We start from the raw sequence: 45,486 nt of genomic DNA on the forward strand, positions 1-45,486 counted from the left end.
GAGTATGGGCAGAGCTTGATTTTTTGAAGTTTAACTACTGCCCAGCCTTGTTGGTAAAAGAGGGGTTAACGACAGTGTGGTGGTAAACATCTGTCAAGTAAGCCCACGTAAAATTTGTAGAGGAAATTCGCAACCTGATTATGAGGGAATTGGTTGCATCACATAGGTATTTTGACTGATCGTATGAAAAGTTGGAACTTACCGCAAGCCTGCTGGTCTATAAAGGCGTAATGAAATAATTGCTAATCTCCGTATGGAATGAGTCTGACCAAATCAGGCACTGCCACTTGTTCGAAGCAGAAAGAGTGGCAAAGTGAAGAAAATTATTGGCAGGCTTTTTCTGAGAGATTAATCCGGCATTGACTGCAACTTATGGTCATTCCTGAATATCCTTTAACTCATAAAAGTATGAGAACACTAACATGTTTACAACTACCAACACAGATCAGTTTGCCTCCAATACCTGCACAGCCCAGCCGATGTCTGGCAAATTAACTGCTGCCGTTTCTAAAACCTTTCAAAGCCATGTCATGACGTTGCCTGACGAGAAAGAACGCAGCGAAACTCTTCAAAAAATGTTGAATTTCATAAAGGTTCATTTCCCTGGTGAAATGTCAGATTTTTCTCGAACATCCTTGGATAAACGAAGGATGACCCCTGCTGAAAATTCCTCTGAGTCCATGGATGTATCGATACGTCCAATGCGGAAACTGTTGGATAAATACGAGTGCTCTGATTTACCTGAACATTTGAATAGCCTGGTAGATAGTTTTAATGCAGAACTGAAACGTATAAAAAATATTGAAGAAAATACCGAAATCATCCCGTCTCTGAAAAAACGTGACATGAAAAGATTTTCAGAAGCTATAGTTGATTTCGGAAGGTATATTTACAAACAGTCTAGTCCGCTATGTGAGGCAGACAACCGGGGTGGTTGTACAGCCTCTGACTGTGTAACTGCTGCAATTAAAACAAAAAGTAATCTTGAATCATGGCATAACGCAATTAAAATCCTTTGTGAGGGAGTTTTTGATCCGTTATTTGCTGAACTGGGAAGCCCTGATAACAATGCCAGTGAGAAGGTTAAGGCGATTGAACTGTTGAATAAAATGCAACAAATAATGCAGACTTATGAAAGAGAAGATTATTTCAAAATTGATAGAATATTAAATATGATAGAACAAGGTGTTTATCGAGTTAAAGCTCAACCCTACTTGAGTGGATTGATTTTCGAGGATTTTTTTAATATTGGGGATCTGATAGTTTTTCAGGAAACCATGCAGATGTTATTTGATTATTATCAATTCACTCCCGAGTCTGCTCTTACTAAAGTTCCACCAAAACTTAACGACATTATCAAAAGCTATGCATCAAAATAGTCTGAATAGTTATTCAGTGGTTGGTGTAAAAAGTCAGGGCTACTAATGAGCTGTTATATAATAACATCAATATTTCAATAGGCATTGCCCGCTACCAGCAAAAGCCGAGGTGTCTTTTGCTGGTAGCGGTCAATCCCCCCAGACTAACTCAACCAGCAATCATAATCCGTAGCGCATCCAGTCGAAGTACCGCTTTTTGCAGTGCCTGATGCCCCAGGGCTGCACGGTTTTTCAGATATTCAATCTCTTCACCACGGACGTTCGGGTTGACGACTTTAAGCGCCGCCAGTCGTTTGATCTCTTCAGTGACATCGGTCAGCAGGTTCTGGCAGGCCTGATTAACGATGGGTTGTACCCGATCTTTGGCATACCCTTCGGCTTTATCCAGCATGGCCAGAAAAGGTGCCCGCTGGGCATTCACCAGTTTTTTGGCAACACCCCGTTTCAAAGGCTGAAGCTGGGCGTTCAGGGTATCAAACGCCACTTTTTCGGACAGGTCATTGAACCCCGGGTCGATCAGACAGCGGATCGGTGTGGCTGGCAGGTAGCGGTCCAGCTGCAGAGTTCGGTCGGCGCTGGTTTCTACGACGTAAATCGCTTCCAGCAGCATGGTGCCGGGCTTCAGGGCTTTGTTTTTGAGCAAAGCCACAGAGGTATTCCCCAGCTCGCTGGTCAGCACCATGTCCATGCCTTCGGCAACGATGGGATGCTCCCAGGTCAGGAAGTGCATGTCTTCTCTGGACAGTGCCATGTCCCGGTCAAAGGTGACGGTCATGCCATCATCCGGCAGGCCGGGGAAGGTGGTGATCATGTGGCTGCCCGGGCGAATCACCAGACAGTGTTTGGAATAGTCTTCCGCCTCGACACCAAAGCCTTCGAACAGCTTCTCCATAAACCGCTTGAGCTGTCTTGGCTGTTCCTGCTCTTCGATGTCGTTGATCATATCTTCATTGGAGATCAGGCCCCGGGAGTTCAGCTCCAGCAGTCGGTCTCTGCCTTTATGAAGGTGCTCCATCTGTTGCCGGTTCAATTGGGCTGCCTGGTTCAGCAGGGTATCCATGGCTTCTGTGGAGGCTTGGCTGCCCGGTTGCAGATAAGGCAACAGCGCTTCACCCAGTTGCATCTGCACCATGCTACCGGCAGGGCAGGTATCGGCAAAGGCGTTCAATCCCAGCTCGTACCAGTGGAACAGCGCCTCCTGACCGGTGCCAGACAGATAGGGCACATGAATCTTGATGGCTTCAGTCTGGCCAATACGATCCAGTCGGCCAATACGCTGTTCCAGCAGGTCGGGATGTTCGGGCAGATCAAACAGTACCAGATGGTGGGCAAACTGGAAGTTACGGCCTTCACTGCCAATTTCTGAACACACCAGTACCTGGGCACCATGCTCTCCTTCGGCAAAGAAGGCCGCAGCACGATCCCGCTCAATAATGCTCATGTTTTCGTGGAAAACCGCTGCCGGAATGCCGGACAGTATGCGCAGGGCATTTTCCAGGTCCAGTGCCGTATTGGCATTGGCACAGATAACCAGTACCTTCTCTTTCTTCAGCAGTTTCAGCAGGTTCATCAGCCAGTCTACCCGGGGATCGACTTTCCACCAGGGGTCCATATCATCGACACGGATCTGGGCCTGATAAGCCAGCTCCGGATAAAGGTTATGGCGGTAGTTGGACTCTTCTTCCAGGGCGATTTCGTAAAGTTCCGGCAGCACCTGGGGGTAGCCCTGGGCAGCTCGACCAGAGAATCCGCCAACGGCTGCCCGGGTATTACGAAACATTACGCGGCCGGTACCATGACGATCCAGCAGGCGGCGCAGCAGCTGGGTGCGGGCAGTATTTCGAGCCTCTTTATCACCCTGGTCAAGGATATCAATCAGCGACTTGCTGTCTTCTCCAAGAAAGCTGATCAGATGGTCCCTTGCCTTGGCAGGGAGCGTCTGATTGTCATTGTTCAGAAGTTCCTGAACAGCTTCTGCCACCGGCTCATAACGGCTTTCTTCCGCTTCAAAGGCGGCAAGGTCATGGAAGCGGTCCGGGTCCAGCAGGCGCAGATGGGCAAAGTGGCTTTTGGCTCCCATCTGCTCCGGCGTTGCGGTCAGCAGCAGGAGTCCCGGAATCTGCAGGGACAGCGCTTCAACACAGCGGTATTCCGCATTGGTCTCTTCTTCAGACCAGATAAGGTGATGGGCTTCATCCACAATCAACAGGTCGAAGTCCGCTTCCAGTGCCTGTTTACGGCGCTCGTCATCATGGCAGAGAAAGCCGATGCTGCTGACAATCAGCTGCTCGGTATTAAACGGGTTTTCATCCGGAGACTGACGGCAGCGCTCTTCATCAAAGACACTGAAGCGCAGATTGAAACGGCGCAGCATCTCCACCAGCCACTGATGTACCAGGCTTTCCGGCAAGAGAATCAGCACCCGGCTGGCACGGCCTGTAATCAGTTGTTGGTGCAGTATCAGGCCAGCTTCAATGGTTTTACCCATACCCACTTCGTCGGCCAGCATAACCCGTGGCGCATGGCGCTGGGAAACCTCCCGGGCAATATGCAGCTGGTGGGGAATCAAGCTGGTGCGTGGGCCAATCAGGCCGCGCATCGGGGACTTACGCAGACCGTAGTTATAGTGGAGTGTCTTGTAACGCAGGGTAAAGTTGCTGTTCTGGTCAATCTGGCCTGCCAGCATACGATCCTGAGGCTTGTTGAAGCGAATATGGTTGCCCAGCTCGGCTTCTGGCAGCTGTCGTGTTTCTCCGTCAGGGAGGGTGCCGCAGTAGGTCAGCAGGCCATCTTTCTCAATCACCTCGGTGACCAGCATAATCCAGCCCTCGTGGCTTTCGACACGATCTCCGGGGTTGAACTCAACGCGGGTCAGAGGGCAGTTGTTTATGGAGTAAAGCCGGGTTTCCCCGGTGGCAGGAAACAGCAGGGTGACCATACGACTGTCAAAGGTGAGCACAGTGCCCAGTCCCTGTTCGGTCTCAGTATCACTAATCCAGCGTTGCCCAGAAACGAAACTCGTCATATTTGACTACTAACCTTGCCTGACTGACAGACCGCCATTATACGTTACCGCCCTGGCGGTGCGTAGGCCGGAGATGGACCGGCGGACTGTATTTTGAAAATGGTTTACGGTGAGAGAGCCTCTGTATCGAACAGCAGGTTCTCAGGCTACTCGGGCCATCCCAATCATACGCTTCCCCGCAGTGTTCTGCCTGAAGATTATGACCGATGTACCAAAAAGCGCGCTATATTAGCGGAATCCTCTTAAATTGCACTACGGGGATGACCGAAATTCAGCATGCCACGATGATTATAGACGGGAGTTTGGCTTTGATTGGCCTGGCTTGTCTTATGAAGTTGTTCTGGAGGGAGTACTGCACAGGAGTTTACTGCGGCCTGTGCAGAAATATAACCGGGGGGCGGTTAGAAGTGGTAACGCAAGCCCATCAACAATGTGGTGGATTCCAGCTTACCCTTGAGTGACTCATCACCCGTCGCTGGCAGGTTTTTCAGCTCCCAGTCTCCCAGGTTGCGATGTTCAACACCAAGATCCAGGGTAAGGTGTTTGCTGAATATATAGGAAACGCCTGCACCCACTGTCCAGGCCATTTCATTACTGGCGTGGTCATCCCACTTTTCATTCCAGTTGGCGTTGGCTGAAAAGGTCTGTACACCGGATGCCTTGTTTTTCGCATATCCTGCACCCGCCATAACGTAGGGCACCAGGTGCTTATTCATGGGGAAATCGTAATAAGCTTTCAGCATGTATACTTCAGATTCAATGCTGATGTTGTTATACGCGGTGCCAAGAAGTGTTACATCGAATGGGCCAGAGTTTGCCTGCCAACCGAGAGATACGTCTATCTGATAATCAGACGCTTTCTGAAAAGACCCTTCAAGCTCCAGACGGAAATTGGGGTTAAATACCAGTCCGGTACCGAATGCTCCAACAGCAACGCTGTGATCGTTATTCAGATTGGCTATCCCCATGCTGCCTTGGGTTGCATCAGGGTTAGTAGAGGGTGCACTACCAACTGCAATGAATGGATTGACAGCCTCAGTATCCTTTATCGCCGTATAAGCCGCCCCGCCACGGGCAAAAGCATAAATATCCATAGCCTGGCTGGTGGCCGGTATAGCCAGCGCCAGGCTGACCAGCATTGCGTTCAATGTTTTCATCATTATTTTACCGTTCAATGGTTAGAGAATTTTTATTTGTTTGAAAGCGATGTGTGTCTGCTTTCTTATAAAAAGGATAGACAAACTATGGGTGAACGGTATCGGCTGGCAATATCAGCGGGCAATGGATGACAGGACCTACATATTGTGTACTTCTGGCTCTATACCCGCCTGACGATATGCCCGGAACTTCGCCCGGGAAACCGCTTTCTGGTCCGGGTTCTGAACCACTACTTCACAGACACGGGCAAAGTCCCTGAAGAATGAAGGAATCTCAGGGCTGAGATTAATCAGCAACCGCTTTGACGCCACGGCAGGGTGGTCAAACCCCAGGGTGATGGGAGACTCTCTGGCCAGGAGTACACTTTCCGGAGTATTGCCCTGGATGGGTGAAATAATCCCATGGGGAAGAAAGCTATCCTCCCGCCATGACCAGAGCAGTTGATCCAAGGACTGGCAGCTGCTTTCATCCGCCGTATGGATATGCATGGGCAGGCCTCCACGCCATGCTTTGTCGATAAGGCGGCAGGCAAACTGCTGTTCGTTTTGCCCGTTATTGTCAAGATTGCTGGCTAGAAGGTAGAAAGTCACTCTGGTCATGGGGAAATCATAAACTAATCTGAGCAAACAAACAGGCCCTGATCGATCAGGGCCTGTCATCAGTACTGGTAACAATCAGATTTTATTCAGCAGGTATTGTACCAGCATGGGGACTGGACGACCGGTAGCCCCTTTTTCCTTACCGGATTTCCAGGCGGTCCCGGCGATATCCAGATGTGCCCAGGGATATGCTTCGGCAAATTTTGCCAGGAAACAGGCCGCGGTAATGGTACCCGCAGCAGGACCACCGATATTGGCCATATCGGCAAAGTTGCTGTCCAGCTGGCGGGTATATTCTTCACCCATCGGCAGCTGCCATGCCCGGTCCATGGCTTCTTTGGAAGCACTGAGCAACTCTTCAGCCAGCGGCTCGTTATTACTGAGCAGGCCGGAGGTATGATGGCCCAGGGCGACGATGCAGGCACCCGTCAGTGTGGCAATATCGATCACCGCTTCCGGCTTATAACGTTCTGCGTAGGTGAGGGCATCACAAAGCACCAGACGGCCTTCGGCATCGGTATTGAGAATTTCAATGGTCTTGCCGGACATGGACGTTACGATATCCCCCGGGCGGGTGGCCTTACCGCTGGGCATGTTTTCTGCCGCAGCCACCATGCCAATAACATTAATGGGCAGGTCCAGCTCAAGAATGGCATTCATCACGCCGAATACGCTGGCGGCACCGCACATATCAAACTTCATTTCATCCATGGAGGCACCGGGTTTCAGGGAGATACCACCGGTATCAAAGGTGATCCCTTTACCCAGCAGAACGAGAGGTTTGGCACCGCGTTTGCCATTTTTGAACTCCATGCAGATCAGCCGGGCTTCCTGTTCGGAACCGGCACTGACGGAGAGCAGGGAACTCATGCCAAGGTCAGACATCTGTTTTTCATTCAGCACCTTGGTAGTCAGTTTGGCATGCTTTTTCGCCAATGCTTTGGCTTCATCGGCAAGGTAGCTTGGATGGCAGATATTGCCTGGCAGGTTGCCCAGGGTTCGGGCCACATTCCGGCCATTACCAATGGCCTGCCCCTGGGCCAGACCGGCTTTCACTTCTTCAGCATTTTTACGGTCTGCCAGCAGAGTCAGCTTCTTCAGAACCGGGCCTTTGCCAGTGTCGTTTTTAAACTGGCTGAACTGATAAAACGCATATTCAACCGCTTCAACCAACTGACGGGTAATCCAGTGCAGTGATTTGCCCTCGACGTTGATATCTTCGATGACAATGGTCGCTTCCCTGGCATTCAGCGACTTCAATTGGCTGGTCAGGTTGCCCGTCAGTTTGTTAAACCGGGCTTCTGTTAATGGCTTATCATTTTCACCCATGGCCAGCAGTAGCAGACGCTCAACCGTCGCATGCCGACTGTGCAGAAGCATCAGTGAGTGGCCGGGCTTGAAATCCAGGTCGCCACGTTTGAGTATGTCGGCAAGATACCCCTCGGTTAACGAGTCTAAGGCTGTCGCAGAGGGCGGAAGCGTTTTCTTGTGGACGCCCAAAATAAGGCAGGCAGTTTTCTGTTTTTCTGCAGCACCACTCTTAACAACAAATTCCATGGTCTCTCCAAGGGGACAAGTTATCCGATTTCATGGATAATAATACGGTTAAGCTAATTCAACCAGACGCTTTAGCCCGGATATGGGATATTCAGGCATTATCCGGACGGCTATCAGAACGTAGAAGTCATTGGGATAATTGTATGTTTATTCTACGATTCTGTCAGACAGACCGGGATTGTACCGGTTTTTTACGGCGACTGACGTATAAATGTTCGTTTTGATTTGATGAATTTCACCAAGGCATGCCTTTAATCATATTTCGTTACCTGTCCAGACAGATGCTGCAGGTTATGTTAGCAGTAACGTCTGTCGTATTGCTCATTATCATGAGTGGACGCTTTGTGAACTATCTGGCACAGGCGGCAACCGGGACGCTGAAAGCGGACTTCCTCTTTGCCATCATGGGTTACCGGATCCCGGAGTTTCTGGTCATGATACTGCCCCTGGGGCTTTTCCTGGGCATTATTCTCGCCTATGGCAGGCTGTATGTTGATAACGAAATGACGGTGCTCAGCGCCTGTGGTCTCAGCCATCATCAACTTTTAGGCATAACCATAGTGCCTGCGGCCGGGGTTATGCTGGTGGTTGCGTTGTTAAGCCTGGTGGTTGCTCCCCGGGGAATACAGGAAGTTGAAAGTATTTTTGTCGAGCAGGACGCTCTGACCGAGTTTGATACCCTGGTTTCCGGACGTTTCCAGAAGTTTGGCTGGCAGCGCGTGACCTACGCAGAGACGTTAACCGATGATCGCCAGCAGATGAACAGGGTTTTTATCGCCAACCGTAACGGGAATAGCAAAAACATAGGTTCAATGACCTTGCTGCTGGCGCAAAAGGCAAGCCTTGAAGTTAATGCAGCAGAGGGTGGTCAGCGTTATCTGATATTGGATGATGGCTACCGTTATGACCTGACGCCCGGCGCATTGCCTCTGCGGGAAATTGCCTTTGAACATTACGGCCTTCGTATGGAAGAGCGCCGCTCCGGAAAAGAGATCAGCAAGGAGCAGGCTCTGCCAACGGCGACACTTTTGGCGTCCGACACCCCGGGCCATCGTGCTGAGCTGCAATGGCGGATCTCTTTGCCACTGTTAATACCCATCGTGGTGCTGATGGCATTGCCCCTGGCCCGGGTTAATCCCAGAAAGGGGCGTTATGTGAAGCTGTTGCCCGGAATATTGCTGTATCTGCTGTATCTGGCTTTGTTAATGAGTGGCCGTGGCGCGATTGAGGATGGGCGACTGTCGCCGGATATTGGCCTGTGGCCGATTCATATTCTTTTCTTGCTGATTGCTTTGCTGTTGTACCTTGTTGAGCCGGGTAAACTCTGGCTGGCGCGCCGGAGGGCTGGAAATGCGTAAGCTGGATCGTTACATTTCCAGAAATGTTCTGGGGGCAACGGTGATTGTCCTGCTGATTCTGGTATTTCTGGAAGCGTTGTTTGCTTTTTTGGGGCAGCTGGATGATGTCAGGGGCAACTATCAGTCGCTGGACGCTTTAATTTATACCCTGTTGATGATACCCAAAAAACTGTACGAGCTGATTCCCGTTTCGGCACTGGTCGGCTGCCTTATGGGGCTGGGCTCCATGGCGTCCAGCAGTGAACTGGTGGTTATGAGGGCCGCTGGTATTTCACTGTGGCGTATTCTGGGGGCAGTCATGAAGCCCACCCTGGTCATGATTATTACCGGATTGATGCTTGGCGAATATCTTGCCCCCATGGCTGAGCAGGTTGGCGAAACCAGAAAGGCGATAGCCCGCTCTGCTGATGGCACATACACAGGAGAAGGCTTCTGGCATCGTGAAGGCCGTGAATTTATCTACTTCAATGCGGTCGAGCCAAACGGCGTGCTTTACGGCGTGAGTCGTTATGTTTTTGATGATGAGATGAAGCTTCAGGAAAGCGCTTTTGCCAAAAGGGGAATCTATCAGGGTGATCATTGGCTGCTGGAGAATGTCACCACCATACGCCGTAAGGATGAGCAGTTTATTTCTGAGCAGAGTCTGGTTGAACCCTGGGATACCAGTCTGACAACAACGCTGTTGAAAGTGGTGGTGGTCAAGCCTGAAGCATTGCCCATATCCGGCCTGCTTACTTATACGAAGTACCTGACAGCACAGGGGCTGGATGCCGGAGAGTATGATCTGGCACTGTGGACAAAGCTGCTTCAACCGTTATCCATACTCTCCCTGGTTATTGTGGGCATCTCTTTTGTTTTTGGTCCTTTGCGTTCGGTCAGTATGGGGTTGCGGATCTTCTCCGGGGTGATCACCGGCATTGTCTTTATGATCGTTCAGAACCTGATGGGACCATCCAGCCTGGTATTCGGGTTTCCACCGGTATTATCGGTAATGATTCCAATCATCATCTGCCTGCTGGCGGGTGCGGTGATGTTAAGGCGAGCTGCCTAAAGGGTTAAAGGGCGTAGGCTCCATGTCCTGAATAAAAGACTGTGCCAATCACCCTTCGACTCCGCTCAGGATAAACGGAGATTGTGCGCATCCTTTAGGCTCCGGTATGCATTCCCACGCAGAGCGTGGGAATGAGGGGGGATTATCGCTGGAAATGGTGCCCGGGAGTTCTTCTTACAGGCTTTTGTGGGATTCGTGTGACCGGGCAGTAGAGCCTGCACTCTTCCAGTTGATGTGAGTGGTGGAAAGCTTCCGGATTTTCTGATAAACGACGAAAGACTTCCGCCAGTTGAGATACAACCTGTTCAAATAGCCGGGTGTTCATACTGGAGTCTCCCTTTTTTAATGCCTGCTGAAAGCCTGTCTGCTATGAATAGCCATCGATGGTCTTGTTGGTACACCGTCGTTGGTGAATGACGATGGTTTCATTCTAATGCTGGATAGGTAAAAATACCAATAAATGTTTCGGTATGTGTGTATCAGGCGGCAGTGAGCAGTCGCCTGTGGATGTTAATGCTGACAGTGTAACCAGTGCCGCTTATTTATGAAGCAGCACTAAGATGTTAGAAGACTGTTGTCAGGTTTTCTTTACCGGTTTTTCCAGAAGAATGACTCTGGATGACGATGCCAGATCCTGCCAGCTTCGCCGCTGATGATCGATCAGTGCCCAGAGAAGCCCGATACCCGCAAGCGACAGTGCAGGAATGGCAATCAGAAAACGGATCACGCTTTGCCATGGGCTGATCAAATGATTGTTGCTGCTGACCACTTTTATTCTCCAGGCCTGCATACCGAGGGTTTGTCCTGACCGGGTCCAGAAAAAGCCAAAGAAGCCGTAAATGATGACCAGCAGGGCGGCGTAGAAAAAGGGGCCTCCAAGCTGGTAGCCTTCTTCAGTCATGGTTTTCAGTTGCTCATTACCGAAAATCTGTATCTGGATGAACAGATTAATAAAACCGGCCATAAACAACAGAGCCAGGATTAACAGAGAATCGTACAACATGGCCGCAGCTCTTCTCCACACTGGAGCCGGGGTAAGATTAGTGGCTTCCATCGACCTCTTGCCTTGTTATTAAACGTGTCGGGACATTCTATCAGCAAATTTTTTTCACGCACATAACAACTGCTGTCGTCCGCTCAATGTTTGTACCCGGCACAGGTATCTCGATATTTTTCTGCCTTTGGGCTTTTTAATGGAACAAATTTACGTGTTAGTTGTCCCATAAGAGCTGAGGGTTTTTGTGAATCGGATTATTACGATTTGATTACATTATTTATCTTTTTTTAAGGGATGAACATGTCTTTCATTGTTGAATGGTGACATGCCTGAGACAATAAAATGCTTTCCGGGGAGTATGATGAGGCAGAATCGAGTTGTTCATGATTTCTCATTTTTAATTGTTCTTATGTTCAGTTTACTGGCCATTAATACCACTGCCAACGTAGATGAGCATACTGAAAATGTCTCAGAATCATCAATGTATCTGGATGATGAAGACGATTTAATTGAGGAAGATCTGAATGATGAAGATGATTTAATTGAGGAAGATCTGGATGATGAAGATGATTCAATTGAGGAAGATCTGGATGATGAAGACGATTTAATTGAGGAAGATCTGGATGATGATGCTGAAGAAAATGAAGCCAGCAACGAACCCGATAAAGAAAATGCAGACAGTGAATATTACCAGGATCTGATTCGAGCCAGAAATAAGAATGCAACCTCTCTATTTATGTCGATCATTGATAATAGTAACTACCTGTTTAATGACCTGATGATGGACCTCCTGATCCGTCCTTTTATCAACTTTGCTTCGGAGTATCAGGATGTTTTCAATCATCACGTGTTAGATCCGGTGCGCCGTGGTAAACACTATATGAGGTATATGGACAGTGTCATGCTCGGTACCTTTGATAATATTTTGAATGAAGATACCGGGACAACAAACTGGCCTTATGCTATTGCAGGCGCGCCTTATGGCTGGATTGTAAAGAATGTTGTTGCTGATTTTAAGCTGGGCTCTGAGGTACGCAGTCCGGGCATTACCGACAATAAATATCATAATCATCCCGTTCTGGTGGAACGTCTCGGGGCAGAGACGGCGGAAGTGGGAACCAAAATGTCAGAGGAACACAAAAATGAACTGGTCGTTATTGATGTTGTAAAACCTTTTATGCCGAGGCTGGAGATATGGGATGAAGAAAATTCACTGTTTTCGTCCCTGTACAATTTCTATTATGCAACAAAGGAGCTGGTAACTGACGTTTATCATGTTGTCGAATTTGAAGAGACGGATTTTTTCAAACGAACAGGTCGGTATGAGGAGTCTGACCGAACGTTTCTGCATCACTGGAATAAAACCATATCAAAGCGAAGTGCATTCAGAAGTGGTCAGATTATCAGGGTGGACAGGAAAGGGTATTTTTCCATGGGGCCTGTTCCCGTCGCCTGGAATTATTGTGAAGTGATGTTACACGAAGGTGGCAGCAAAGATATTGAGGTTGTTGAAGAGGAAGATGAAACCGAAATTTATTATCAGCATCCTGACACGTATGTATGGGGCGCGCGGGGTGACAGAATGACTCCCAGGGAGAGAACCAGAACGGTTCGTAAAAAGGTGGTCAAACAGGTTCCGAATGTTACCACATTCCGGGTTTACACCGAAAACCTATGCCTTGCAGCGGAGGCATCCATTCGCTCTAAAAGTGAGGTCATTACCTTCACCACGCGCAGGTTGTTTTCCTGGTTAGTGCCCGGGCTGGCATTTATTGGTGCCCCTTCCGTTTCTTACCTGCTGATGGGGCAGTTTGGTATTAATAATTACTTTCCGCTCACAGCCGGCCTGATGGCCACTGTTTTTCTGACGTCCTGGGTGGTTCCCTCAATGTGGGAGTCTGAAATTGAAGATACTATGCACAGTATCAAGTTCCCTCCCCCGGACCAGGAGGCTGACCGAGAATAGACTGCCCTACGCGGCAACTGCTCCTGCGTTGCTCTAGCTCCTGCATCCATGCAGTCGTGCGGTGGCAGTAAATTGGTCTAAAAAGTCAGAAATTTTCTGCCATCCTCGCTACGGGGTCGCCTGGACGGGCGCTATTCTCGGTCAGCCTCCTGGCTGTAATGCCTCTCCTGATAGTAGTCACGGGTCTGACTCTGAGCACCACCTGACCGGTGCTGAAACGTCTTTTGCCGTTTTCAGGCTATCTTAAATTATCTATCCATTGACTTAAGATTAATTTCTCAGGGGATTTGGCATGACCTGGTTACAGCTGATCATTGTTCTGGCATTTATTTTCCTGGGAGCCCGGTTGGGCAGCATTGGTATTGGTTTTGCCGGTGCTGTCGGGGTTGTGGTGCTTACCCTGGGGCTTGGGATGAATCCTGGCACCATTCCGGTGGATGTGATCCTTATCATCATGTCTGTCATTGGTGCTGTGGCAGCCATGCAGGTCGCTGGCGGGCTTGATTATCTGGTATATATTGCGGACAGATTGCTCAGAAAGCGGCCGCAGTATGTGACGTTCCTGGCTCCGGCTATTACTTACTTTATGACATTGCTGGCTGGCACTGGCCATACGGCTTATTCAACATTGCCGGTTATTGCCGCCGTTGCCCGTGAGAATGGTATTCGCCCATCCCGACCACTGAGTATTTCGGTGATTGCCTCTCAGGTCGCCATTACCGCCTCTCCGGTCTCCGCCGCTGTGGTGGTATTCAGCGGTATGTTGCAGCCCTTTGGTGTTGATTATCTGGATCTGCTCCTGATTTGCATTCCTACCACATTTGTTGCCGTGATGTTGACGTCGCTGGTGTGTAATTACCTTGGCTGTGAACTGCACAAAGATGAAGTGTATCTGCACAAGCTCTCTGAAGGCCTGATTCAACCTGCTGAGGTTGTGGATAATCGAATAAAGCCCGGAGCAAGGATGTCCGTGCTGATTTTTGGCCTGAGTATCCTGGCGGTGGTGGTATATGCGACGCTGGTCAGCGATAAGGTGGGTGTTATTGAAAATCCCGTTTTGCCCAGAGACAGTGCCATTTTTGCCTTTATGCTCAGTGCAGCGTGCCTGATTACCCTGGTTACCCATATAGATACCAATCACATTCTGAATGCCCAGACTTTCAAGTCCGGTATGAGTGCATGTATCTGTGTTCTGGGCGTTGCCTGGCTGGGAAATACATTTGTTGGAGCCCATCTTGAGAATGTTCAGGAGACCGCCGGGGATATTCTTGATCACTATCCCTGGCTGCTTGCCCTGGCACTGTTTCTGGCGTCCATGTTACTGTATTCCCAGGCCGCAACGACCCGGGCTCTGATGCCAGCAGCCCTGATGATTGTTGACCCGGTGACCGCTATCGCATCATTTGCTGCCGTCAGTGCCCTGTTTGTTTTGCCAACCTACCCTACTTTGCTTGCAGCGGTCGAGATGGATGAGACAGGTTCTACCCGCATCGGCAAGATGGTGTTTAATCATCCTTTCTTTGTGCCCGGAGTGATCTGTATCCTGCTTTGTGTGATTTTTGGTTTTCTGCTGGCTCCGGTTATTATCTAGAAGGGATTTCGAATAATAATATTGATCCAAGGGGCAGGGGGAGCAGGTATGTTAAATCTTGATACTACGGTGCTGGTGGTTGTGGATGTTCAGGGCAAGCTGGCGACCATGATGCATGAACATGAGTCACTCTTTGAGAATATTGTGACCATGGTTAAAGGGGCCAGATTGCTTAATATTCCGATTCTCTGGCTGGAGCAGGTTCCGGAAAAGCTGGGAGCCACAGTTCCTGAACTGGCTGATGAGTTATCGGACTTCAGCCCGGTGAGAAAAACATCCTTCAGTGCCTGTGGCGAGCCTGCTTTTATGTCAGCACTTGAACAGACCGGTGGCAGACAGGTGTTGTTGACCGGCATAGAGACCCATATCTGCGTCTATCAGACGGCGATGGATCTTCTTGCCGGAGGCTATGAGGTCGAAGTGCTGGTTGATGGGGTTTCATCAAGAAAATTACTGAGTAAAGAGGTAGCTCTGGATAAAATGTCAGCCCAGGGGGCTGATCTGACAACTGTTGAAATGGCGCTGTTTGAATTGATGAAATCTGCCGACGCACCACAGTTTCGTGATGTCGCCAGGCTGATTAAATGATCCGACAGGCTCCTCAGCAGTCTGAGGCCCACTTTTCGGTGTCAGAAGATAAGGTGGGCAATCGCGGCAATAACGGGCAGTGTGACCAGCGTTCTTAGAATAAAAATAATAAATAGCTCAAACAAGGTTACCGGAATCTTGCTTCCCAGGAGCAAGGCACCCACCTCAGAGAGGTAAATCAGCTGAGTCAGGGATAATGCCGCAATTACAAACCGGGTCATGTCATTGTCAATGGATGCCGCCAGGATAGAGGGCACGAACATATCGGTGAAGCCCACCATCATGGTGGTTGAGGCCGCCTGGGCTTCAGGAATCTGCAACCACTCCAGCAAAGGCAGAAAAGGCATTCCCAGGTACTGGAAGATCGGGGTGTATTCGGCAATGATCAGTGCAATGGTACCAATGCCCATTACGACTGGCAGTACACCAAACACCATATCGATGGCGTTCTTGCCACCATCCTGAATGATCTTCATGGGATTGGTGATTTTTGCGGCTCTGTCCAGTGCCTGCTCCAGACCCCAGGCAAAAGCACTGGTACCCTGAGGAATAATTTCATCATCATCACTGCGGGTTTTGCCGCAGATGAACACGTCTTTTTTTCTGGACAGGGGAGGCAGCTTGGGGACGATAAAAGCGGCAACCAGCCCGGCAAAGCAGACGGTAAGGTAGAAGCGGGTAAACATGTGTTCCAGACCCACCTGGGCAATCACCACCAGTGAGAAGGTAATCGAAACAACAGAGAAAGTGGTGCCGATTACCGCAGCTTCACGCTGAGTATAATAGGAGGTTTCATACTGCTTACTGGTCATCAGAATACCAACGCTGCCATCCCCCAGCCATGAGGCAATACAGTCAATAGCTGAACGGCCGGGCAGGTTAAATACTGGTCGCATTATGCGTGTCATCAGGGTGCCCAGCAGCTCCAGCAGGCCAAAGTTCATTAACAGTGGCAGTAAAAGTCCGGCAAAGATAAAGACTGAAAACAGGGTCGGCATCAGGTCATTTAAAACCATGCCGCCAGTGGCTCCTGACCAGATGGCTTCCGGACCAAACTCGAAAAAGCTGGCAAGCACAAAGACCATGCCAGCAACCCTTACCAGGCACCAGAGAGGGGTAATATCAAACAGAGAGTTAAGAAATGGGCGCGTCATTATTGCTTGTGGCTGGAACAGCTTGGTAATGATGGTGATGCACCCGGTAAAGCACACAATAATGGTAATGATGGTGGTCAGCTGGTCTTTGAGCAGCGCTTTTAACCCGCCGGCCAGCAGGGCAACAGGAATGGTAAATTCATCATTAATACTGACTGGAGTGACAAATAGCAACAGACCCATCAGTGATGGGATTAAAAATGTTAACCAGTGACGAAGGCTGGTCTCTCTCTTTTTTACGGCTGTAAACTGCTTCATAACAAGCCCCGGGCTCCTCAAACTCAGCCATGCACGAAAGTATGATTCAAAAACCTCAAATTTCCTGCCCAGCGAATAAATGAGTCAGGAGTGTCGGTAATGGTCTACCTGAATCAGTGCATATCGCAGCCGGTAGGTTTGATGGCTGTTGATTGCGCTCTGTTCGGGTTTATTATGCATTATTTCTTAATAAATATTAACTTTCTACCCCGAAAAAGCCCTATTTTATTGATTTTTTATTAAATTCTCATGATTTCGGGCAGAAGCAGGTTGTTCTATATCCTGCAGGCTCTGGTATGCATTCCCACGCAGAGCGTGGGAGCGGGGGAAAAGGTTAGGCAGGCTGGTCTCTTTCTTTTTTACGGCTGTAAACTGCTTCATAACAAGCCCTGCTCAGCCATGCACAAAAATATGATTCAAAAAGTTAAATCAGCAGTCTTGCACATTCTGTGTGGCCATATCTGTGAGCGGTGTCCCGGGGTGTCCGGCCACGAGCATTTTTTATTTTGATGTCAATGCCGGGAGCTTTAAGTAACGCCTTGACGCAATCTATCTGGCCACGGTGGGCAGCGCGGTGCAGGGGCGTAATACCACGGATTGACGTCAAATTGACATCAATGTCTTCGGCGGTCAATAACGCCGTGATGCACCCTGCATGGCCGTTTATGGCAGCCCAGTGCAGGGGCGTCTCAGGTGTTTTCATATTGACGTCAATGCCTTTGGCGGTTAATAACAATATGATGCACTCTGTATGGCCGTTTATGGCAGCCCAGTGCAGGGGCGTATAGCCCTTAACTGTTGCATTGACGTTAATGCCTTTGGTGGCCAATAACACCCTGACGCAATCTGTGTGACCGGATTTGGCAGCAAAGATCAGGGGCGTCCAGCCATCGTAAGATTTCTCATTGACGTCCATGTTTTCAGCGGTCAATAACGCCGTGATGCAGTTTGCGTGGCCTTCTAAGGCAGCCCAGTGAAGGGCCGTAAGGCCTGAAGACGCTGTCACATTGACGTCGATGCCTTCAGCGGTCAATAACTCCGTGACGCAGCCTGCATGGCCGGATTGGGCAGCACGGATCAGGGGCGTATAGCCATTTTTAGACTTGGCATTGACGTCAATGCCGTTGGCGGTCAGCAATACCTTGACGCATTCTGTGTGGCCTTCTTCGGCAGCCCAATGCAGGGGGGTAAAGCCTTGAGACATTTGCACATTGACGTCAATGCCCTTGACGGTCAGTAACAGCTTGACGCACTCTGCGTTACCCATTAACACAGCACAGGCCAGGGGCGTCCAGCCACCGTCAGACTTCGCATTGACGTCAATGCCGTCGGCAGTCAATAATGCCTTGGCGCACTCTACGTGGCCTTGTTTGACAGCACAGGCCAGGGGCGTCCAGCCACCGTCAGACTTCGCATTGACGTCAATGCCGTCGGCAGTCAATAATGCCTTGATGCACTCTGCGTGGCCTTTCAGGGCAGCACAGTTGAGGGGCGTAAAGCCATTGATATTCTGCACATTGACGTCAATGCCCTTGACGGTCAGTAACGTCCTGACGAACGCTGTGTGCCCGCATTTGGCAGCGATGTGCAGGGGGCAGTAGCCAAGGGTATTTTTCTGGTTAACCTCCGGGTTGCCCAACTTCAACAGGTATTCCAATCCGGGCAAATTACCGGAAAGTGCAAAGCACGCCAGAGGGCTGTCCTCACCGTTCAAGGGCCTGGTCAATTGATCACAATGACCGGTTGACAGAAGATTGGACAGGGTTTCTGCCTGCTTCAGTTTTAATGCCTGTTTAAACAGTCGCCGACAATCATTGGGTGTCAGTAACTTTATTATATCCTCGTGTGAAAAATCAGAGATTTGCCAGCTGGCTATGCGTGATGTAATTGGTGAAATATGTATTCCCTGTTGTTGAAGTCTCAATAAGACCGGTTTCAGTAGAGGCGTATCGGTCAGCCAGTCCAGTCTGCCCGGAGCAATGGTGATTGTACCAGCGGCAAAATGATCACTTACACACTGGCATAACTTTTCTTTAAAGGTGTCATCGTTTTTAATCAGCTTGTCACAGAGTTGGTTGGAAAGTGCCCTGGTCACCATCGCTGGTGCTTTGCCAAGCTGTTCGATGGTGACGTGTTGCAGGAAAAACGAGGCAATATGCTCAGCCTTATCCGTTTGCTCCATTGCCTGGGTAAGTAGGGCATAAATGGTTGTTTGAGGCCAGGTTGAGAAGTCAATGGACGTTAAATGAGGCAATGTCAGCGTGGTGTGATTATTTGCATTTAAGGTACACGCCTGCCCAGCTGGCAAGTACTGATAATGATTAAATACCCAGAAGAAAAGCTGATTTATCGTCCCGATATGCCATGCCGAATCGACGCCTGCGGGAATAGCGGTGAACACCTGGGCCGATGACTCAGAGAAATAGCTGGCCACCCAGGCCAGTAACTTCTCCCGGTACCGGCCAAGGTAATAGTTGTTATTGCCTGTTTCTTCGATCAGGGCCCTGAGATCAAGCGACTGTTCGCCCGTAGTTTTCAGTAAATGGTTAACTGGTTTAAAGAGTGTGCTTTCAAGTGTACCAATTCTGTCTGAAGTCAGCTCAGAGGGATCAATAACGTCGGTTTCCCATGCCTGCACTCCCAGTTTTTGAAGGGTTGTGCTGATCTGGTCAGACCACTCGGACGAGAGTTTACGCAGGATGGTACAGGCATTGACTGACAAGGGGGCAGCAGCAAGAAATCGCTGGGTAAGGCCATCACTCAGATTGTTCGGTGCCAGAGTGTCAGTGAAGGGAGAGAGCCCCAGAGGCTCACAGAAAAGGTTGTGAAAGCTGTGAACCCAGTGGATTTCTGTGTTTGGTGATATATTAACCAATCCCTCCCGTTGTAGCTCAAGCAGGAAAGACTGGATAAATTGATCAAACAGCTCACTCCTGACCTTAAAGAGCTTCCCATCCAGCCCTCCCCGGGAGGCTTCCAGATTAAGAAAACTCCGGGTAAAGCGGCCATGAATACCGGGAGCACACTCCTGAATGTCGTTCAGGCACTCATGGAGTACACAGGCAATGTAATTTTGGTTGTCAACATTTGGATCGTTTTGTTGATCCTTAAGCTGCATGACTAACTGTCGAATCTGAAAGCGTGTCTCACGATAAAGAGGTAGCAGGCTGTTTTTAAGATGTTCAGGAGGTGATTTCAGCTTGTCATGAAAAATATCGATTGATGTATCGTACTGATCATTAACATAGGGGTGTACCAGTTGCTTCATAGCCTGAATATCATTCAGGAAACGGGTTTTTATCCCGGGAAAAGCAGCGTGGGTTTCCAGTTCTTCATAACAATGAACCCCGGGCAATTCAATATATTCTGGCTGATGGGCGACCGTTGGTATTTGTGACTTTCCAGAAGAAGTATCTGGTTGCCAGGGTTGGAAAAGTATTGAGTTGACTTCTGTATTTAAAGGAAGCATGAACTTGTCCACTAGTATATTTGTTTTGGACATATATGACTTTAAAGCAGTGGGAAAGTTGCTTATTAACGGCTTTCATTAATCATTAAATTTTCTAATACCAAAATGAATATTGGCGTGGGAACACGCTGTAACGAATTAACAGGAAACTGCCAGCTCTAAAGGGGGGAGCCGGCAGTTGTTATGAAATGCAGTTAAGAAAATAAATCAGCCGCGGTAATAACGCTGTTCGATAAACGGCATTTTACTGACGGTCATTGGCAGCTTTTTACCTCTGACCCGTGCATACACTTCTGTGCCCAGTGTCGCATAATCGGCGTGGATCAGAGCCATTGCAACAGGTGCTTCAATCGTTGGGCCAAAGGTGCCGGAGGTTACCCGCCCGATATGATGACCGAGATCATCAATCAGTTCTGCCCCTTCACGAACCGGGGCCCTGGTACTGCCAATAAGGCCAATGCGTTTGGTAGCAACCTGTCTGGTATCAATCTGTTGCAGAATTTTCCCGGCTCCGGGGAAGCCTCCTGCCCGCTCACCACCATGACGACGATTTTTACTGATTGCCCACATCAGGCTCGCTTCAATTGGGGTGGTATTGACATCCATATCATGGCCGTAGAGACAGAGGCCTGACTCCAGGCGGAGGGAGTCTCTGGCTCCCAAACCAATTAATTCAACCTCCGGATGGTCGAGTAGCAGCCGGGTGATGCGTTCTGCCTCGTTTTCCGGGATGGAAATTTCAAAGCCGTCTTCTCCGGTATAACCGGAACGACTGATAAAACAGGGCGTCCCATCAATGGATAGCTGGCGGGAGTCCATAAAGACCATTTCAGCTACCTCGGGAACAACCTTTGCCAAAACGGCTGCGGCCATGGGTCCCTGAAGAGCAACGAGTGCCCGGTTATCGAGAACGTCCAGCTTGATACCTTCCGGCAGTCTGGACCGGATATGCTGAATATCCTGCGCCTTGCACGCAGCATTAACCACCAGATAGAGGCAATCGTCGTAACGGGTGACCATCAGATCATCAAGGATACCCCCAGCCTCATTGGTAAGCAGGGCATAACGCTGCCTGCCAATGGCAAGGCCTGCAACATCAACCGGTACCAGGGATTCCAGGAAATAGTCAGCCCCTTCACCGGACAGTTTCAGCTGCCCCATATGGGAGACATCAAAAAGCCCGGCTTTACTGCGGGTATGGATATGCTCGTTCCTGACACCGGATGGGTACTGCACCGGCATTTCATAACCGGCAAAAGGAACCATTTTTGCTCCCCGGGCCAGATGAAGATCATATAACGGGGTTCTCTTCAGGCTTTCAGCGGACGCTTCAGACATACCTCATCTCCATTTATCGTATTCAATTATCGAGAGAGCCTCTGGTTTGAATGGTTATAAGGTTCTCAATAAGTCTCTTGTTTAAATAATTTCTGTCAAAATCATCTGTATAAATTAATGGATTATGGAAGGGGGTGAAAAATATTCTGTCAAAACCTTTAACATATTGTTTTTATTTGATTTTATGTGTTGTGGTTGTGAGATTTTGTGAAAGTATAGGGCGCATCTTCCCATATATGTTGATACCTTAGCCAGCACAATTTTATGGTTACGAAGAATCTCAGTTATTTTCATTCCTCAGTCAGGAAAATCACTCTGGTGAGGAAACTTTATTCTTAATTTCAGGCAGCCTGGTAAGTGTAAATACAGGCTGCGACGTTAACAGATTGCAATATCAATGGAGGCTTGAAGGGGTTGGTCATTTGAGGGTATTGCTACACTGGGCTGTTGTCGTCCCTGTCAATCTGACCGATATCAAGCATGGGCGCGGCATCGAGATGTTGAGCATCCAGCATAAAGGCTACCCGCTCAAGAGCAGAGATCACCATGGACTGCTCCCAGTCCTGCATATCGTTAAATCGTCGTGTAAAAAGATCCTGTTGCGGGGTGGGGGCACCTTTCAGCAGGTTGAGCCCGGCGGTGGTCAGGCTGATCCAAACCTTGCGCTTATCATCGGCTCCACGCTCCCGGGCAACCAGTGCCTTTTTTTCCAGGCGATCAAGAATACTGGTTACTGTCGCCTGGGTAATACCAATGGACTTCGCCAGCTCTCCGGTTGTGATCTGATGAGACTGTCTGAGAGTCTGCAACACCATTAACTGGGGAAGGGTGAGGTTAGTACATCGACTGATTTCCTTGTCCTGCATATCTGTTGATCTGATGATCTGACGCAAAATTACCAGCGCATCCTGACTTCTTGCCATTCGGTACAGTTCTCATTTTCTCTAACAAATGCCTTACTATTCACGGCTTCTCTCTGGATTTCAATAAAAAATACATTGCTCATCAAACTTTATGCGGTGTAAGTCATATGACTTATTTTAATCTTTTATTGATTTTTTTGGTTTTAAATGGTGTAAAATATATAGAAATACTAAATTTTAGCTTTACTAAAATATCATAAAGCGATGAATATTGTTTACCGAAAACCAGAAAAAGAAGACGGTATGTCTGTCCACAGGCTGGTCAGCCAGTGTCCACCACTGGATAAAAACTCTTTGTATTGCAATCTATTGCAATGTACGGATTTTGCCGGGACCTCGATTATTGCAGAGGCAGACAACGGAGAGGTTATCGGGTTTATCTCTGGTTACCTGTCTCCTGACAGCACCGATACGCTTTTTATCTGGCAGGTGGCCTTGCACCCACAATATCGTGGCAGAGGCATTGCCCTGCAGATGCTAAGCAGACTGTTTACCCGTTACCCACAACTTCAGTGCCTGAAAACCACCATTGCACCCGGTAACCGGGCGTCACAAAAACTATTCCAGACCTTTTTCAAAAACCATGGAATGACCGTTGAAACCATTGAGCATTTTAAAGCCGGAGTTCATCTCGACAGTGGCCATGAAGATGAAGTTCTCTATCTGGCCAGAATGGAAGTCTCAGAGTCAGCAGCGGTCCGGGCCAGCAATGAACATCACCACCCTGTAGAGGTAACCGAATAAATGAGTATTTTTGACGAACTGGAATCCGGCGTGCAGTGCTATGCACGCTCTTTTCCCCAGACATTTCACCGGGCGCAGGGCGAGTTCCTGTATGACGAAAATGGTAACAAATATCTTGATTTCCTGGCTGGAGCAGGCACGCTCAATTACGGGCACAATCATGCAGTATTCAAAGAAGCGCTGCTGGAATATATTCGGGAGGATGGCATCACCCATGGTCTGGATATGCATACAAAAGCCAAAGAGGCTTTTCTGACGACGTTCAGAGAAAAAATCCTCAAACCAAGAGATCTGGACTATGTCGTACAGTTTACCGGCCCCACCGGGACCAATGCTGTTGAAGCAGCCCTGAAACTGGCGCGGAAAGTTACCGGCAGAACCGACGTCATTGCCTTTACCAATGGATTTCACGGTGTCAGCCTTGGCGCTCTGGCTGCCACCGGCAACAGCCATCACCGCAGTGGTGCCGGGATCAGTCTGAACGGCGTCAGCCGGCTACCCTATGACGGCTACCTGAATGGCAATATTGATACCACAGAGTACCTGGATAAAGTGCTGGGAGATGCCAGCAGTGGTGTTGACCTCCCGGCAGCGGTTATTGTTGAAACCGTTCAGGGCGAAGGCGGCATTAACGCGGCAAGCTTTGAATGGCTGAAAAATCTGGAAGCGGTCTGCAAAAAATACGACATACTTCTGATTGTTGATGACATTCAGGCAGGTTGTGGCAGAACAGGTACTTTCTTCAGCTTTGAAGAAGCCGGCATAAAACCAGACATTGTTACACTGTCGAAATCCCTCAGTGGTTATGGCCTGCCATTTGCCGTTACATTGTTCCGTCCAGACCTGGATCAATGGAAACCGGGTGAACACAACGGTACATTCCGTGGCAATAACCTGGCCTTTGTTACCGCCAGGGCCGCCATCGACCACTACTGGTCAGACAATGGCTTTTCCGAAGACATCAAAAAGAAATCACTCTATATATCTAACCGTCTGAAAGACATTGCAGAAATCCATAACGCTGAAACCCTGAGCATCCGTGGACGTGGTATGTTCCAGGGGATTGACTGCAGTAACGGGGAGCTGGCGGGAAAAATCACCCGCAGCTGTTTTGAAAATGGACTGATTATTGAAACCAGTGGCCCTGAGGATCAGGTAGTCAAGCTGCTATGCCCACTGATTATCAGTGACCAGAACCTGAAAGCAGGCCTTGATATTATTGAAAATGCCTTTGCTGACGTTTGTATCCCGGATACCCAACCTCTTAATGAGAGCAATCAACTCAACAACCTGTTCCGTGTAGCCAGCTGAGAAAATAATAATGATTGTACGTACCCTTGAAGACGCAGAACAATCAGAGCGTCGTGTCGTTTCCCCTGACGGTCATTGGGAAAGCACGCGCCTGCTGTTAAAAAATGACAACATGGGCTTCTCTTTTCACATTACCACTATTTATGCCAATACCGAGACTCACATCTGGTATCAGAATCATCTGGAGTCTGTCTACTGCATCAGTGGTGAAGGTGAAGTTGAAACACTGGCTGATGGCAGGGTTCACTCCATCAAACCAGGCACCATCTATATTCTGGATAAAAACGATGAGCACTTGCTGAGAGCCCATAGCGAACTGAAACTGGCCTGTGTTTTCAACCCGGCACTGAGCGGTCAGGAAGTACACGATAAAAACGGGGTTTACCCCCTTTTGCAGGACAGTTGATTTAACCACGTTTGCAGATGCATTACTTCACGTCCCTGAAGCAGCAATTTCACGCCTTCTCGGGGGTGCAACTTTTTCTTTGTCGACCACCATATTGACAACCGGGCGGGGGGCCATTTGTGGTACCCCCCACCCCGGCCAGAATTTGTCTGCTCCGGGCAAAACATTCAACTTATCTGATCAACAGAACAATGGCGCATACAGTAGAGAAAATCGGTATGGCAATGCATCAGACCATACGACAGGTTGAAATGCAGTGTATTGTTGCTGAATCGGGCTATGAGAAGGCGATCCGGGCATTGCACCGAAACCTTGTGGAAAATGAAAATCACGGTTCCGTTATTCGACGATATATTGCTGCTTGAGGCTATATCCTGTTATTCGTGGTTCCATCTTTAACTTGCCGAAGAGAGGAGTAGGCGCTTAATGTCTACCCTAAGATCCGTGGTTAACCTCAAGAGGGTTTGATATGAAGTTAACCAAAGGCCTCTTATCTCATTTTTCCTGCCCCAACTTGCCGTCATATTTATTTCATGTTGTATCAAGCAGGCTTTATAGTAGATAATCCGAATGTAAGGATATGGTTTTACTCAGGTTTTCCTGTAATGCCGGGTGACTCTGGTTTAAGTAATAATAATTGCGACTGTGTAAGCGGTAAGGCTATGCGCTCAGTTCAGATCATAACGGGTACTGAACTGAATGCCAGTCTAAGCACGAAGTATCGTCTGTTTGGTTGATTTTTCACCCCCCTTGTTTATCCCACAAGGTGTCCGTTTTTCTGCCCATCATCAAAGGTGCTGGGCTTTGAGACAGTGCACGACCAATTGACAGCGTTCTCCAACCGTTTGCTTAAGGCCGCATCTTGAGGAATATGATGTGAGCGAAAATAACGGTGGTATTCAGCGCCCTGACGGTAAGGTCAAGGCGATTGATACAGACTATCAGATTGGCCAGGATAATATTGCCCTTAAAGTGGGGCCACTGGGTTTGGATATCCATAACCGGGTCTTTGCGATTTCAGGTCTGTCGATCGTCATGTTCGTCGTATTGACACTGGCCTTCCGGAACAGTGTTGAGCCTTTCTTTGAAGGCCTGCGTGGATGGTTGACGTCGAATATGGACTGGTTCTTTTTGTCCGCCAGCAATATTTTCGTACTGGTCTGCCTGGCGCTGATCGTGACGCCACTTGGACGGGTACGTATAGGTGGCACCGAAGCTGAGCCGGACTACAGCTATGCAGGCTGGCTGGCGATGCTGTTTGCCGCTGGTATGGGTATTGGTCTGGTGTTCTTCGGTGTGTCCGAGCCGATGTCTCACTTCAGCTCCTCCCTGGGCGGTGTCACCATTGAAGATGGCGTACGTACTGACTGGGCACCGCTCAATGGTGCAGAGGGTGATAATGCAGGTGCTCAGGCGCTGGGCATGGCTGCCACCATTTACCACTGGGCATTGCACCCCTGGTCCATCTATGCGCTGCTGGCATTGGGTTTGGCCATCTTCTCTTTTAACAAAGGTCTGCCCCTGACGATGCGTTCCATCTTCTACCCACTTTTCGGTGAGCGTATCTGGGGATGGACAGGTCATGTCATCGACATTCTGGCTGTCGTTGCCACCGTCTTCGGTCTGGCAACCTCGCTGGGGTATGGAGCCTCTCAGGCGATGACCGGTCTGAACTTCCTGTTCGATATCCCGCTGAACAACAGTACCCAGGTGATGCTGATCCTGGCGATTACCGCTCTGGCACTGATCTCTGTTGTGGCGGGTCTGGACGGTGGCGTGAAGCGTCTGTCAGAGATCAACATGGGGCTGGCCGCTTTGCTGCTGGTGTTCGTTATTGTTGTGGGCCCTACTGCCGCCATTATGGGGGGCTTCTTCGACAATATCCTGTCGTACCTGGGGTATCTGCCAGCGCTGTCGATGCCGTTTGGTCGTGAGGACGCGAACTTTTCCCAGGGCTGGACTGCCTTCTACTGGTCCTGGTGGATCTCCTGGTCACCGTTCGTGGGTATGTTTATCGCCCGTGTTTCCCGTGGCCGTACCGTGCGTGAGTTCATCACCTGCGTGATCCTGATTCCGTCAACGGTGTGTGTGCTGTGGATGACGGCGTTTGGCGGTACCGCCATGAGCCAATACGTTAACGATGGCTACCAGGCGGTCTTTAACGCGGAACTGCCGCTGAAGCTGTTCGCCATGCTGGACGTGATGCCGCTGGCTGAGATCACCTCAGTGGTGGGTATCATCCTGGTGGTGGTGTTCTTTATTACCTCAGCAGACTCCGGCTCTTTGGTCATCGACACCATCGCCGCCGGCGGTAAAGTGGACGCGCCTATGGCGCAGCGCATTTTCTGGTGTAGCTTCGCGGGCCTGGTGGCGATTGCCCTGATGTTGGGTGGTGGCCTGGCTGCGGCACAGGCCATGGCGGTCACCACCGGTTTGCCCTTTACCGTGGTCCTGCTACTGGCAACTTTCTCACTGCTGAAGGGCCTGGTCAGCGAGCCGAGAAAACCGGCCAACAAGCCCGGCGCACTGGCGTTTTCGACCAAATAAGCTCCGCGCTGAAAAAAGAAAAAAGGGGGCTATGAGCCCCTTTTTTTAGATGTTTACCATTCCCGTTCCCTAAGCCCACAGTACTGGCCAGAAAAGGGTGGCTTAATACAGGGCACGGTGGTAGCTACCCGATCAACCTCATACTTGCCGGAATCGAAGATGGAAGCGGAACAGCTGGAAGTACTCAACTTTATCTCGCAGTACCCGCCCTTTGACGAGTTACCAGAAGAGAAGCTCAAAGAAATCACCCTGAATATTGAGGTGGCTTACTATCGGGCTGACAGCATGATCCTCAATCAGGGGGATAGTATTCGGGACCTCTACCTGATCCGCAGTGGCGTTGTGGAGATCTACCTGCGCAAAGGTGAGCTTTATAACCGTCTGGACAGCGGCGCAGTGTTTGGTCAGAAAGGGCTGTTGATGAACAACAAGGTAAGGATGCCAGCCAGGGCCATTGAAGACACCCTGGTTTACTGCATTCCCGATGCCCTGTTCAAAAGCCTCTGTGATGAGTTTGATCACTTTGCCGATTTTATGGAGTTGCATGACGGCAACCAGCTGCGCAATGCTATCTCGAACCGCGCCAAAGGCAATAACCTGACCACCGTAAAAGCCCGTAAACTCGTTGCCCGGGAGCCGGTGACCGTCTCTGTGGATACGACTATCCAGGCGGCAGCCCGGTTGATGGATGACGAGAACGTCACATCGCTATTGGTGGTGAACCAACAGGATGAATCAAAGGATGAGGCAGATACCCTGCTCGGTATCGTGACCGAGCGTGACTTATGTGTGCGGGTGCTGGCTGCCGGTCTGAATACGGACACCACCGTTGCCGAGGTGATGAGTACCGATGTGGTGACCGTGGATTACAACACCTACGTGTTTGAAGCCATGTTGATGATGTTGCGCTACAACCTGCATCATCTGCCAATTCGGAAGGACAGAAACGTCATCGGCATCATCGGTATGACCGACATCGTCCGCTACGAATCCCAAAACAGCCTGTTGCTGGTCCACTCAATCTTTACCTGCCATACCGTCGATGAGTTGAAAGCCGTTTCCAGACAGGTAAAAGATTGCTTTGTGCGTATGGTGGATGAAGATGCTAATGCTCATATGGTGGGCAGTGCCATGTCGGTGATTGGCCGCAGCTTTAAACAGCGCCTGGCGGAAATTGCCGAAGAGGAGCTGGGGGCACCGCCTGTTCCCTATTGCCTGCTGGCGATGGGTTCAATGGCCCGTGATGAGCAGCTGATCGTGACTGATCAGGACAACGCCCTGATTCTGGATGATAGTTATGATGAAGCGGAACACGGTGAGTACTTTAAACGCCTGGCCGACATCATTTGCGATGGCCTCAACGACTGTGGCTACAGCTACTGCAGCGGCGGTATTATGGCGTCCAATCCGCAATGGCGCATGACCCATACTCAGTGGGAGGAGTGCTTTGCCCAATGGATTGATCAACCCAACCCGGAAACTCTGCTCCATTCCTCCATCTTCTTCGACATCGAAGGGGTTTATGGCCGCCTGAAATGGGCGGAGCAACTGCAGGGCTTTGTAGTGCGTCGTGCCCGTCGCAACAACCGTTTCCTGGCCTGCATGGCTCATAACGCGATCAATCGTACGCCGCCCCTGGGCTTTTTCAAGGACTTTGTGATGGAGCAGGATGGTCGCCACCGCAACTCTATCAACCTCAAGCGGCGTGGTACCGCTCCTCTGGCGGACCTGGTGCGGGTGCACGCGATGGCCGTTGGCTCACTGGCGAAAAACTCCTTTGAGCGTCTGGATGACATCATTGCTGCCGGCATCCTGCCCAAGGGTCGGGCACAGGATCTGCGTGATGCCATGGAATTGATCTATATGGTGCGAATCCGCCACCAGGCTCTGGATGTGGAGCAGGGCGAACAACCGGACAACAGCGTTGAACCGGAAAATATGTCGGATTTCGAGCGCCGTAACCTCAAGGCTGCGTTCCAGATCCTCAGTAACGCGCAAAGCTTTATTAAGTTCCGCTATCAAAGGAGTCACTCATGATCTCCCTGCTGAGAGCCGAACCCCATAGTGAGCTGCTGCTCGACACCCGTGATACCCCCAACTGGTCAGAGCGGTTTGCTGAATTGGCACTTGAAGCTCAGGACGCCCGGCTTAAACGGTTTTACCGGGTGTTGCCTGCAGGGCCGGAAACATCGGTGAGTCAGGTGCCATTTGTGGCACTTGACTTTGAAACCACCGGTCTGAACCCCGACGAGGACGAGATCATCAGCATTGGTCTGGTACCCTTTACCCGACAGCGTATCCAGTGCAAAGGTTCAGCGCACTGGATCGTTAACCCCAACCGACCCCTGAATAAGGAATCGGTTGTCATTCATGGCATCACTCACTCGGATCTGGAGCAGGCACCGGATCTGGAGGTGGTGCTGGACCAGGTGCTTAACGCCCTGGCCGGAAAAATCGTGGTGGTTCACTACAAGCAGATTGAACGTGAGTTTATGGACCGGGCGTTGCGTGAACGCCTGGGTGAAGGCATTATCTTCCCCGTCGTTGATACCCTGGATATTGAGGCTGCCATTCAGCACCGCGCATGCAGAGGCTGGCTTAACCGCCTGCGGGGCAAAAGGCCGGGATCGGTCAGACTGGGGCGCTCCCGTGAGCGCTATGGCCTGCCTGCCTACCAGCCTCACCACGCACTGACCGATGCCCTGGCCACCGCCGAGCTGCTGCAGGCGCAATTGGCGTGGCACTTCCCCCCGGACACCTTACTGGGCGAGATCTGGCAATAGTTTGTTGGTTAATAGTCTCAAAGGGAGGCCGCCCGGGGTTTATCCTATATTCCGCAGCTGAACTCGATAAAGTCGATGAAATCCCTAGGAGGCTGACCGAGAATAGACTGCCCTACTGCGGTTGCGATAAATTGGTCTAAAAATTCCTGCTTCTTCGTCAAATAGCCCCGCTATTCTCCTCAGAATCAGAAATTTTTATCCTCAATTTCTCGCAATCCTCGTTACGGGCGCTATTCCCGGTCAGCCTCCTAGCAGGAGTGTTTGCTCATCCGAATCCACATACTCGCCCAGTGGGTGAATGGGCAAAATCGTCAAATCTCTTGTCCTGCAAGGGATATAACGATATTTCAGAGTTTCAACATAACTATTCGCTAAAACCAGCAATACTGACCCGCAAGCCGGGTAAGGTTACCCACTTAATGTGGACTGTAGGCTGGGTTGGGCCAGGTGATCATTAGCTATGTGTCCATTAACCCGGATATTTCATAAACTGCCCCGAATCTCGCTTCTCCTTTGCCGCTCTATGGGAGTTTTGTTCAGTCGACCGTACTCCCCGGTACGGCGCTTCCTCACAAAATCCCTTAGAGCGACAAAGTCCCGCGCGAGATTCGGGGCAGTTTATGAAATATCCGGCTTAGACTTATGTCTAATAATAATTTATTTAAATTGAATATATATTTATAAATAATGAATAAGTACACAAGGAGGTAGTGTATGATGAAGCCAACAACTGGGGATTTAGTGTCAGCAGCTACGCAAATCTTTTCGGTTACGACAGGATGTTCTGAAAATATCTTGAATGTATATGATAAGAAAAAAGGAAATCCAACATTGCTGCAAATGAAACTAACACCCGAAAATGTCAGTAAAATTGTAGATTTGGAAAATAAAGCAGCTGTAACTGGCTCATCCAAAACATTTGCAGATCGTGCTGCAAAAATTGCAACACCTTTAAGGCCTTTCATCGCTCATGCTGCTGCACAATTATTAGTCACAGCTCAATCAGGATATTTCAGCAATAACGAGTACGCTGAAGAAGCACTGCAAGGGATAATAGTATAAAGAAATTGTCCTGAAATGATTCTGATATTTCGCCTCTATAGTAACGAGCCATTAATACCATCCTTCGTATTCTACACGATCACACCGGTGGTGATCTTATGAGGCAGGAAGTTCGATGGACGAATCTTTCCTGCCGAAATATTTCCCGGCAACTTCAGAAGACAGACACTCCTGGTGGTCCATTTGAATAATTTTTGTCAAAACTGCTTATATAAATCAATAAGTTACAGTTTGCCGTTTTTTGAATAAATTTTGTCAAAATTAACCGATTCTGAGAATGCTGTAAAAAGATAATTAAATAAATTTTGTCAAAACTTTTAGCTCTTTGTTTTTAATGAGATTTTTGGTTCGAAGTACGATGACTATTTTTTGTCGTTTGGTTTGGCTTTTGTGAGTGCAGAGAGTCAATCTGTTCAAGCCAAAATTCTACCATAGGCTGATGGAGCTAATGTTTAACGTGTCAAGATTTTGGGGTTCGGAGAGCGCATACTTTTCCTTGGTTACTGGTACTGTTATCTAGTGCCTGTCAGAAAACCCAGCCAATTTAGCCGTCAGTTTTGCCAAGCTGCCGCTATTGGCTAGATTTTATACAGATAACAAAACGTGTTGCCTACATTTTTGAGCGATTGTTCATAAAATATTCGAATTTCTAATCCATTATATGTGCAAAAACCTCATGGTGCGCATTCTGGTAAACGTGAACGCTCATTCTGGCAAAGCGTGAACACGAATTCTGGCCAAGCGTGAACATGGATTCTGGCTGATCGTGAACATTTTTAGCCGATTTCCAGAATCGCGTTCACGCTTTGCCAGAATGAGCGTTCACGGTTAGCCAGAATATGCAAGAGGCAGGCTGTCCGTTTTCCTTTCTGTTCCAGAACCTTGAAGAATGGTTCAGCCAGCCGGGTTTCTTCTCTGCCAAAACAGAGTCTTCCAGCAAGCACTTCTTAATCTGGTAAGCGGTTTTTACCCCAAGAGCTTCTTTTATCCAGGCAACCCAGTATCGCGTGGCCAAGGATCGTGTCCTCCGCGACAAACGTTTGTAATCAGTAAAGGAATACATAAGAAAAAATTGCGCATTGGATGTGCGAAAATTGCGCTGTGCCCGGCAAGGCCTTGGTATATCAGCACTTATCTTTTTCAATGTAAAAAAAGTCGTGCCTTTTTTCTAAAAATAAGCCGCTACGCAAGAATTGTAAAAGCGCGTATTCTTACTAAATGACCACTTATCACTGATATAGATGTGTGGAGGTTAGCTTGAGTACTGGACAGCCTGAGGCGAGGGTGACCGCGTTATCGGCCAAACTGGAAAGTGACCTGCTGACGCTTTATCGCTCACCGGTATTGAGCGGGGAGCAACTTCGTCAGGCAATGGGGTATCGCACCATGGGCGCATTGCGCCAGGCCATCAATCAGCACCATTTTCCTGTGAGGCTGTTTACTATGCCCAAGCGGCGGGGGCGATTTGTCCTGGTCGCTGATGTTGCCCGGTGGCTGGCAAAACAGAGTATTGAAAACTCGTTCAACACGACTGAAGAGGAATAGCAATGAGTAACTGAGAAAGCTTGTTATTCCATTTCAAGGCACTGAAAGCAAAAAGCCAGAGTCGTCGGGACTCTGGCTTTTCACGGGGGGATGAGACGCTTCTCACCCTCCTATTTAAGCTTTCCAGCTCACCCCTGTCAAATGTCCGCATTGATCGGAAGGGTTGAGCTTGCCTTGTTTTCCCGTGTTCTTGATGAAAACAAGGAGGATGCATGAAGCCATCTACCTTGCGTGAGCTTTTGCGCTTGCTGCTGTCAACCCATTTCTCAAATCGCCATATTGCTCAATTGACGCAGTTATCAAAAACAACCGTTCGACGATACCGGTCGCGAATCAATAAAAGTGAGTGCTGTTGGGAAGAAGTGAAACAGCTGGATGACCCTGCTTTGTTTCGGTTGGCCAGCTCTTCCTCGGGGCTTAAACCGGAAAAGCGGGCTCCAGACTGGTCGCAAATTCATAAGTTATTGCAGGACAAGCATCAGTGCCGTCTGCAGATATGGGAGGAATACCGTCGTATCAACCCTGACGATGCGTACTGTTATAGCCAGTTCAATAAATATTACCGGGATTACCGAAAAACCATTGATTTATGCATGCGACAACATTACGAGCCGGGTGATGTCTGTTTTGTCGATTATGCAGGTAAACGTTTGTCGTTTGTTGATTCTGCAACAGGCCAGACGCAAAAGGTGGAACTGTTCGTGGGAGTGCTTGGCTACTCACAGTTAATCTTCTGTATGGCCACAGTCTCTCAAAAGCAGGAAGACTGGATTTATGCTCACGAGCAGATGTTGAAGTTCTATAGAGGTACTCCCAGGCTGATCATACCGGATAATCTAAAGTCCGCTGTCACCAAAACCGGGCGTTTTATAACGATTAATCGAGCCTACCAGGAGCTGGCTGATCATTATGGCTTCGTGGTTGAACCGGCGAGGGTTCGCCGCCCGCAAGATAAATCTCTGGGCGAGATAGGTGTGCTTCTGGTCACCCGGTGGATCACCACGGTACTGAAGCGTCGCCAGTTTTTTGCTCTCGATGAAATTAACCAGGCCATCAAAGTGCTATTGCCAGCCCTCAACAAACGGAACTTCAAACGTTACGAGGGCTGCCGTCAGAGTCGATTTGATGAAACGGAAGGTTCTGCTCTCCAGCCATTACCAGCACAACCATTTGAATACGGTGTATGGCTTCCTGCACAGACCGTGCCTGGAGACTATCATATCTACGTTTATAATCATGCCTATTCCGTTCCCTACACCTTGGCTGGTGCCAAAGTGGAAGTGAAGGTAAGCCATCAGAAAGTCGAAATATTCCATCAGCACCATCGGGTGGCAATACACCCCAGAAGTAATCGCAAAGAGGGCGCAACTACCTATCCGGAGCACCGCCCTACCCAGCATCAGGCATACGCAAACCAGACCCGGGATTACTTTATCAACTGGGCCAAAGAACAGAGTGCCGATGTGCTGGCAGTTGTGACAGCGCAGTTTGAGAACCTGCCTGAACATTCCTTAAAAGGCATACGAGCCTGTAGCAAGCTGCAAAAATTGTGTCGGCACTATGGAGTGCAGCGATTCATGAATGCCTGCACCTGTGTGACCGAAATTCATTCTCTCACTGTATCCAGCGTGCACTCAATTCTGCAATGCCACCTTGATGGACAGCAGATTACGGAAACCACCACACAACACAAGCTTCCTGCCCACTCCAATGTCCGGGGTGCTTCTTACTATGCGGATTACGAAGGTCATTTGAAATGAGTACGCAACAACTGATAGAGCAAATCAGAGAGCTTCGGCTACCGGGCTTTGAGCAAGCATTGTCCCGTATGTTTGAAACACCCGACCAGATGAAACTGCCTTTTGAAGATCGTCTCAGCCTGTTACTTGAAGCTGAAACTCTGGATCGTAAGCAGCGCAAACAGCAACGACTCAGGAAGGCGGCAAAAATCAAGCAGGCCAGCGCCTATGTGGAGGATATTGATTATGCGGCCAATCGGGGGATTGATCGGGGCGCATTAGAAACACTGTGTCGATGCGACTGGATAACCAGAAATCAGTTTTTATTGATTACAGGTCCCACGGGTACTGGTAAAAGCTGGCTGGCCTGTGCTCTTGGCAATGAAGCAATCCGGCTTGGCCATTCCGTAGTCTATAAGCGGTTCGGGCTGATGATGGAAGAGCTGGATATTGCCCGCAAGGACGGTTCATTACCCAAGCTTCGCAGCCTGCTGACACGTACCAATCTGCTAATTCTGGATGACTGGGCAATGTCACCACTGTCAGATATGGGCCGACAGGATTTGCTGGACATCATAGAAGAGCGAACTGGAGAAGGGGCCATGGTGATTACCTCTCAATTACCTGTTACCCAGTGGCATGTTTATATTGATGAACCCACAACAGCGGATGCCATTATGGATCGTCTGATTCACCGTTCACACCGTCTGGAACTGTCAGGGGAGTCAATGCGTAAGAAGCAAAGTCTCAGTTCGGTAAAACAGGAATAATATTCAGTAAACCGCAGGCGTGAACAATCAAAAAGGGAACCACAGACCAGTTCTTAAATAATCTATGGTTCCCGTATCAGCAAACTGATGGATACGCCGGATACGGTGCTGTGGCTGAAAAAGAAGTCCTTTGGCCCTCAGGCCAGTACCATTTTCTACAGCCTGATCGAAGGTGGAAAGGCTAATGGACTGGAACCCTACGATTATCTCTGTCGTGAATTGTAACGAATACCCGGCTGTAATTCTGTGGATGCTTTGGAAGCCTTGAAGGCTTGGCAATTATGTGAACAAAGTCAAAAAATATATCAACTTTATTTATAGCTATTGACACTGACTTAAACTGCTGTTTGAATTATTTTGGCACTCAATAAGGACAACTCAATACTTAAAGGGCTACATGGAATGACCCGAGGAATGATGGCCTACATTCGTGGCCGTATTGTTTATTTCTGATCTTTCGTAAATGCTCGGAAGGCTATCAACTGTCATCAGTGGCTATCAGAAGCTAAAAAGAATGGCAGTTATTTCATCCCCCCCTTTCGTTCACCGAGCTTCCAGCTGATAGTTCGTGTTCTACATCAGGCATGATGTCCATTCATAAAAATAAGTACCTGGACAGTCGTAGTAGTGAGTCAATTCAAATCAACAGATACTGGCATTCATTGCCTGGTTATGCTGGCCAAATTTCATGGTCTTGCAGCAGAGGCTGAGCAAATACTTCATCAGTTTGGTGATGCTGACATACCTCTGGATAACATTGGCATGCTCCGGGCTGCAAAATCCCTGAAGCTAAAGGCTCGCAAAGTCTCCATAGCCATTGATCAACTCTCTGATTTACCTTTACCCGTTATCGCCCGTCATGTTGATGGTAGCTTTTTTATTATTGCTCGGGTGCATGAAGGAAAGGTGCTGATTCAGCAACCATCCAAATCAGCACCGGAAGCGGTCTCTTTCGATGTTATGGAAACAATGCTTTCTGGTGACATCTTGTTGTTGACCAAACGCTCCCGTTTACCGGGAGGTTTTTCTAAGTTCGATTTCAGTTGGTTTATACCAGCCCTTCTAAGGCATAAGAAACTATTGTCTGAAGTGCTGCTGGCTTCATTCTTTATTCAATTATTTGCCCTGATCACCCCGCTGTTCTTTCAGGTGATTATCGACAAGGTTCTGGTTAACCAGGCCTTAACGACGTTAGACGTATTAGCGTTTGGCCTTTTGGTGCTCTCATTTTTTGATATTGTTCTGAATGGCCTCAGGAATTATGTGTTCAGTCACACCACCAACAGAGTCGATGTGGTGCTTGGCTCCCGGCTGTTCAACCATTTGCTTCGATTGCCCATTGCGTTCTTTCAGGCTCGTCGGGTGGGAGATACGGTGGCCCGGGTTCGGGAGCTGGACACCATTCGTGAATTTATTACGGGTTCTGCCTTGACCTTGTGTATTGACCTGTTATTCACCGTCGTCTTTTTTGTGGTGATGTATTTTTACAGCCCAACGTTGACCTGGATTGTGTTGGGTTCCATTCCGTTTTATATCCTGCTCTCTTTAATCGTTACCCCGATTCTCCGTGCGCGGCTGAATGAGAAATTCAAGCGTGGTGCCGAAAACCAATCCTTCCTGGTGGAGTCCGTCACCGGCATAGAAACCATCAAAAGCTCTGCCGTAGAACCCCAGATGCAGCGGTACTGGGAAGACCAGCTGGCGGCTTATGTGTCGGCATCCTTCAGAGCTATGAATCTTGGCAATATTGCCAGCCAGTTTGCTGGGTTAATCAATAAAGTCGTTACAGTGCTTACGTTATGGGTAGGTGCCACGTTGGTCATCAATGGCGAACTGTCTGTTGGTATGTTGATCGCCTTTAATATGATTGCCGGTCGGGTGAGTTCTCCTATTCTGAAGCTGGTGCAGCTCTGGCAGGATTTTCAGCAGGCCGGCATTTCAGTGCAACGATTGGGCGATGTACTGAATACCCCCACAGAGCCGGGGCACGATCCGAACCGTACCACATTACCCGCCTTAAAAGGTCAGGTTCGTTTTGAGCACGTGACCTTCCGTTATCAGCCAGACCGACCTGCTGTACTCAATGGTGTATCGCTCACGGTCAACCCCGGACAAGTGATTGGTATTGTTGGTCGCTCTGGCTCCGGTAAAAGTACGCTGACCAAGCTGGTGCAACGCTTGTATGTACCCGAATCTGGTCGTCTATTAGTGGATGGTGTTGACCTGGCACTGGTGGAACCCGCCTGGCTCAGGCGACAAGTGGGCGTAGTACTGCAGGAAAACTTCCTGTTCAACCGTTCTGTGCGGGACAACATTGCCCTGGCCGATCCGGGTGCATCCATCGAACGGGTGATGGCAGCGGCGAAACTCTCCGGTGCCCATGATTTTATCCTGGAATTGCCCGAAGGTTACGACACCAATGTGGGTGAACAAGGCAGCTCGCTTTCCGGCGGACAGAAACAGCGCATTGCTATTGCCCGTGCGTTACTCACCAACCCGAAAATCTTGATCTTTGATGAAGCCACCAGTGCCCTGGATTATGAATCGGAACACATCATCCAGCAAAACATGAAAAAGATCAGTCAGGGGCGCACGGTCTTTATTATTGCTCACCGTCTTTCCACGGTGCGGGAAGCCAACCGCATTATCGTTATGGATAAAGGGAGAATTGTGGAAGAAGGTGATCATAATCAGTTGGTAAAACAAGGTGGTCATTACGCAAGGTTGAATGCTCATCAACATGGCTTACGGGAGGCAGTGTAGATGAAATCACTGTTCTCAAAAGCAACCAAGGCGTTGCTCAGTCGAACGGAGCGCCCAGAATCTCTGGATTACACCCGTCGTCAGTTTCTGCCAGCGGCACTGGAGGTGGAAGATACCCCAGCCAGTCCGGCAAGCAGGGTTATCGTTAAAGTAATTATCACTTTGTTTATCATCGCCATTCTCTGGGCATGCTTTGGTAAAATCGATATTGTGGCCACAGCACAGGGAAAAATCATACCCGGTGAGCGGGTTAAAACCATTCAGCCGATGGTGATTGGTGAGGTGCAGGCGATTCATGTTCGGGAAGGTGATGAAGTGAAAGCAGGTGACCCACTGATCACTTTGGTAGGAACAGTCACTGAGGCGGAAAACGTTCGGTTACAACAAGAAATCTCGGCACTGAGTTTGCAGCTTATCAGACAGCAGGCGTTTGTTGACTTCCTCGATCAATGTAGTTCGGTAACGCCGAAGGTGTTACCGACACAAACCCAAGAAACAACGATAAACATTTGTGAAGGTGTAGTTAATCGTCAAACTTTATTGTTGGCAACGCACAAAGCGTTACCGACCTACGCTGCCAGCAAAGAGCAATCTATCGAATCTCAAATCTTCGAAGAGCAGTTGCTATTTCAACAAATCGAAGATTACAAAACATCAGCACACGCTCTGATTAGTCAGGAAAAAAGCAAGCGGGCAGAGCAACAAACCATTGCTGTTCAGGTGAACAAGCTAAAACGGGTGCTGCCCATTATTGAAGAGCGCACCCAATCACTGAAAGCCCTTTACGACAAGAGCTACGGCTCTAAAGTGCAGTACCTTGAGTTGGAACAACAGCGTATCGAGCTGGAGGAAGATATCAAGGCTCAAAGCGCCGCTGTTAATCAACTGGCTGCAGAAGCGGAAGCGTTGCAACATGAACTGGCCAGCCTCCATGCCCAGACTCGCCGGGAAAGTCTGGATCAGCAGGAACTGCTGCGTCGTCAGCTGGACACACTGGAGCAGGAACGCATCAAAGCAGAAGAGTTGCACGACCAACAAAAAATCGCCTCGCCCATTGATGGCACGGTGCAACAACTACAGGTCCATACCATCGGTGGTGTTGTACAGCCAGCACAGGCACTGATGCAGATCGTCCCCGCCGAAGCAAAGATGGAAGTGGAAGCCTGGATACTGAACAAAGACATCGGTTTTGTTCACGAAGGTCAAAGCACCGAAGTGAAAATCGACACCTTTAACTTCACCAAATACGGTTTAATTGATGGCACTTTAACCTCCGTTTCCAACGATGCCGTGCCCGATGAAAAACTGGGTTTGAGATATCTTGCCAATGTTCAGATTGAAAAAGACTGGATGCAATTAGAAAACCGGAAGGTGAATTTGGCTCCGGGAATGAGTGTAGCGGTAGAAATTAAAACAGGGCAAAGGCGCCTGATTGAGTATTTTTTGAGTCCGCTTTTGAGGTTTAAGCAGGAGAGTATCAGGGAGCGCTAGCTTTGAAAGGTTGAAATGGAATGATGAAATTTATTGCTGGATTGAGTAAAAAGCTTTGGCTTTTTATCAAAAAACATAAAGTGTTTTCCTTCTTCGTCTTAACGATTGTAGCGGTTTACTGGTATGTCGATTGGGATGGTGAGAATCGTTTTTCATGGAAGGAAGAGGTAGCTTTGTCGACTGGTGAAGTGGTGTGGGTAAAAAGGACAGCCTACTTGAGAAAAGGTGCACCTATTGGGGGGCCAGGGTATACGAAGGTTAAGAATATGACACTAAGTATCATAGATAGTAATACACCTGATAAGCCTAAGGAATGGAATTTTGATTTCGCGCCGATTGTTTTTGACAGGGACCCAGACTCTGGTCAGTGGTTTGTAATTGCTACCTGGTATACGACGGATGGTCCTAGAAGAGTCACTCTGCTTGGCCTTCCTAGGCCAGAATATAAATACATAGAATTCCGTTATGAGAAAAACGAGTGGGTTCCATACCCTGTCTCAATGAAATTTATCGAACAGAGAATACCTGCCAACATGTTGGCAGCAGTCAACTACGGCGGTGAAGGAAGTTGGTATCTGAAAAAGAAAAAAGAGCGATGGTTAAAGCGTAGAGGCTGGCCAGCTTATCGATGCATTACAAATAAACCATACTCACGTGGTGGTTGTGATCAGTAGTTTCTGAAAATACTATTAATAAGGAAGTGAAATAATGACAATAGAAACCAGCATGTACGCGCAATTTGCCTTGCATGTATATAATGCAAATGTTGCCAATACCATTGACTTACCATCTGGCTGGCAAATGGATGGGGAAAAGGTAGTTGATGAGAAAAGTGACTTCACCGGAGCTGTTTATACGAATGGAACTGAAGTTGTTATTGCCTTCTCGGGTACCGATAATGTTCTCAATGATACCATTGTTGCAAATGCACCACTGGCAACGGGAGCTTATAGTCAGCAGCTAGAGCAAGCCGTTGATTTGTATTTTGCAACCAAGGCAAAATACCCGGACGCAAATATTTCGTTTACCGGCCACTCATTGGGTGGTGGTCTGGCATCTTTGATGGCTGTGCTGTTTGATAAACCTGCACAGGTTTTTGATCCTGCGAACTTTGAAAATTCTGCTTACTCCCAGCAGGCTATGCTCCAACTCCATGAGTATATGGTGAATTCTGGCTACATCAATGCTGACCCTGCATACAATGAGTACTGGGAGCATTTAAATACGGCCTATTCAGAGTTTAATGGTGATGGTACTTTTGAAGAGCACTACCGGGAAAATTATCAGGATGGCTTGTTTTATGAGAGGGAGCAAAATGTCAGCTCAGTAGTAGTTAAGGGTGAGTTTATTGATGATTTACTGATAAATGAGGGTATGCCTGTTATTACAGGTGATAAAAAAGAACTTAATGTTGTTGCTGAAGGGTCAGACCTGAATGGAATAGATGGTTATACTCTTCATTCAATGAGTTTGCTTCTTGCGGCTGAGCGCTCATCAAAATTTGAGCAGATGCTCTACAAGAATCCTGAAGTTCTTGACATGATTGTTGATAAGGATCTCTATGCAAGGAGCACTACCGAGGTTAATGGGCCAGTTAATTTTTTAAACAGGCTTATTGATCATGATTTAAGCAATGATTCTGTTAGTGCTCTGGATTCTTTTTCTGAACAAATTGAGTTGGTAAGGAGTATTCCTGATACCGCTTATCTAAACAGCCTGGATGACTCACTGACTAAAGTTGTTTTTGAGTTTTATTATTTTAATGAAAGTTTGAGTCAAAATGATATTGATGGTTTTTTAGTAGATCAAGGCGATAATTTAAAACTTGATCTTTCTAAAATTCCTGAAGAGGATGAATTTCAGCAGTCACAATTTGTAGATTTTATTACAGATGGGTTGAAAGAAAGGCCTGAATTAAGCCTTGTAGAAGGTAGAATAGGCGAGATTGAGAGTTATATTAAAAATGCCAAAGTTCTAGCGGTCTATTCTTCGACAGGTAAAGTAACTATTGATGTCTCTGATGATGGTTCAGCAGTGGTTATTGCGGGTGAAGATGGTAGCAATATCATTTCAGGAGCTGAGGATGACTTTCTTGTTGGTAGCTATGGTGCAGATCAATTAAACGGTGGTCAGGGCGCTGACACCATGCTAGGTCTGGGTGGTGATGATATATATCATGTAGACAATTTTGATGACCTGACTGTTGAAATTGGTAATGGACAAAATGGTGGTGATGACCTTGTAAAAGCATCGGTCAGCCACATTCTACAGGACTATGTTGAAGATCTGGAGTTAACAGGTGCGTCTGATACGACAGGTGTAGGAAACGAACTTGATAATATTATCATCGGTGGTAATGGTAATAATTCCCTGCGTGGTCTTGAGGGACAAGATGTTCTGACGGACGACATTGGTAACGACTACCTCGACGGTGGAAATGATAATGACCGGGATATTCTGGAAGGTGGCCAGGGGTTTGATACTTATGTTGTCAGAGATAATGATGTCATAAACGACTCTGATGGTAATGGGGTTGTCAATTTTAATGGCAAGACTCTTTTTGGTGGAACCCGACAAAAAGACTCACCAGAAAATGTCTTTTATGGTGGAGGGCATACCTATGTTCTCGATGGATCAAATCTGGTTGTTAATGGCTCCTTGACGATAGAGAACTTTGATCCGGGTCAGTTGGGTATCGTGCTTTCCACGATTGAAGAAGAGGAGGAAGATGAAACTGTAGGGACAAGCCCAGGGGGCGGAACGAATCCGGGAGAAGGCACAGGTTCGGGAGGAGGCACAGGTTCGGGAGAAGGCACAGGTTCGGGAGAAGGCACAGGTTCGGGAGAAGGTACAGGTTCAGGAGAAGGTACAGGTTCAGGAGAAGGTACAGGTTCGGGAGAAGGTACAGGTTCGGGAGAAGGCACAGGTTCGGGAGAAGGCACAGGTTCGGGAGAAGGCACAGATCCGGGAGAAGGCACAGATCCGGGAGAAGGCTCTGGAGGTAGCACTACCCCAGATTCAAACTTACTGCTCAGGATAGAAGGCAATAAACAATATTGGTTAACGCCCGAAGGTCTTCTGATGGAGTACGATTATTCTGAGGACAGGCCTGAAAATCCACTTGATCCTACCGGGCCGCAAAAGAGCATTATTGGCACGGGCGAAATCTTGCCAAACGGTACTATTGTCATTACCGATCTTCATGGAAATAGATATACCATGGATGGCAAGCCCTATCCCCTGAATGGAGAATCGGAAGACATACCACCCCCTCCCCCGCCAGAAGCCCCTGGCCCAACTCCAGCTTCTCCCCTGGCTCTGGATCTTGATGGCGACGGATTGGAAACTGTCGGTCAATCGTCAGGTATTTACTTTGATCACGACGGTGATGGCTTCAAAGAGCGTTCCGGTTTTATAGGAGCTGATGATGGATTACTGGCACTGGATCGTAATGGTGATGGCCTGATCAATGATGGCCGCGAGCTGTTTGGTAACTCCACTCTGCTTTCAGATGGCAGTCAGGCGACCAATGGCTTTGCCGCGCTGACTGAACTGGATTCAAATGGTGATGGACTGGTTAATGCCAGCGATGAACGCTTCGCGGATCTTAGGGTCTTTCGTGACCTCAATCAGAATGGTGTTACAGACGGAGGGGAGTTGCTGACTCTGGAGGAAGCAGGTGTTCAATCACTGTCTACCAATTACACCAACCAGTCTTTTACCGATGAACCAGGCAACGAACACCGACAGGTTGGCAACTATACCAATGAGAATGGCAAAGTGCTGGCTATGAACGACATCTGGTTTGATCGGAGTCCTACCGACACCCAGGAGGTTCTGGTTGATGTGCCATTTGATATAGCACTTCTGCTTCCCGATGCCAAAGGGTTTGGTACTACTCACTCTTTGCATCAGGCGATGGCCAGGGATGAATCGGGTGAGTTAAAGAAACTGGTTGAGCAGTTTGTGAATGCGGAAACCAGGGCTGAGCGCCAGGCTCTGATGGAACCCATTATTTTCGCTTGGACGGGTCAGGAAGGTGATTACCGTCCACATTATCAATCACCGGTTGATGCCCGGAAAATTGGAGCCCTTGAATCTTTCTATGGTTATGAAGTGGATAACCCCAGAGGCTCAGGCCAGCAATATGCCCGAATGTACAATGGTTATTTTGATAACCTGGTGAACACCGTCTTTTATCAAATGGCAGCCACTAGCTATCTGAATCCCTTCTTTCAGGAAATTTCCTGGTCTCAGAATGCTGCCAGTGGCATCTGGCAGAGCGACTTTACTCAGGTAGTGGATAATCTGTTCGATTATGCGCAGCAGAAACCAGACATTGCTCAGGACATACTTACTGACTTTGTACAGGCAGTAAGAGGCGTTAATGTCTACACCACAGTCAATCTGGATGCTTTGAGAGGCTCAGTTGATCAGTATATTCAGACTCAGGACATGAGTGGTTACTCTGATGAAGTGATAGGGCTGGTCACTGCTGCTGTGATGGATGCTTCCACAGGTAATGATTCTATTCAGGGCAATGCTTCCGATAATTATCTCTTTGGCCTTGAAGGTAATGACACTATTTCTGCTGGTGCAGGTAATGATGTGTTGGATGGCGGTACTGGTGATGATTTTCTGATTGGCAGTGATGGTAATGATCAGTATCGATTTGGCAAAGGCTATGGCAGGGATCGAATCCAAAATGCCGATTCTGGAGCAGGTCGTTACGATATCGTACAGCTGCAAGGTGATTTGACTCTTGATGGTGTCTCGATAGTCAGGCAGGGGGATGATCTGGTTCTGTCGATTAAGGACAGCGATGATGTTCTCAGGATAGAGGATCACTTTCAGAGTGAAGGGGCAGCTAAAAAATATATTGATGTCATTGTTTTCAGTGATGGTACCAAGCTGGATGTAGGGCCAGCACAGTTTGACCAGATAAATGTTGCTTCCCAGGTGATTACTGAAGGGGCTGATGAGCTTCACGGTACTTCAACTGACGACAGCATAGATGGTTTGGGTGGCGATGACCGTATCTATGGCAAGGCAGGAAATGATCAGCTCCTGGGTAATGAAGGTAGTGACTGGCTCTACGGTGATGATGGAGAAGATCAGCTTGATGGGGGAGCGGATGATGACTTCCTTTATGGAGGAGCTGGCAATGATCAGCTGACAGGCAGTCACGGTCATGATGAGCTTCGGGGGGAGGCTGGTAATGACACTCTGAAGGGGGGCAAAGGGGATGACTATCTGCTTGGTGGTGCAGGTAACGACACTTATCTCTATAACACCGGAGATGGTCTGGATAGCATCCTGAATGAAGGGAGTGCTTCAGATATCGATCAGATTATTCTGGGCGAGGGTATTCTTTCTCAAGATGTAGTTGTCAGGCGCCAGAGGAATGATCTGATTATCCTTGTGCGTGAAGGCGAGGATGAGATCCAAGTAGAGAACTACTTTAATGGACAAGAGCAGAACAAGATTGACAAAGTTGTGTTCAGTGATGAGGGGAGCTCTGAAGCTGAGTGGGTTTCAGAGACTCTTGAAAGCCTTGTAGTGAAGGCGACTGAAGGTAACAACGAGCTGCATGGCGATGATCAGAACAACCAGTTTGATGGTCTTGGCGGGGATGACTTGTTGGTCGGCCATGGAGGCGATGATCATCTATCAGGCTCAGAAGGAAATGACACGCTCATGGGAGAGGATGGTAATGATACCATGCTGGGTGGAACAGGTGCTGATGTTCTCGAAGGTGGTCGAGGTAGTGACCGGCTCGAAGGTGGTTTGGGCAATGACCGGCTTCTGGGTGGTTCTGGCAGTGATATCTATGTCATCAAGGCTGATGGCAGCAAGGATACCATTGAAGATTATGATAATTCGGGTACGGATCTCGACAAGATATTGTTTGATA

34 protein-coding genes are annotated in these 45,486 nt (G+C 48.7%); 22 read left to right on the plus strand and 12 right to left on the minus strand.

Annotated elements, in window-relative coordinates:
* Positions 1 to 422: 422 nt before the first annotated feature.
* Entirely contained in the window at positions 423 to 1,379 is a 957-nt protein-coding gene (locus J7438_RS02780; protein WP_209275365.1) for a hypothetical protein, read from the plus strand.
* A 148-nt stretch (positions 1,380 to 1,527) separates the two neighbouring features.
* Here the strand turns inward: J7438_RS02780 and rapA are convergent, their stop codons facing one another.
* The 4 genes from rapA to J7438_RS02800 form a co-directional block, all read right to left on the minus strand.
* A complete protein-coding gene (rapA, locus tag J7438_RS02785; RefSeq protein WP_209275366.1) occupies positions 1,528 to 4,404 on the minus strand; it encodes an RNA polymerase-associated protein RapA in 2,877 nt (958 codons plus the stop codon).
* Between the two features lie 401 nt (positions 4,405 to 4,805).
* On the minus strand, positions 4,806 to 5,564 hold the full coding sequence (locus J7438_RS02790) for an outer membrane protein (protein ID WP_209275367.1): 759 nt from the start codon (positions 5,562 to 5,564) through the stop codon (positions 4,806 to 4,808).
* A gap of 135 nt (positions 5,565 to 5,699) precedes the next feature.
* A complete protein-coding gene (locus tag J7438_RS02795; protein ID WP_209275368.1) occupies positions 5,700 to 6,161 on the minus strand; it encodes a DNA polymerase III subunit chi in 462 nt (153 codons plus the stop codon).
* A gap of 75 nt (positions 6,162 to 6,236) precedes the next feature.
* Positions 6,237 to 7,718 (minus strand): leucyl aminopeptidase, encoded by a 1,482-nt coding sequence (locus J7438_RS02800; RefSeq protein ID WP_209275369.1) that lies wholly within the window; start codon positions 7,716 to 7,718, stop codon positions 6,237 to 6,239.
* Between the two features lie 245 nt (positions 7,719 to 7,963).
* Here J7438_RS02800 and lptF point away from each other — a divergent pair, with 245 nt between their 5' ends.
* Complete coding sequence (lptF, locus tag J7438_RS02805; protein WP_286196343.1) at positions 7,964 to 9,076, plus strand: LPS export ABC transporter permease LptF; 1,113 nt, start codon at positions 7,964 to 7,966, stop codon at positions 9,074 to 9,076.
* On the plus strand, positions 9,069 to 10,127 hold the full coding sequence (lptG, locus tag J7438_RS02810; RefSeq protein ID WP_209275371.1) for an LPS export ABC transporter permease LptG: 1,059 nt from the start codon (positions 9,069 to 9,071) through the stop codon (positions 10,125 to 10,127). The genes lptF and lptG overlap by 8 nt, the downstream gene beginning before the upstream one ends.
* A 142-nt stretch (positions 10,128 to 10,269) precedes the next feature.
* On the opposite strand, the gene J7438_RS02815 is transcribed toward lptG, so the two are convergent.
* Both J7438_RS02815 and J7438_RS02820 read right to left on the minus strand, forming a co-directional pair.
* Positions 10,270 to 10,452 carry a hypothetical protein gene (locus J7438_RS02815; protein WP_209202414.1) on the minus strand — a complete coding sequence of 61 codons (183 nt, stop codon included), beginning with the start codon at positions 10,450 to 10,452 and terminating at the stop codon, positions 10,270 to 10,272.
* Between the two features lie 252 nt (positions 10,453 to 10,704).
* Positions 10,705 to 11,181 carry an RDD family protein gene (locus J7438_RS02820; RefSeq protein ID WP_209202412.1) on the minus strand — a complete coding sequence of 159 codons (477 nt, stop codon included), beginning with the start codon at positions 11,179 to 11,181 and terminating at the stop codon, positions 10,705 to 10,707.
* A gap of 352 nt (positions 11,182 to 11,533) precedes the next feature.
* Here J7438_RS02820 and J7438_RS02825 point away from each other — a divergent pair, with 352 nt between their 5' ends.
* From J7438_RS02825 to J7438_RS02835, 3 genes are all read left to right on the plus strand, one after another.
* Positions 11,534 to 13,090 (plus strand): hypothetical protein, encoded by a 1,557-nt coding sequence (locus J7438_RS02825; protein ID WP_209275372.1) that lies wholly within the window; start codon positions 11,534 to 11,536, stop codon positions 13,088 to 13,090.
* Between the two features lie 292 nt (positions 13,091 to 13,382).
* Positions 13,383 to 14,681, plus strand: coding sequence for an anaerobic C4-dicarboxylate transporter (locus tag J7438_RS02830; protein WP_209275373.1), 1,299 nt, complete (start codon positions 13,383 to 13,385; stop codon positions 14,679 to 14,681).
* A 48-nt stretch (positions 14,682 to 14,729) separates the two neighbouring features.
* Positions 14,730 to 15,269 carry a hydrolase gene (locus J7438_RS02835; protein ID WP_209275374.1) on the plus strand — a complete coding sequence of 180 codons (540 nt, stop codon included), beginning with the start codon at positions 14,730 to 14,732 and terminating at the stop codon, positions 15,267 to 15,269.
* 41 nt (positions 15,270 to 15,310) lie between these two features.
* On the opposite strand, the gene J7438_RS02840 is transcribed toward J7438_RS02835, so the two are convergent.
* The 5 genes from J7438_RS02840 to J7438_RS02860 form a co-directional block, all read right to left on the minus strand.
* The gene (locus tag J7438_RS02840; RefSeq protein ID WP_209275375.1) at positions 15,311 to 16,681 is read right to left on the minus strand and encodes a YjiH family protein; all 1,371 of its coding nucleotides are present in this window, start codon (positions 16,679 to 16,681) and stop codon (positions 15,311 to 15,313) included.
* 225 nt (positions 16,682 to 16,906) lie between these two features.
* Positions 16,907 to 17,062, minus strand: coding sequence for a hypothetical protein (locus tag J7438_RS02845; protein ID WP_209202402.1), 156 nt, complete (start codon positions 17,060 to 17,062; stop codon positions 16,907 to 16,909).
* A gap of 43 nt (positions 17,063 to 17,105) precedes the next feature.
* Positions 17,106 to 20,150, minus strand: a complete 3,045-nt coding sequence (locus J7438_RS02850; protein ID WP_209275376.1) for an ankyrin repeat domain-containing protein — start codon at positions 20,148 to 20,150, stop codon at positions 17,106 to 17,108.
* Between the two features lie 207 nt (positions 20,151 to 20,357).
* Positions 20,358 to 21,488, minus strand: coding sequence for a glycine cleavage system aminomethyltransferase GcvT (gene gcvT / locus J7438_RS02855; RefSeq protein WP_209202398.1), 1,131 nt, complete (start codon positions 21,486 to 21,488; stop codon positions 20,358 to 20,360).
* Positions 21,489 to 21,922: 434 nt separating this feature from the next.
* Positions 21,923 to 22,411 (minus strand): MarR family winged helix-turn-helix transcriptional regulator, encoded by a 489-nt coding sequence (locus J7438_RS02860; protein WP_209202396.1) that lies wholly within the window; start codon positions 22,409 to 22,411, stop codon positions 21,923 to 21,925.
* Between the two features lie 204 nt (positions 22,412 to 22,615).
* On the opposite strand from J7438_RS02860, the gene ectA reads away from it, so the two are divergent.
* The 8 genes from ectA to J7438_RS02900 all read left to right on the plus strand — a co-directional run bounded on the left by ectA (position 22,616) and on the right by J7438_RS02900 (position 31,264).
* Complete coding sequence (gene ectA / locus J7438_RS02865) at positions 22,616 to 23,155, plus strand: diaminobutyrate acetyltransferase (protein ID WP_209275377.1); 540 nt, start codon at positions 22,616 to 22,618, stop codon at positions 23,153 to 23,155.
* Positions 23,156 to 24,466, plus strand: a complete 1,311-nt coding sequence (gene ectB, locus J7438_RS02870; protein ID WP_209275378.1) for a diaminobutyrate--2-oxoglutarate transaminase — start codon at positions 23,156 to 23,158, stop codon at positions 24,464 to 24,466. It begins immediately after the preceding gene.
* 10 nt (positions 24,467 to 24,476) lie between these two features.
* Entirely contained in the window at positions 24,477 to 24,872 is a 396-nt protein-coding gene (locus J7438_RS02875; RefSeq protein ID WP_209275379.1) for an ectoine synthase, read from the plus strand.
* A 191-nt stretch (positions 24,873 to 25,063) separates the two neighbouring features.
* Positions 25,064 to 25,237 (plus strand): hypothetical protein, encoded by a 174-nt coding sequence (locus J7438_RS02880; protein WP_209275380.1) that lies wholly within the window; start codon positions 25,064 to 25,066, stop codon positions 25,235 to 25,237.
* A gap of 511 nt (positions 25,238 to 25,748) precedes the next feature.
* A complete protein-coding gene (locus J7438_RS02885) occupies positions 25,749 to 27,419 on the plus strand; it encodes a BCCT family transporter (RefSeq protein ID WP_209275381.1) in 1,671 nt (556 codons plus the stop codon).
* Positions 27,420 to 27,578: 159 nt separating this feature from the next.
* On the plus strand, positions 27,579 to 29,456 hold the full coding sequence (locus J7438_RS02890; RefSeq protein WP_209275382.1) for a DUF294 nucleotidyltransferase-like domain-containing protein: 1,878 nt from the start codon (positions 27,579 to 27,581) through the stop codon (positions 29,454 to 29,456).
* Positions 29,453 to 30,202: a 3'-5' exonuclease gene (locus J7438_RS02895; RefSeq protein WP_209275383.1), complete on the plus strand. Its 750-nt coding sequence runs from the start codon at positions 29,453 to 29,455 to the stop codon at positions 30,200 to 30,202. The genes J7438_RS02890 and J7438_RS02895 overlap by 4 nt, the downstream gene beginning before the upstream one ends.
* Positions 30,203 to 30,916: 714 nt before the next feature.
* Positions 30,917 to 31,264 carry a hypothetical protein gene (locus J7438_RS02900; protein WP_209275384.1) on the plus strand — a complete coding sequence of 116 codons (348 nt, stop codon included), beginning with the start codon at positions 30,917 to 30,919 and terminating at the stop codon, positions 31,262 to 31,264.
* A 776-nt stretch (positions 31,265 to 32,040) separates the two neighbouring features.
* On the opposite strand, the gene J7438_RS02905 is transcribed toward J7438_RS02900, so the two are convergent.
* Positions 32,041 to 32,208 (minus strand): hypothetical protein, encoded by a 168-nt coding sequence (locus J7438_RS02905; protein WP_209275385.1) that lies wholly within the window; start codon positions 32,206 to 32,208, stop codon positions 32,041 to 32,043.
* A gap of 313 nt (positions 32,209 to 32,521) precedes the next feature.
* Between J7438_RS02905 and J7438_RS02910 the strand changes: the two genes are divergently transcribed.
* From J7438_RS02910 to J7438_RS02945, 8 genes are all read left to right on the plus strand, one after another.
* Positions 32,522 to 32,809: a hypothetical protein gene (locus J7438_RS02910; RefSeq protein WP_209275386.1), complete on the plus strand. Its 288-nt coding sequence runs from the start codon at positions 32,522 to 32,524 to the stop codon at positions 32,807 to 32,809.
* 212 nt (positions 32,810 to 33,021) lie between these two features.
* Positions 33,022 to 34,569 (plus strand): IS21 family transposase, encoded by a 1,548-nt coding sequence (gene istA / locus J7438_RS02915; RefSeq protein ID WP_209275387.1) that lies wholly within the window; start codon positions 33,022 to 33,024, stop codon positions 34,567 to 34,569.
* Entirely contained in the window at positions 34,566 to 35,318 is a 753-nt protein-coding gene (gene istB / locus J7438_RS02920) for an IS21-like element helper ATPase IstB (RefSeq protein WP_209275388.1), read from the plus strand. The genes istA and istB overlap by 4 nt, the downstream gene beginning before the upstream one ends.
* Before the next feature lie 87 nt (positions 35,319 to 35,405).
* Positions 35,406 to 35,543, plus strand: a complete 138-nt coding sequence (locus J7438_RS02925) for a transposase domain-containing protein (RefSeq protein WP_209275389.1) — start codon at positions 35,406 to 35,408, stop codon at positions 35,541 to 35,543.
* A gap of 402 nt (positions 35,544 to 35,945) precedes the next feature.
* Positions 35,946 to 38,081 carry a type I secretion system permease/ATPase gene (locus J7438_RS02930; protein ID WP_209275390.1) on the plus strand — a complete coding sequence of 712 codons (2,136 nt, stop codon included), beginning with the start codon at positions 35,946 to 35,948 and terminating at the stop codon, positions 38,079 to 38,081.
* A gap of 105 nt (positions 38,082 to 38,186) precedes the next feature.
* Entirely contained in the window at positions 38,187 to 39,572 is a 1,386-nt protein-coding gene (locus J7438_RS02935) for an HlyD family type I secretion periplasmic adaptor subunit (RefSeq protein WP_209275391.1), read from the plus strand.
* 20 nt (positions 39,573 to 39,592) lie between these two features.
* Entirely contained in the window at positions 39,593 to 40,246 is a 654-nt protein-coding gene (locus tag J7438_RS02940; RefSeq protein ID WP_209275392.1) for a hypothetical protein, read from the plus strand.
* Between the two features lie 34 nt (positions 40,247 to 40,280).
* A partial coding sequence (locus tag J7438_RS02945; protein ID WP_286196347.1) for an SPM autocatalytic domain-containing protein occupies positions 40,281 to 45,486 on the plus strand: 5,206 nt, incomplete at its 3' end.

Origin of the sequence: Thalassotalea sp. G20_0 (genome assembly GCF_017744175.1) — a bacterium.
GTDB lineage: Bacteria > Pseudomonadota > Gammaproteobacteria > Pseudomonadales > Endozoicomonadaceae > Endozoicomonas.

Excerpts from the sequence above, each read along its gene's own strand:
- J7438_RS02780 (WP_209275365.1), top strand. The coding sequence starts at position 423 with ATGTTTACAACTACCAACACAGATCAGTTTGCCTCCAATACCTGCACA.
- rapA (WP_209275366.1), bottom strand. The coding sequence starts at position 4,404 with ATGACGAGTTTCGTTTCTGGGCAACGCTGGATTAGTGATACTGAGACC.
- J7438_RS02790 (WP_209275367.1), bottom strand. The coding sequence starts at position 5,564 with ATGATGAAAACATTGAACGCAATGCTGGTCAGCCTGGCGCTGGCTATA.
- J7438_RS02795 (WP_209275368.1), bottom strand. The coding sequence starts at position 6,161 with ATGACCAGAGTGACTTTCTACCTTCTAGCCAGCAATCTTGACAATAAC.
- J7438_RS02800 (WP_209275369.1), bottom strand. The coding sequence starts at position 7,718 with ATGGAATTTGTTGTTAAGAGTGGTGCTGCAGAAAAACAGAAAACTGCC.
- lptF (WP_286196343.1), top strand. The coding sequence starts at position 7,964 with ATGCCTTTAATCATATTTCGTTACCTGTCCAGACAGATGCTGCAGGTT.
- lptG (WP_209275371.1), top strand. The coding sequence starts at position 9,069 with ATGCGTAAGCTGGATCGTTACATTTCCAGAAATGTTCTGGGGGCAACG.
- J7438_RS02815 (WP_209202414.1), bottom strand. The coding sequence starts at position 10,452 with ATGAACACCCGGCTATTTGAACAGGTTGTATCTCAACTGGCGGAAGTC.
- J7438_RS02820 (WP_209202412.1), bottom strand. The coding sequence starts at position 11,181 with ATGGAAGCCACTAATCTTACCCCGGCTCCAGTGTGGAGAAGAGCTGCG.
- J7438_RS02825 (WP_209275372.1), top strand. The coding sequence starts at position 11,534 with ATGTTCAGTTTACTGGCCATTAATACCACTGCCAACGTAGATGAGCAT.
- J7438_RS02830 (WP_209275373.1), top strand. The coding sequence starts at position 13,383 with ATGACCTGGTTACAGCTGATCATTGTTCTGGCATTTATTTTCCTGGGA.
- J7438_RS02835 (WP_209275374.1), top strand. The coding sequence starts at position 14,730 with ATGTTAAATCTTGATACTACGGTGCTGGTGGTTGTGGATGTTCAGGGC.
- J7438_RS02840 (WP_209275375.1), bottom strand. The coding sequence starts at position 16,681 with ATGAAGCAGTTTACAGCCGTAAAAAAGAGAGAGACCAGCCTTCGTCAC.
- J7438_RS02845 (WP_209202402.1), bottom strand. The coding sequence starts at position 17,062 with ATGAAGCAGTTTACAGCCGTAAAAAAGAAAGAGACCAGCCTGCCTAAC.
- J7438_RS02850 (WP_209275376.1), bottom strand. The coding sequence starts at position 20,150 with ATGCTTCCTTTAAATACAGAAGTCAACTCAATACTTTTCCAACCCTGG.
- gcvT (WP_209202398.1), bottom strand. The coding sequence starts at position 21,488 with ATGTCTGAAGCGTCCGCTGAAAGCCTGAAGAGAACCCCGTTATATGAT.
- J7438_RS02860 (WP_209202396.1), bottom strand. The coding sequence starts at position 22,411 with ATGGCAAGAAGTCAGGATGCGCTGGTAATTTTGCGTCAGATCATCAGA.
- ectA (WP_209275377.1), top strand. The coding sequence starts at position 22,616 with ATGAATATTGTTTACCGAAAACCAGAAAAAGAAGACGGTATGTCTGTC.
- ectB (WP_209275378.1), top strand. The coding sequence starts at position 23,156 with ATGAGTATTTTTGACGAACTGGAATCCGGCGTGCAGTGCTATGCACGC.
- J7438_RS02875 (WP_209275379.1), top strand. The coding sequence starts at position 24,477 with ATGATTGTACGTACCCTTGAAGACGCAGAACAATCAGAGCGTCGTGTC.
- J7438_RS02880 (WP_209275380.1), top strand. The coding sequence starts at position 25,064 with ATGGCGCATACAGTAGAGAAAATCGGTATGGCAATGCATCAGACCATA.
- J7438_RS02890 (WP_209275382.1), top strand. The coding sequence starts at position 27,579 with ATGGAAGCGGAACAGCTGGAAGTACTCAACTTTATCTCGCAGTACCCG.
- J7438_RS02895 (WP_209275383.1), top strand. The coding sequence starts at position 29,453 with ATGATCTCCCTGCTGAGAGCCGAACCCCATAGTGAGCTGCTGCTCGAC.
- J7438_RS02900 (WP_209275384.1), top strand. The coding sequence starts at position 30,917 with ATGATGAAGCCAACAACTGGGGATTTAGTGTCAGCAGCTACGCAAATC.
- istA (WP_209275387.1), top strand. The coding sequence starts at position 33,022 with ATGAAGCCATCTACCTTGCGTGAGCTTTTGCGCTTGCTGCTGTCAACC.
- istB (WP_209275388.1), top strand. The coding sequence starts at position 34,566 with ATGAGTACGCAACAACTGATAGAGCAAATCAGAGAGCTTCGGCTACCG.
- J7438_RS02925 (WP_209275389.1), top strand. The coding sequence starts at position 35,406 with ATGGATACGCCGGATACGGTGCTGTGGCTGAAAAAGAAGTCCTTTGGC.
- J7438_RS02940 (WP_209275392.1), top strand. The coding sequence starts at position 39,593 with ATGATGAAATTTATTGCTGGATTGAGTAAAAAGCTTTGGCTTTTTATC.